The organism is Clostridium sp. MCC344, from assembly GCF_018785365.1.
Classification (GTDB): domain Bacteria; phylum Bacillota; class Clostridia; order Lachnospirales; family Lachnospiraceae; genus Pilosibacter.
In genome coordinates this window covers 57,672-114,270 of sequence record NZ_WQPQ01000023.1, presented here as the reverse complement: position 1 = coordinate 114,270, position 56,599 = coordinate 57,672, and the positions used below count along the sequence as shown (strand labels likewise).

60 protein-coding genes and 1 other annotated feature (2 of these 61 only partly in view) are annotated in these 56,599 nt (G+C 48.5%); of the genes, 13 read left to right on the top strand and 47 right to left on the bottom strand.

Annotated elements, in window-relative coordinates:
• The 3 genes in view from GPK90_RS07590 to sufU are tightly spaced (each overlapping or abutting the next) and all read left to right on the top strand, a layout consistent with a single transcriptional unit that may run on beyond the window.
• Window positions 1-26: the 3' end of a SufB/SufD family protein gene (locus GPK90_RS07590; protein WP_215702642.1), read on the top strand. Its footprint begins 1,072 nt before the window's first position; only the last 26 of its 1,098 coding nucleotides appear in the window; its start codon lies beyond the left edge, outside the window; the stop codon is at window positions 24-26.
• Window positions 13-1,227 carry an aminotransferase class V-fold PLP-dependent enzyme gene (locus GPK90_RS07585; protein ID WP_215702641.1) on the top strand — a complete coding sequence of 405 codons (1,215 nt, stop codon included), beginning with the start codon at window positions 13-15 and terminating at the stop codon, window positions 1,225-1,227. The genes GPK90_RS07590 and GPK90_RS07585 overlap by 14 nt, the downstream gene beginning before the upstream one ends.
• Window positions 1,220-1,678 carry a Fe-S cluster assembly sulfur transfer protein SufU gene (sufU, locus tag GPK90_RS07580; RefSeq protein ID WP_118514815.1) on the top strand — a complete coding sequence of 153 codons (459 nt, stop codon included), beginning with the start codon at window positions 1,220-1,222 and terminating at the stop codon, window positions 1,676-1,678. The genes GPK90_RS07585 and sufU overlap by 8 nt, the downstream gene beginning before the upstream one ends.
• Before the next feature lie 277 nt (window positions 1,679-1,955).
• Here the strand turns inward: sufU and GPK90_RS19550 are convergent, their stop codons facing one another.
• The 3 genes from GPK90_RS19550 to GPK90_RS07570 form a co-directional block, all read right to left on the bottom strand.
• On the bottom strand, window positions 1,956-2,048 hold the full coding sequence (locus GPK90_RS19550; RefSeq protein WP_015553195.1) for a putative holin-like toxin: 93 nt from the start codon (window positions 2,046-2,048) through the stop codon (window positions 1,956-1,958).
• 119 nt (window positions 2,049-2,167) lie between these two features.
• Window positions 2,168-2,623 carry a threonine/serine exporter family protein gene (locus GPK90_RS07575; protein ID WP_215702640.1) on the bottom strand — a complete coding sequence of 152 codons (456 nt, stop codon included), beginning with the start codon at window positions 2,621-2,623 and terminating at the stop codon, window positions 2,168-2,170.
• Window positions 2,620-3,420 carry a threonine/serine exporter family protein gene (locus GPK90_RS07570; RefSeq protein ID WP_243022273.1) on the bottom strand — a complete coding sequence of 267 codons (801 nt, stop codon included), beginning with the start codon at window positions 3,418-3,420 and terminating at the stop codon, window positions 2,620-2,622. The genes GPK90_RS07575 and GPK90_RS07570 overlap by 4 nt, the downstream gene beginning before the upstream one ends.
• A gap of 221 nt (window positions 3,421-3,641) precedes the next feature.
• Here GPK90_RS07570 and GPK90_RS07565 point away from each other — a divergent pair, with 221 nt between their 5' ends.
• From GPK90_RS07565 to GPK90_RS07545, 5 genes are all read left to right on the top strand, one after another.
• Window positions 3,642-4,661, top strand: a complete 1,020-nt coding sequence (locus GPK90_RS07565; RefSeq protein WP_215702639.1) for a M42 family metallopeptidase — start codon at window positions 3,642-3,644, stop codon at window positions 4,659-4,661.
• Window positions 4,662-4,977: 316 nt separating this feature from the next.
• Window positions 4,978-5,370 (top strand): aspartate 1-decarboxylase, encoded by a 393-nt coding sequence (gene panD / locus GPK90_RS07560; protein ID WP_215702638.1) that lies wholly within the window; start codon window positions 4,978-4,980, stop codon window positions 5,368-5,370.
• A 94-nt stretch (window positions 5,371-5,464) separates the two neighbouring features.
• Window positions 5,465-6,304, top strand: coding sequence for a pantoate--beta-alanine ligase (gene panC / locus GPK90_RS07555; RefSeq protein WP_215702637.1), 840 nt, complete (start codon window positions 5,465-5,467; stop codon window positions 6,302-6,304).
• 3 nt (window positions 6,305-6,307) lie between these two features.
• Window positions 6,308-7,282, top strand: a complete 975-nt coding sequence (locus GPK90_RS07550) for a bile acid:sodium symporter family protein (protein ID WP_215702636.1) — start codon at window positions 6,308-6,310, stop codon at window positions 7,280-7,282.
• Window positions 7,283-7,606: 324 nt separating this feature from the next.
• Window positions 7,607-7,987, top strand: a complete 381-nt coding sequence (locus GPK90_RS07545; RefSeq protein ID WP_207663833.1) for an ATP-binding protein — start codon at window positions 7,607-7,609, stop codon at window positions 7,985-7,987.
• Window positions 7,988-8,078: 91 nt separating this feature from the next.
• Here the strand turns inward: GPK90_RS07545 and GPK90_RS07540 are convergent, their stop codons facing one another.
• The 10 genes from GPK90_RS07540 to GPK90_RS07495 form a co-directional block, all read right to left on the bottom strand.
• Complete coding sequence (locus GPK90_RS07540) at window positions 8,079-8,285, bottom strand: hypothetical protein (RefSeq protein ID WP_243022274.1); 207 nt, start codon at window positions 8,283-8,285, stop codon at window positions 8,079-8,081.
• 50 nt (window positions 8,286-8,335) lie between these two features.
• Complete coding sequence (locus tag GPK90_RS07535; RefSeq protein ID WP_118530993.1) at window positions 8,336-8,755, bottom strand: hypothetical protein; 420 nt, start codon at window positions 8,753-8,755, stop codon at window positions 8,336-8,338.
• Between the two features lie 145 nt (window positions 8,756-8,900).
• Complete coding sequence (locus GPK90_RS07530) at window positions 8,901-9,509, bottom strand: hypothetical protein (protein ID WP_215702635.1); 609 nt, start codon at window positions 9,507-9,509, stop codon at window positions 8,901-8,903.
• Window positions 9,510-9,611: 102 nt separating this feature from the next.
• Window positions 9,612-9,953 (bottom strand): hypothetical protein, encoded by a 342-nt coding sequence (locus GPK90_RS07525; protein ID WP_118530997.1) that lies wholly within the window; start codon window positions 9,951-9,953, stop codon window positions 9,612-9,614.
• A gap of 76 nt (window positions 9,954-10,029) precedes the next feature.
• Entirely contained in the window at window positions 10,030-11,184 is a 1,155-nt protein-coding gene (locus GPK90_RS07520) for a GTPase family protein (RefSeq protein WP_215702634.1), read from the bottom strand.
• On the bottom strand, window positions 11,177-11,509 hold the full coding sequence (locus GPK90_RS07515) for a hypothetical protein (RefSeq protein WP_118531003.1): 333 nt from the start codon (window positions 11,507-11,509) through the stop codon (window positions 11,177-11,179). The genes GPK90_RS07520 and GPK90_RS07515 overlap by 8 nt, the downstream gene beginning before the upstream one ends.
• 58 nt (window positions 11,510-11,567) lie before the next feature.
• Window positions 11,568-12,659 carry a GTPase gene (locus GPK90_RS07510; RefSeq protein ID WP_118531005.1) on the bottom strand — a complete coding sequence of 364 codons (1,092 nt, stop codon included), beginning with the start codon at window positions 12,657-12,659 and terminating at the stop codon, window positions 11,568-11,570.
• Window position 12,660: 1 nt separating this feature from the next.
• The gene (locus tag GPK90_RS07505) at window positions 12,661-14,067 is read right to left on the bottom strand and encodes a hypothetical protein (protein ID WP_118531007.1); all 1,407 of its coding nucleotides are present in this window, start codon (window positions 14,065-14,067) and stop codon (window positions 12,661-12,663) included.
• A gap of 28 nt (window positions 14,068-14,095) precedes the next feature.
• Window positions 14,096-14,944: a hypothetical protein gene (locus GPK90_RS07500; RefSeq protein WP_118531009.1), complete on the bottom strand. Its 849-nt coding sequence runs from the start codon at window positions 14,942-14,944 to the stop codon at window positions 14,096-14,098.
• A 35-nt stretch (window positions 14,945-14,979) separates the two neighbouring features.
• Complete coding sequence (locus tag GPK90_RS07495) at window positions 14,980-15,924, bottom strand: helix-turn-helix transcriptional regulator (RefSeq protein ID WP_118531011.1); 945 nt, start codon at window positions 15,922-15,924, stop codon at window positions 14,980-14,982.
• Window positions 15,925-16,052: 128 nt separating this feature from the next.
• Here GPK90_RS07495 and GPK90_RS07490 point away from each other — a divergent pair, with 128 nt between their 5' ends.
• On the top strand, window positions 16,053-16,289 hold the full coding sequence (locus GPK90_RS07490) for a helix-turn-helix domain-containing protein (RefSeq protein WP_118297206.1): 237 nt from the start codon (window positions 16,053-16,055) through the stop codon (window positions 16,287-16,289).
• A 199-nt stretch (window positions 16,290-16,488) separates the two neighbouring features.
• Here the strand turns inward: GPK90_RS07490 and GPK90_RS07485 are convergent, their stop codons facing one another.
• The 9 genes from GPK90_RS07485 to GPK90_RS07445 form a co-directional block, all read right to left on the bottom strand.
• Window positions 16,489-17,526 (bottom strand): aldo/keto reductase, encoded by a 1,038-nt coding sequence (locus GPK90_RS07485; protein ID WP_118297377.1) that lies wholly within the window; start codon window positions 17,524-17,526, stop codon window positions 16,489-16,491.
• A gap of 356 nt (window positions 17,527-17,882) precedes the next feature.
• A complete protein-coding gene (locus GPK90_RS07480; protein WP_015553121.1) occupies window positions 17,883-18,077 on the bottom strand; it encodes a hypothetical protein in 195 nt (64 codons plus the stop codon).
• The gene (locus GPK90_RS07475; protein WP_118297207.1) at window positions 18,040-18,750 is read right to left on the bottom strand and encodes a GntR family transcriptional regulator; all 711 of its coding nucleotides are present in this window, start codon (window positions 18,748-18,750) and stop codon (window positions 18,040-18,042) included. The genes GPK90_RS07480 and GPK90_RS07475 overlap by 38 nt, the downstream gene beginning before the upstream one ends.
• A gap of 15 nt (window positions 18,751-18,765) precedes the next feature.
• Window positions 18,766-19,662, bottom strand: a complete 897-nt coding sequence (gene ispE / locus GPK90_RS07470) for a 4-(cytidine 5'-diphospho)-2-C-methyl-D-erythritol kinase (RefSeq protein WP_215702633.1) — start codon at window positions 19,660-19,662, stop codon at window positions 18,766-18,768.
• 280 nt (window positions 19,663-19,942) lie between these two features.
• Window positions 19,943-20,644 (bottom strand): GNAT family N-acetyltransferase, encoded by a 702-nt coding sequence (locus GPK90_RS07465; protein ID WP_118531013.1) that lies wholly within the window; start codon window positions 20,642-20,644, stop codon window positions 19,943-19,945.
• An 18-nt stretch (window positions 20,645-20,662) separates the two neighbouring features.
• Window positions 20,663-21,190 carry a peptidylprolyl isomerase gene (locus tag GPK90_RS07460; RefSeq protein ID WP_118297210.1) on the bottom strand — a complete coding sequence of 176 codons (528 nt, stop codon included), beginning with the start codon at window positions 21,188-21,190 and terminating at the stop codon, window positions 20,663-20,665.
• A 356-nt stretch (window positions 21,191-21,546) separates the two neighbouring features.
• On the bottom strand, window positions 21,547-22,323 hold the full coding sequence (locus GPK90_RS07455; RefSeq protein ID WP_215702632.1) for an SIMPL domain-containing protein: 777 nt from the start codon (window positions 22,321-22,323) through the stop codon (window positions 21,547-21,549).
• A 267-nt stretch (window positions 22,324-22,590) separates the two neighbouring features.
• Window positions 22,591-24,396 carry a M20/M25/M40 family metallo-hydrolase gene (locus GPK90_RS07450; protein WP_215702631.1) on the bottom strand — a complete coding sequence of 602 codons (1,806 nt, stop codon included), beginning with the start codon at window positions 24,394-24,396 and terminating at the stop codon, window positions 22,591-22,593.
• 397 nt (window positions 24,397-24,793) lie between these two features.
• Window positions 24,794-26,215, bottom strand: a complete 1,422-nt coding sequence (locus GPK90_RS07445) for an amino acid carrier protein (RefSeq protein ID WP_346011222.1) — start codon at window positions 26,213-26,215, stop codon at window positions 24,794-24,796.
• Window positions 26,216-26,359: 144 nt separating this feature from the next.
• Between GPK90_RS07445 and GPK90_RS07440 the strand changes: the two genes are divergently transcribed.
• Together GPK90_RS07440 and GPK90_RS07435 are read left to right on the top strand one after the other, a co-directional pair.
• Window positions 26,360-27,349, top strand: coding sequence for a zinc dependent phospholipase C family protein (locus GPK90_RS07440; protein ID WP_252197391.1), 990 nt, complete (start codon window positions 26,360-26,362; stop codon window positions 27,347-27,349).
• 278 nt (window positions 27,350-27,627) lie between these two features.
• Window positions 27,628-28,332 carry a gamma-glutamyl-gamma-aminobutyrate hydrolase family protein gene (locus GPK90_RS07435; protein ID WP_215702630.1) on the top strand — a complete coding sequence of 235 codons (705 nt, stop codon included), beginning with the start codon at window positions 27,628-27,630 and terminating at the stop codon, window positions 28,330-28,332.
• A gap of 277 nt (window positions 28,333-28,609) precedes the next feature.
• Here GPK90_RS07435 and GPK90_RS07430 read toward each other — a convergent pair whose 3' ends face one another.
• The 25 genes from GPK90_RS07430 to GPK90_RS07310 form a co-directional block, all read right to left on the bottom strand.
• Window positions 28,610-29,248 (bottom strand): hypothetical protein, encoded by a 639-nt coding sequence (locus tag GPK90_RS07430; protein ID WP_118297217.1) that lies wholly within the window; start codon window positions 29,246-29,248, stop codon window positions 28,610-28,612.
• Window positions 29,249-29,456: 208 nt separating this feature from the next.
• Window positions 29,457-30,434, bottom strand: a complete 978-nt coding sequence (locus tag GPK90_RS07425; protein ID WP_215702629.1) for a glycosyltransferase family 2 protein — start codon at window positions 30,432-30,434, stop codon at window positions 29,457-29,459.
• The gene (locus tag GPK90_RS07420; protein ID WP_142412503.1) at window positions 30,427-31,275 is read right to left on the bottom strand and encodes a LicD family protein; all 849 of its coding nucleotides are present in this window, start codon (window positions 31,273-31,275) and stop codon (window positions 30,427-30,429) included. Before GPK90_RS07420 ends, GPK90_RS07425 begins: the two co-directional genes overlap by 8 nt.
• A complete protein-coding gene (rfbH, locus tag GPK90_RS07415; protein WP_118297220.1) occupies window positions 31,272-32,612 on the bottom strand; it encodes a lipopolysaccharide biosynthesis protein RfbH in 1,341 nt (446 codons plus the stop codon). Before rfbH ends, GPK90_RS07420 begins: the two co-directional genes overlap by 4 nt.
• A gap of 25 nt (window positions 32,613-32,637) precedes the next feature.
• Entirely contained in the window at window positions 32,638-33,696 is a 1,059-nt protein-coding gene (gene rfbG, locus GPK90_RS07410; RefSeq protein ID WP_118322004.1) for a CDP-glucose 4,6-dehydratase, read from the bottom strand.
• Window positions 33,697-33,728: 32 nt separating this feature from the next.
• Window positions 33,729-34,502 carry a glucose-1-phosphate cytidylyltransferase gene (gene rfbF / locus GPK90_RS07405; RefSeq protein WP_118297222.1) on the bottom strand — a complete coding sequence of 258 codons (774 nt, stop codon included), beginning with the start codon at window positions 34,500-34,502 and terminating at the stop codon, window positions 33,729-33,731.
• A 4-nt stretch (window positions 34,503-34,506) separates the two neighbouring features.
• The gene (locus tag GPK90_RS07400) at window positions 34,507-36,009 is read right to left on the bottom strand and encodes a hypothetical protein (protein ID WP_215702628.1); all 1,503 of its coding nucleotides are present in this window, start codon (window positions 36,007-36,009) and stop codon (window positions 34,507-34,509) included.
• Window positions 35,999-37,705 (bottom strand): hypothetical protein, encoded by a 1,707-nt coding sequence (locus tag GPK90_RS07395; protein ID WP_215702627.1) that lies wholly within the window; start codon window positions 37,703-37,705, stop codon window positions 35,999-36,001. The genes GPK90_RS07400 and GPK90_RS07395 overlap by 11 nt, the downstream gene beginning before the upstream one ends.
• A gap of 126 nt (window positions 37,706-37,831) precedes the next feature.
• Window positions 37,832-39,793 (bottom strand): hypothetical protein, encoded by a 1,962-nt coding sequence (locus GPK90_RS07390; RefSeq protein ID WP_215702626.1) that lies wholly within the window; start codon window positions 39,791-39,793, stop codon window positions 37,832-37,834.
• An 11-nt stretch (window positions 39,794-39,804) separates the two neighbouring features.
• The gene (locus tag GPK90_RS07385; RefSeq protein WP_215702625.1) at window positions 39,805-42,078 is read right to left on the bottom strand and encodes a hypothetical protein; all 2,274 of its coding nucleotides are present in this window, start codon (window positions 42,076-42,078) and stop codon (window positions 39,805-39,807) included.
• A 129-nt stretch (window positions 42,079-42,207) separates the two neighbouring features.
• Window positions 42,208-42,834 (bottom strand): D-sedoheptulose-7-phosphate isomerase, encoded by a 627-nt coding sequence (locus tag GPK90_RS07380; RefSeq protein ID WP_215702624.1) that lies wholly within the window; start codon window positions 42,832-42,834, stop codon window positions 42,208-42,210.
• Window positions 42,835-43,189: 355 nt separating this feature from the next.
• Window positions 43,190-43,564, bottom strand: a complete 375-nt coding sequence (rplL, locus tag GPK90_RS07375) for a 50S ribosomal protein L7/L12 (RefSeq protein WP_015553100.1) — start codon at window positions 43,562-43,564, stop codon at window positions 43,190-43,192.
• 121 nt (window positions 43,565-43,685) lie between these two features.
• Window positions 43,686-44,198: a 50S ribosomal protein L10 gene (rplJ, locus tag GPK90_RS07370; RefSeq protein ID WP_021904618.1), complete on the bottom strand. Its 513-nt coding sequence runs from the start codon at window positions 44,196-44,198 to the stop codon at window positions 43,686-43,688.
• A 54-nt stretch (window positions 44,199-44,252) separates the two neighbouring features.
• Window positions 44,253-44,390 (bottom strand) — a sequence feature (ribosomal protein L10 leader region).
• Window positions 44,391-44,526: 136 nt separating this feature from the next.
• Window positions 44,527-45,222 (bottom strand): 50S ribosomal protein L1, encoded by a 696-nt coding sequence (rplA, locus tag GPK90_RS07365; protein WP_015553098.1) that lies wholly within the window; start codon window positions 45,220-45,222, stop codon window positions 44,527-44,529.
• Between the two features lie 93 nt (window positions 45,223-45,315).
• Complete coding sequence (gene rplK, locus GPK90_RS07360; protein ID WP_015553097.1) at window positions 45,316-45,741, bottom strand: 50S ribosomal protein L11; 426 nt, start codon at window positions 45,739-45,741, stop codon at window positions 45,316-45,318.
• 117 nt (window positions 45,742-45,858) lie between these two features.
• Window positions 45,859-46,374, bottom strand: coding sequence for a transcription termination/antitermination protein NusG (gene nusG / locus GPK90_RS07355; RefSeq protein WP_015553096.1), 516 nt, complete (start codon window positions 46,372-46,374; stop codon window positions 45,859-45,861).
• Between the two features lie 15 nt (window positions 46,375-46,389).
• On the bottom strand, window positions 46,390-46,596 hold the full coding sequence (gene secE, locus GPK90_RS07350; protein WP_015553095.1) for a preprotein translocase subunit SecE: 207 nt from the start codon (window positions 46,594-46,596) through the stop codon (window positions 46,390-46,392).
• 27 nt (window positions 46,597-46,623) lie between these two features.
• A complete protein-coding gene (gene rpmG, locus GPK90_RS07345) occupies window positions 46,624-46,773 on the bottom strand; it encodes a 50S ribosomal protein L33 (RefSeq protein ID WP_008726232.1) in 150 nt (49 codons plus the stop codon).
• A 487-nt stretch (window positions 46,774-47,260) separates the two neighbouring features.
• A complete protein-coding gene (locus GPK90_RS07340; RefSeq protein ID WP_215702623.1) occupies window positions 47,261-48,046 on the bottom strand; it encodes an amino acid ABC transporter ATP-binding protein in 786 nt (261 codons plus the stop codon).
• A complete protein-coding gene (locus GPK90_RS07335; RefSeq protein WP_021904616.1) occupies window positions 48,030-48,740 on the bottom strand; it encodes an amino acid ABC transporter permease in 711 nt (236 codons plus the stop codon). The genes GPK90_RS07340 and GPK90_RS07335 overlap by 17 nt, the downstream gene beginning before the upstream one ends.
• 112 nt (window positions 48,741-48,852) lie before the next feature.
• Window positions 48,853-49,776 carry a transporter substrate-binding domain-containing protein gene (locus GPK90_RS07330; protein ID WP_215702622.1) on the bottom strand — a complete coding sequence of 308 codons (924 nt, stop codon included), beginning with the start codon at window positions 49,774-49,776 and terminating at the stop codon, window positions 48,853-48,855.
• A gap of 161 nt (window positions 49,777-49,937) precedes the next feature.
• Window positions 49,938-50,648, bottom strand: a complete 711-nt coding sequence (locus GPK90_RS07325) for a ComF family protein (RefSeq protein WP_215702621.1) — start codon at window positions 50,646-50,648, stop codon at window positions 49,938-49,940.
• Window positions 50,645-52,891 carry an SF1B family DNA helicase RecD2 gene (gene recD2 / locus GPK90_RS07320; protein ID WP_215702620.1) on the bottom strand — a complete coding sequence of 749 codons (2,247 nt, stop codon included), beginning with the start codon at window positions 52,889-52,891 and terminating at the stop codon, window positions 50,645-50,647. Before recD2 ends, GPK90_RS07325 begins: the two co-directional genes overlap by 4 nt.
• 3 nt (window positions 52,892-52,894) lie before the next feature.
• Window positions 52,895-53,896: a rod shape-determining protein gene (gene mreB / locus GPK90_RS07315; RefSeq protein ID WP_015553090.1), complete on the bottom strand. Its 1,002-nt coding sequence runs from the start codon at window positions 53,894-53,896 to the stop codon at window positions 52,895-52,897.
• Window positions 53,897-54,152: 256 nt separating this feature from the next.
• Complete coding sequence (locus GPK90_RS07310; protein ID WP_215702619.1) at window positions 54,153-55,256, bottom strand: hypothetical protein; 1,104 nt, start codon at window positions 55,254-55,256, stop codon at window positions 54,153-54,155.
• 605 nt (window positions 55,257-55,861) lie between these two features.
• Between GPK90_RS07310 and GPK90_RS07305 the strand changes: the two genes are divergently transcribed.
• Window positions 55,862-56,287, top strand: coding sequence for a DUF5722 domain-containing protein (locus tag GPK90_RS07305; protein ID WP_215702618.1), 426 nt, complete (start codon window positions 55,862-55,864; stop codon window positions 56,285-56,287).
• Between the two features lie 285 nt (window positions 56,288-56,572).
• A protein-coding gene (locus GPK90_RS07300; protein ID WP_215702617.1) for a putative ABC transporter permease crosses the window boundary here: on the top strand, window positions 56,573-56,599 show its 5' portion. The gene runs 1,068 nt beyond the window's last position; 27 of the gene's 1,095 nt are visible here — the first part of the coding sequence; it begins with the start codon at window positions 56,573-56,575; its stop codon lies off the right edge, out of view.

Below are 56,599 nucleotides of genomic sequence, written 5' to 3'. Positions count from 1 at the left end.
GTGAGGCCACCAATGGACGTATCTAAGATCCGGGAAGATTTCCCGCTTCTCAAAAACCGTGACATCATTTACCTGGACAATGCGGCAACTTCCCAGAAGCCCGCAGCTGTCCTGGATGCTGAAAAGCAGTTTTATGAGAAATACAATGCAAACCCGTTCCGCGGTCTCTATGAGCTGAGCGAAGAAGCAACGGAATGTTATGAAGAAGCAAGAAAAACGGTCGCTGATTTTCTCCACGCATCCTGTCCGGAAGAGATCATTTTCACGAGAAATGCGACTGAGAGCTTGAATCTCGCCGCTTACACACTCTCCGAGTACCTGTTAAAACCGGGTGACGAGATCATCGTCAGCATCATGGAACATCACAGCAACATTCTTCCATGGCAGCAGGCCGCAAAGCGTTACGGTGCGACCGTGAAATACCTGGAATGCGACATGGACGGCACGATCCCGGCAGAGCGCCTCGAGAACATGATCACCCCGCACACAAAGATTGCGGCGATCACCCAGATTTCCAACGTGCTCGGATGCAAGAATGACTTAAAGACCTTCGCTGAGATCTGCCACCGCCACGGTGTGATCCTGGTCGGCGACGGCGCACAGAGCGTTCCGCACATCAAAGTCGATGTCCAGGACCTCGGAGTCGATTTTCTCTCCTTCTCCGGACATAAGATGCTGGCTCCGATGGGGATCGGCGCTCTCTACGGAAAGAAAGAGCTGTTAGAGCAGCTCCCGCCATTTCTCACCGGCGGCGAGATGATCGAATCCGTCACAAGAGAAGGTGCTGTCTGGGCAGAAGTTCCGCATAAATTTGAGGCGGGAACCGTCAATGCCGGCGGCGCTTATGCACTTGCCGAGGCGATCCGCTACATGAACACGATCGGTTTTGATGCGATCGAGGAACAGGAAAACAAGCTCACAAGGATCGCTTATGAGGGCATGACAAAGATCCCGGGGATCCGTGTTCTCGGAAGTTCCGATCCAGACAATCATCACGGGATCCTCTCCTTCGCCGTTGACGGGGTTCATCCGCATGATGTCGCTGAGATCTTAAATGCCGATAATATCTGCGTCCGCGCCGGTCATCACTGCGCGCAGCCGCTCTTACAGTACCTTGGGACCGCCTCTACGACCCGTGTGAGTCTCGCATTCTACAATACTGAGGATGAGATCCGGGCGTTCCTCACAAGTCTTGGCGGATTAAGGAGAAAAATGGGATATGAGTAATACATTTTATAATGAAATTTTAATCGAGCACAACCTTCATCCGACCCACAAGCATGATCTGCCGGATGCAAATCTCGTCCTTGAGGGCGTAAACCCGAGCTGCGGCGATGATATCTGGCTGAAATTAAAAGTTGAAAACGATGAGATCGTTGACGGGGCGTTCGTCGGGGATGGCTGCGCCATCTCCCAGGCTTCCGCAGATATGATGCTGGACCTGATCATCGGAAAGAAAAAAGACGAGGCACTCCGCCTCGCAAACCTCTTCCTCGAGATGATCAAAGGAAATGTCAAAGGCGATGACCTCGAGCCGCTCGAAGAAGCCTCCATCCTCCAGGATGTCTCCCACATGCCGGCGCGTGTCAAATGCGCGGTCCTTGGGTGGCATACGATGGAAGAAATGTTTAAGAAAGCTGCAGATGGAAAAATGATTCCAGCCAGCTATTCCAAGTAGGTATTTTCGGCACCGAAAATACCGTAATATAATGTCCGGGATGCGGATTTTGCCGATTTAGGATGCAAAGCATCGGCAAAATCCCGTTACTGTTTACGCAAAGCGTAAGCAGTAACGCCGGGGTTGTCGGTGACGACCGAAGGGAAATAGTGCTTGAATTCGATTTGGGAATATGATAGACTATAGATACAAAAAAGGGAAAGTCAGATACACACGGCCTACCCTTTACAAGTAATCTGTTATAGTATAACAGCCGTCACTATTGGGGTAGTGGCGGCTATTTTCTTTTTCCGAAGATCGTGTAACACAATCCTACGAGAGCTACAATGAAGATACCTATCTGGATCAAGTCCGAATATGTAACATACATTGGCATCGCCCTCCTTTCTTTCGTCCGGAGGGGGAAGCCCCTCCTTTTATGGAGGGCAGGCCGCCTTTTATGTATTCTGATTTCCCATAAATTCATTATATATTGCAAACATTTGTTCGTCAATATTTTTTCTTAGCTACTATGTGCACCAGCGCCTCGATCGGCCTCCTCAACGACGTCACGACCATGATCCCCACCGCAAGCGCGATCGCAAGTCCGATCGCCGCCTGCCCCTTTACGATAAACTGCGGCATGTCGCGCCGGAGAGCCGCGTCCATCGCATAGTACAGGGAACCTCCCGGGATCAGCGGGATGACCGTCGGCATCAGGACCGTCGTTGCCGGTGTCTTTAAGATCCTCGCCCAGATCTCCGAGTAGATCGTGATCAGGATCGCCACAACGAAAAATCCCAGATATTCATTATTCACAAAATGTAAAAATACAAGATACACTGCCCAGAAAACTGCCCCGCCGATCGCCGGGATCCAGACTCTGCGCCCGCGGATGTTGTAAATGATCGCAAATCCGAGCGACCCGAAAAACGATGCGATGACTGAAAGAACATCCTGACTCATAACATCCCTCCAAGAAGTATTTTAGAAAGAATAAACCCGGCTGCCACACAGACGGCTGTGATCATCGCCTCCGAAAAATGCAGAAGTCCGCTGATCATGTCCCCGCTGATGAAATCCCGGAATGAGTTCGTCATCAGGACTCCCGGGATCAGGAGCATGATATTCCCGATCATGATCATCTCGACATGCTGTCCGATCCCGAGATAGCAGACAAGAATACATGCCATACCTGAGATCAGAGAGCAGAGGATATTGGAGAAGATTGCCTTCAGCTTGATCGCGGAGAGCGCATATAAGGTCACGCGGATCAGCGCCCCGACAAACAGGGACGCAAATCCATCCCACAGATTTCCTCCAAAGAAAATGGCAAACGCCCCGGCTGTCATTGCATAGATCCCGCACTGCACCGCCGGGGAATATGTCGGTCCCTTTAAGATCTTTTCATATTCCTGATCGATCACCGCAAACGACGGCTGCGTCGCGCAGATCCGCCTCGAAAGGTCATTCAGCCGGTCCAGCTTCCACATATCCGTCCCGTAACTTAAAATTCTTCGCGTCTGCGTGATCCACTTCCGCTCCTTCGTCTCCAGCGTCACGATGATACACGACGCGATCGAGAAAATATGGCTCTGCCGGATCCCGTAGGCATTGCAGATCCTCCGGATCGTATCCTCCACACGGCTGATCTCCGCCCCGCTCACGAGGAGCTGCTCCCCGATATTGATCGCGCAGGTCAGGACTTCTTCCCCCGTCATCGGGTCCGCCGCCTGTGCGCCTGTTTTCTGGTCTGTCTGCACCTTTTTTCACCTTTTCCATTAAAATGTTTTCCTGGAAATCATGTTTCCATTTCCTGACTTTTATTATACGGGGCGGTGATTTCTTTTACAAGTATCTTGTCAAAAATATCGTTTTCGTCCGGTAGCTGGATCATTCTTCTTTTCGTCAGATCCTTTGTTGACCTTTCTTCTCCGGTTCGCTACAATAGTAATCAGAAATATCCTTCAGGAGGAATATAGACATGAACTCTCATATGAATTTTATCAAAGAGCAGTTATACACCTTAACTTCTATCCCGAGTCCGTCCAGCTTTACAGCAAAAGTGACTGATTACCTGTTGTCCGAATTATCTTCTCTGGGGTATTCCCCGGAGCGCAGCAATAAGGGGAACGTATTCGTTACCCTGGGTGGTTCCGGCTCTCCTCTGGTACTGGCAGCCCATGTTGATACACTGGGAGCTATGGTTCGCTCCATCAAGGAAAACGGACGTCTGCGGCCCACAACCATCGGAGGTCATCAGTGGTCCACGGCGGACGGCGAGAACTGCACCATTCACACCCGTGACGGCAGAGTTTACACCGGTGTAGTGCTGAACAAGGAGCCTTCTTCCCACGTTGCCGATCAGAAGACCGAGCTGATCGAAGAAAATATGGAGATCCTGCTGGATGAAAATGTCGCTTCCGATCAGGATACTCTGGCACTTGGGATCCAGACCGGTGACATCATCGCCATGGACCCGCGCACGGTTGTGACAGAAAGCGGATACATCAAAAGCCGTTTTCTTGATGACAAGCTTTCCGCCGCTATCCTGCTGGGTCTCGCCAGAGCAGTACGCGAAGATGCCTGGAAGCTGAACCGCAAGGTTTCTTTATTATTTACAGTATATGAAGAAGTAGGGCACGGCGGAAGTGTCGTACCGGATGATACAGAGGAGATGATTTCTGTCGATATGGGTTGTGTCGGCAGCGACCTTGGCTGCACCGAACGGATGGTTTCGATCTGTGCCAAAGATTCCGGTGGCCCTTATAACTATGATCTGATCACGGCTCTTTCCAACCTTGCAAAGGAGAAAAAGCTGGATTATGCCATTGATATTTACCCTCATTATGGCTCCGATGTGGAGACTACCCTGCGCGCCGGATATGATATCCGTCACGGTCTCATCGGCCCTGGAGTCTATGCTTCCCATAATTACGAACGCTCCCATATGGACGGAGTTCGCAATACCTTCGAGCTGTTGAAGGCTTATGTCACAAGATAGCTTCTTTGTAACTGTGAACAGATCTGTACACTTGCTGCGCTGACTGGTTACCGTTCATTTCCATCTTCGTATCGACATTCCTTTTCTAAAATGTCATAATACCCGCGGAGATAGTATTTGGAATACTACAAAACTATACTCTGACTGAATCACAACAATTTCATATTGAAAAGTTACCCCGCCGGAACCGGTGGAAATCAAGCTTATATTTATCAGGACATAAAATAAGACTCAGGGAATACGAAGAATAGCAAAAGCATTTGCAGGGACAAGTATGCCTTGACGAATGCTTTTTTTATAAGGAGACCAATAAGAAATGACTGTTGAGATGTTAAAAGGAAAAATTCATCGTGCTACCGTAGTACAGGCCGAACTGGATTATGTCGGAAGTATTACTGTCGATGAAGAGCTGCTGGAAGCAGCAGGAATTATGGAATATGAAAAAGTTCAGATCGTGGATGTGAACAGCGGAAGCCGGTTTGAAACTTATACGATCTGCGGCAAACGCGGAAGCGGAATGATCTGCCTGAATGGTGCTGCGGCAAGATGCGTAAGCAATGGTGACAAGATCATTATCATGTGTTATGCACAATATGAGGCTGAAGAAGCCAAAGAACATAAACCGCAGGTTGTGTTTGTGGATGATGCGAATAAGATCAGCCGTGTTACAAACTATGAAAAGCACGGATTACTGAAAGATATGGCATAACGATAAGCTTGACTGTAACTTATAAATGAAAATGAAATTTGTTGGATTCAGAACAAGAGGCTATCTCCTAATTTATTTTTAAAAGGAGAACATCATGCAGGTAACAAAAACAGTACAGGAAACAAGAGCTTTAATCAAGAACTGGAAAAAGGAAGGAAAAACCATCGGACTTGTGCCGACAATGGGCTTCCTGCACGAAGGACATGCAAGTCTGATCAAACGGTGCCGCGAAGAGAATGATATCGTTGTTGTATCCGATTTTGTAAACCCGACACAGTTTGGACCGACCGAAGATCTGGAAGCATATCCAAGAGCTTTCAAACGTGACAGTGAGCTCTGTGAGAGCCTTGGAGCCGATGTCATCTTTCATCCGGAACCAACAGATATGTACCATGACCCGCATGCATTTGTAAGCATTGATACTTTATCCGATACTCTGTGCGGTAAAACAAGACCCATTCATTTTAAAGGTGTTTGTACGGTCGTTTCCAAGTTATTCAACATTGTCACACCTGACAGAGCATATTTTGGTCAGAAGGATGCACAGCAGTTGGCGATCATCCGCAAAATGGTTCAGGATCTGAATTTTGATATCCAGATCGTAGGATGCCCGATCATCCGTGAGGAAGACGGTCTTGCCAAATCATCCAGAAATACATATTTAAGTGAAAAAGAAAGAACAGCCGCTCTTTGTCTTTCAAGAGCTGTAAAAGCCGGTCAGGATACAATCTGTAAGGGGATCAAGGCGGAAGAAGTATTAGCAAAAATGCGTGGGATCATTGAAGCGGAGCCTCTGGCAAAGATCGATTATGTATCTATGGTAGATGCACTGGATATGCAGCCGGTAGAAAGCGTAGAAAAAGATGTTCTGGTCGCTATGGCAGTCTATATCGGAAAGACCAGACTGATCGACAACTTCAGCTACGAGGTGTAGGAAATGGAACACTTAATGAAAAAAGCTGGGAAAGCCAGTTCTTTCCTTACAAAGCATATTGGAATCATCATTATCTGTTTCTCTGTGATCGCTTTTTTCTGGCATGATGGATTCGCATGGACAACCAAATATACCTCCACCTTTTTAGGGGTTGCCATGTTCGGCATGGGACTTACCATTAAGATCGAAGATTTTAAACGAGTTTTTTCAAGACCCAAAGAAATCGTTATCGGATTTGTTGCACAATACACGATCATGCCTGTTGTGGCATGGGGCTTATGCGGGCTGATGCAGCTTCCGACCGATCTTGCACTTGGCGTTATTCTGGTGGGATGTTGTCCCGGCGGAACAGCAAGCAACGTCATTACATATATTGCCGGCGGTGATGTAGCGCTTTCGGTTGGAATGACGATTACTTCCACACTTGCAGCTCCACTGATGACACCATTACTCGTGTATCTGCTTGCCGGTGCCTGGGTAGAAGTATCTTTCCTTGCGATGGTAATTTCTGTCGTGAAGGTTGTACTGATTCCGGTTCTTCTTGGTATTCTGATCAATTGCTGCTTCGGAAAGCAGATCCAGAAAATATCAGAAGTACTACCTCTGATTTCTGTTGTGTCGATCGTCATGATCATCAGCGGAATCGTCTCTGTCAATTCAGAGAAGATCATAAGCTGTGGTCTGCTCGTGCTTGGAGTTGTGGCACTTCACAATCTCTGCGGAATGGGGATCGGACTTGGCGCCGCAAAACTTTTACATATCGAATATAATAAAGCCACCGCGATTGCAATTGAAGTCGGAATGCAGAACAGCGGACTTGCCATTTCCCTTGCAGCCGCTAATTTTGCAGCCAATCCACTGGCTACGCTTCCCGGAGCGATCTTCAGCGTATGGCACAATATATCAGGCTCATTATTTGCCGGAATCCGCAAAGACGGAACCGATATGACAGAAGCCTATCAGAAAGTTACTGTATAAATAAATCTGTTATGATTTACCATATGAACGTGCCGGGAAGATTATCCGGCTAAGACAACTACCCCCGCAGAGCCTTTTTACGAGGATTTGCGGGGGGAGTTTATTGGCTTCGTTTATTCAAACTCTTTTTCAGAGTGAATTTTTCTTATCCTCTTTTTGCTGTCAAAATGGTCTGTATAATTTTTTAATGGTTCCATAAATACATCTCCACACGGCTGATCTAAAATCTTGTTTTTGTGTAAATTGAATTCTAGAAAATTCTTGTTTTCGTGTATAATGCTTGATATAAAAATCTCGTTTTCGTGTTTACGGAGGTGCTTCCATATGAAAAGAAAACTCTATGACTCTTTAATGCAGTGGAAAACAGAGGAAAACGGCAGAACAGCCCTCCTCATGGAAAATATCGTCGCCCAGATGCTCGCCGCCAGCGGTCATAAGCTCTATTTCTACTACAATGCATCCCGCGATGATGCCTCCAGCCGTATGAAGATCGACTTTCTGATCGCCAAAAGCAAGACCAGCAACCGCCACAATATCTCACCGATCGAGGTGAAGTCCAGTAAAAATTATACGATTTCTTCTCTTCAGAAATTTAAAGCCAAATATGATGAACAGCTCCTTGTTCCGTATGTGCTGCATACTGGGGATCTGAAGGAAGAAAATGGGATTTTTTATTTGCCGGTGTATATGACGATGCTGCTATAAGCTGAACAATTTCTCAAAGTTTACCCAAAAATTTCTATTATACGTCAACAGCCGCCATAGTCAGTTCCTTTGACCACAGCGGCTGTTGGCATTATAATTTTTTCTTTCTCTTCTCCATGAACCTTTTCACCTCATCTGCTCCATGTAAATATGTGATTTCAAAATCGAGGCTTTCTTTACGGTGAAGAGACTCCTGATAGGAATCTTCAATTGCATTCGCAAATTTTTCAGTCTGTTCTTTCCCTAATACGATAAAGGTTTTCGTGATACCCGAAGTTGGCATTTTTAACATCTCCATTTATCATATCGCACGTCTAATCATATGCTCCGCTTTTCGGATACTTGTTTCTAAGCCCTCTCTTTCCTTTTACTCTTCACAAAATCATAAATTTTTTCCGCATCATTATAATCCGGAATTGCTGATAAGACAGTACTATAAATTGGCTCAAGCGTTTTCGGAGAGCTCTCCAGCGCATCTGCAATCTGCTCCAATGACTGGTCTTTTTCTACCTTCTTCATTATCAGGGAAATCCGATATATCTCTCGTCCCTCTTCTTTCCACCGATTCTCTTCTGTACGAATTTTCATTCGCTTTCCAATCTCTATTCCCTCTGCCCGTGCATCTCTCCGGTCCAATCGTCTCTGATCTTCAATGCTATATTCCATTAATAGACACTTTTTTATATCTTTTATACGTTGATTGTCCTGCCAATCCACCAGTTTCTTTAAGCATTTTGCTATCAACTTATCAATTATTTCAAAATACATGTCTTTATCCCCTTTTTTATTTCATTATGGATTTTTTGCGCTTCAACCTCAAGCGTGTCCAGTATAAAAAAGGATAAAATTTTTATAAAATAAAACGAGAATGCCAGAGATCAGTCTGCTAATCACTGATTTCTGACACCCATTATTACTCTTCATCTACATAAATAAAATCTATCGGTGACAGTTTTCTGTAACGCACCGGCGGAATTTTCTTCTCTAACTCCTCAATCTTCTCCCGAATCTCTTTATCCTCATAATTTTCCCACAATCCATTATCCAGATCCCGGTACTTATACCGCTGCACTTGAAGTTCCTTCATCTCTTTCAGGATTTCCATCGTCTCAATTGGGAATTTCTTTTGGCACTGGGAGCACTGGCATTCGGTGTCTGAAATAGGACGTATGTAGTTGTTCATGACTCCGCGGAATTTCGCATACTTCAAATGCAACATAGGAATCTCTACATGAATCAGTGTTCCTCCTATAGCATTCATTCCCGGAAGCACTACTCCTATGCACCTTGGAACTTCCAACGGTCCATCCAGTGTCGGTGTGTTCCAGGGATAAGGACTAAGATCCTTGGAATATTTCCATTCGCAATCATACGCCTTAGGAACTAATGTATAATGAGGACATGTATGGATTCTCCTGCCCCGCTTGGAATCCGGTGATGCTTTTCCCTTTGCACTTTCCAATGCCAAGCGTTCTGCTTTTTCGCGTTGGAGTTTGCGGGATTTTTTGCTGTCTTTTTTCATAAGCAATTCCCCCTGGTATTTATTCCTTCCATAGCATTCTATGCAGATATTTCATGCTATTTAATAAAGCTTATATCTCTTTCTGTTAAAACCATATTTTTACTAAAACATGCCTCTAATTAACGCTTCCTTCCAGCCTTTTTCGATACAGATTAATGATTTTTTTCCACCTCTCCAATTAATAGAAACAAGATAAACTTCTTTTTTCTTTCCGCCGATTCCTGCTGCCCAACCTAAAAATGGAACGATCATATTCCCCCACATGCCTTTCCAGACAGAGTAAGTTTTCTTATCTGTCTCATCAAGAATATCATAAGCTTGCACATTAGATTTATTGATGCTTATTTTCGAATTTTCCCCCTCAGTAATGATCTCAAGAAATGATCCTTTTTTTATCTTTTTCCCTTTGTATTCACCTTCAAGAACTACATTGAATTCTGACATACTTATCTCCTCTCTATTCCCTAATGATCAAACTCTATCAAATAATCATTGCTCTCTTGTTTTTATCCATCGCTATTTATATAGCTAATTTTGATGCTTTTTTCATTTGAGCTTTAAATTCATGCTGCATTTCTCTCTGAACTTTTTTAGTAGATAAATCCGCAAGACTAATTTTTCCCTTTGCGATTTGGCCTAAGATAACAATATATGTTTCACCAAGAGCAGTTGTTAACGTTGCTGCTGTTGCTGCTGAAATTGCACCACCTGCAATCGTTCCAACTCCCGGAATCATTTTAAAAATATTACTCACTATTTTTTTTCCTGCACTCGTTGCTCCAGTTGTTCCAAGAATTGCATAGATAATAGTCATATACTTTTCTTTCTCAATTCTTAAGCCAAATGCTGCTGTGATTTTTGCTATCATATCCATCTGTGCGGTCATAATAAGCGGAGCATCAGAAGTAGGTATAGGCAAACCTCCTATCGCCATTACCGTTATGACTGTACTTTTGATAACTATCCTTGCTTTTTCTTGTTTAAGCGCTATGCTAGCATCCTGAATGGATATAAAAGTTGCTTTCACATAGTCAGGAAGAATATCATTCATTTCCCATGCGAGTTGCTCTATGCCATGTGCTTTTATTTCCATTCCACCATCAGTTGGAAAATTTTCCGATAGTACCGGGATGATTTTTTTAATTGGTAAATTTTCCTTTTCAATTTCTTCTTTTATTTGTTTCACATTTTCCTTTAAAATGGATTTTGTCAAAATAACAACAAGAGGAACATTACAGTATTTTGTTTTTATTGCAAGGTCTCTCAAAAATTGAATTTCCGTTGGTTCAATACGCCCGGATGATGCGTTAATACAATACCATACACAATGGATTGCCTGATTTACATCTCCTGTCTCAGTTCCATTATTAATCAAATCAACAACATCATCCAATAGATTTTGGGCCGTATTATCTCCCTTTAATTCCATCCCTGGTGTATCGTAAAGAACTAATGGAATATCTTTCTTTTCAATTTTTCTAATAGCTTGTGTAACAGGTTTTCCTATGCCCGTCTCTGCTAATTTCTGACCAAAAATAGTATTAATAAGTGTACTCTTTCCAACGCCTGTTTTACCAATTATCACAATATTTAAAGTCGTAAAGTTACTATATTCATCCTTTATTTTATTTCCTATATCCTGCAGTATCTCTAGATTCTCATATGAATCAGCCATTGTCATTGTGCTCCTTCCCTTTAGTTCTTTTAACTTTTACATATTCAGATGTCCAATCCTCATCAAAAATAGGTTTTTTTAGAGATGTTGTATATAGCTTTTCAGATAACACTGAAATTAATCTAGGTATTGCAAATATTATTCCTATGGTACATATCACTCTGTTGGTTATTCTCTCTGCTAATCTCTTTCTTTTTTGCGTTTGAATTAAATTTTTTAGTTCTTCTATTTTGGGCATAAGCTGTGTATTCATAGATATCTTCACAGTGTTTTCCACCTCTGCTTTTATAAGATTTTCAAAAAATTCTTTCTCCTTGTCTTCCATACTAATTCCTCCAGTAATAACTTTTTTCTAAACAAAGTCTCTTTCTCCTTTTTCAATATTATCTATCTCTTTTTTCCCTTAATTGTGTATTTAGTTCTTGTTTCAAAATTTTCTGTCCTTCTTTGGTTGTTAAATCACTTACCCGCATTTCACCTTTACTAATTTTTATCAAAATTTTAATATATGCATTTCCTAATGCTGTAGTTAAAAATGCTGCTGTCGTTGCAGAAATTGCACCACCAGTCACTGTTCCTATTCCTGGAATCATTTTAAAAATATTAGACACCACTGTTTTTCCAATAAATGTTGTCCCCATTGTACCTATTGCCATTGTTGCAATAGTTGTTAATGCTGCTTTTTGAATCGGAATATGAAAAATTGTAGTGATATGCATCAACATTGTTACCTGTGTAGGTATTAAAAGTGCAGCGTCTGAAAATGGAATTGGGACCGCACCTGTCGTAGCAGCTGCTGCAGCTGCGATTTTAACTGCTTTATATGCCGCCTTTTGTTTTAAATCTAGATTGGACATCTGAATCGCTGCAAACGTATCCTTTTGATCATCTGGCAAAACACTAAACATTATATCTATTAGTTTATCTACTCCAAAAGCTTTAATTATCCCTTGCCCATCAACATGATAATCTTTCGCCAAAACCGGTATAACCTGTACGATTGAAAGCTTTTCCTGTTCAATTTCTCGCTTTAGTTCTGTTACACAATTTTTTTGAAGTGCCTGTGTAAGAACCACAATTATCGGGATATTATATTTTTTAGTTTTTTCTATAAAATTTTTCAAGAATTCAAGTTCTGCCGGTTCTATCTTACTCAAAAGGGTATTTATACAATAGCAAACACAATGAATCATTTGACTCTGATCACCGCTAGTGTTACATGTCCTAACCAATTTAACCATTTCTTTAAGAAGATTATCTGCAGAATTATTTCCGCCTAATTCCAGACCTGGTGTATCATAAATCGAAATTGGCATTCCCATTTTTTCAATCTTATGAATCTTTTGTGTGACTGGTTTTCCAAGCCCTTCTTCTGTTATACTTTCTCCGAATATGCTATTAACTAAGGTACTTTTTCCAACCCCAGTCTTACCAATAATTAAAACATTCAGTTGTGCTAATTTATCATCCACCATGTTAATTTCTCCCTTTGAAAAAATTTTTCAAACCATTTTTTCCTTCTCGTTCTCCAAATGTTTCATCCATCTCTTCAGGTGAATGCATAATCTTATCATGTTCCACTCCATCTGTCTCCACCAGTTTAGTAGATGCATCTGCCTTTCTCTTCTGGCTCGCCATCCTACTGTCAATCGTCCTCATCTGTACCAAAAAATAGCGATACTCTGCCTCCACACTTTCACAGTAGGCCACATATATTTCATTAAGTCTGATCTGATTCTGCTGCAGGCGTATCTCCATCTGGCGCAGATATTCTTTTTCTTCACCTTTTGAAGCTGCCATAATGTCCTTATAGAATTTAGCAATCTTCTGATCCAGCACAGCTCCAACACGGACATTAATTTCTCTCAGTACAAGATAAGACAGTCGTAATGACGCCGCAAAGTTAAAATGCAGACAGAATGTCAATGCATTTCCACCGCTTCTAAGCGCTGCATCCCCAACGTCAATCAGACAAAGTGTTCCATTAGAAACCAACTGCATCATTCGGAAGCTGCCGTATGTATTAGATGGTATGCAGTCTTCCCATCGTTTTTTATCCACTAAATGGCGTTTGATAGCCCAACATGCACTGGTCGCTAATTGCTGGAACACTACCGGAATCGCAGTTGCAGCGCCAAACCTTGCATCATATCCCTGCTGGAATGTTCTAGCCATAACTTCTGCGAATGTCTGCCGATCCTTTCCTACCTGAAATCTTCCAAATTTACAAAACTGAGTCAGTTCCATAAACGGCATAGGTACGCCGCTTCCGCGTCCTCCGCTGCCTCGGCTTCCTGTACTTCCTGCTGCATCTGACATAATATGTCCCAGCCAGTTCGTAAAACCGGCAAAGAGCTTTGCGGCAAAATTTCCACCTCGTAACTCAAAATTCCCGTCCTGAGTATCAATGCGAATCAGACGTCCATTTGAAACATAACTTGCTTTATTCTGAAACTGATCTAAAATCGAGAAAAATAATCCCACAATATCCGGTGAATGTGCCAACGATTTGAGATGATGATTTTGAGGGGAAATCGGGAATTTTCTTCCCACTTCTTCCATATTTTTCTGATCATAATTGACTTTATATGTCCTCTCCAGAAAACCAATAGCGGAAGCTATACTGTTCTCATTCCCATCTTTGGGGTTCCACCCAGAGAACTTCGCAAATTTCTTTACCAAGGTATCCACCTGGTGATCTGTTAACTGGTTAAGCGCTGATTTTCTGCCCGGCATCTGCACAAAGAAAACATCAATGAATCCAGCCATCGCACCGCAAAATGCTGCTAAACCAAATTCATATTTATCACACCAGTCCATCTGTACATTTAATTCCGCTACACTCGTACAATAACGTGAATCTGAAATCTGTTTCTGCATCATATCACCTCTTCTACACCATATACTCTGCCTATCTGCTTATTGGAATTAACTCATTTATTCTCACTGCAAGTGACTGTGAATTATTTATCATCGTTTGCAATTTGAGAACTTCCCGATTAGAAAATCTGCTATAATCCTGGGCTTTCATTTTTTGCAGTTCAGTTAATTCTCTTTTTACCGTCTGATCGAGTTTTTCAGTTTCAATTTTGAGCACATCCACTCTCTTCTGAATGCCCTGCAGCCGCGTCATATCTATTCTCATCTTCGTAATCTCCACTTCTGCATTCTGTGCTTTCTTTTTATTATCTGAAACCATCTTAACTCCCGCCGCTACAGCACCGCTGATTCCTATCGCAATACCAACTGGACCTGCCAGCGCAAGAAGTGCTTGTCCACCTACGACACCAGCCCCACCAACTGTCAATGCCCCACCTCCCAGCCATGCAAGCGCAGCATTTGCAGCAGCAGCCCCACTAAGAGAGCTGATTGCGGCTCCGGTTGATGCTGTACCAAATGTAGTTGCTGCTGCCAATGCTACATTAGGTCCAAGCAGCGCAACTCCTGCTCCTGCGGCAGTACTCCTTCCTAACATCATTCCAGATTTATTCCGAGGTGATTTGTATTTATATTTTTTGAGCTGTTTTTCAAATTTCTGATAATCCTGATTTATTTTTTTGCTTTTTAAATCGTACTCATATGGACGATTCGATATAGCCTGTATGTACTCTTCACAACTATGGAGCGTTGCTACCGCCCCTTTTCTGACTTCGCACAACACTTCACAGTGGCTCAACGTCTCCTGAAAGACCTTCTGATACTCTTTTCTCTCCTGCTCCAATTTCTCTTCCATCTGATTCTTTGCATCCGAAAAGAACATTATAATTCTCCTCCCGTTTTCTGCTCGCAGCCATTTTATTCGCTGATCATTTCCACTGCACTCCCCTGCCCCTTCAACCACATATCCACCCCATCACCACCAAACACCTCCGCCTCAATCACCTTGCCACCCTCGCCATCTCTAATCACCTTCGCCGTCGGCAGCCGGTCCAGTATCGCCTCCACCGACATCCCCGTATACTTAAACCGGATTTTCTTCAACTTCCCGCCATACATAAACTGCACCCGTTTCCGGAATTCTCCTTCCTCGAAGCGGTCTTTATACGGCACATTAAAATGTTCGTCGGTGATTTTAAAGGACTTGATGCGGTCGATCCGGTAGATGGTTGGGTAGATATCATCTTTATTAGTGAATTCCTTTTCCCGGTCGATATTCCGCAGGAATGCCGCCAGATAAAAATAGTACTCCGAGAACAGGATCCCAACCGGCTCGATGGTCCTCTTGACAAATCTGGGCTCTTTCATTCGCTCGTACTTGATCTCCATGACATAGTGATTCTGTACGGCCTGCGCGATGTCCCAGAGGCCGGGGATGATGAATTTTCCGTGATGTGGTTCGATGTAGTGAAATTTTTCGTTAGATATGAGTGAGTCAACTGCTGCCCTGCTCTTTTGCGGGACACAGCTTGCTGTCAGTTTTTCGAGGATCGGAAACATTTCCTCTCTCCTCATGGAGCGGCTTTCCAGAAGGATCTTGCACACAGCCAGGATCTCCCCGTTATTTAACAGAGGTTTTTCCTCCCGCTGCAGACGGTATCCGCCGGCTTTCCGGTCGTGGATGACATTCTGGTTTAGGCCCTGTTCCTGAAAAAAGCACCTCAGAGCTTCCACGTCTCGCTGAACGCTGCGCTCAGTGATATGAAACTTGTCCGCCATTTCCTTTTTTGACAGGACTTCTCCGTTCACAAGTCTGGAATAGATCTGAAGCAGACGGTCTGACTTACCTGTTGTACTGTTCATACTCCCTCCCATGCATTCTATGGCTTTATAAGCATATAATACTATCTGTTAGTTATAATATTATATTTTTCAGCTCATGTCAATTTTTGTCGTGATTCGCTATCATAAATATATTCGGAGGAAAATTCATGAAATCGATTCACACTGAAAAATATCGCCAAATTGGCCTGAAGATCGCCTATTACCGCAAGCTCCGTGGTCTCACCCAGGAAGAGCTTGCTGAACAGGTCGGACTGACTCCCGCTTACATCGGGCACCTCGAAGCGCCGAATATTTCCAAGGCACTGTCTTTAGATACCCTCTTCGATATCGCCGATGCCCTGCATGTCGAGGCTCAGAAGTTTCTTGTATTCGAGGAATCATGATACTGTTATTATAGCATCTTATATGGACAAAAATTGTCATCGATGTCATTTATTGTCATTATTTCCAATTTTTTTGCAAAAAAAGGCTTTTCAGAGATTGTTCTCCAAAAAGCCTTTTTCTTTTTTGCACATTTCACTTTTCGAATGTGCAAAATTTGCATATGTAAGTTCCGAATATGCAGATCATTTCTTATTTGTCCTAGAAATTTCCCGGCAAAATCTCCTTTCCCGCAAGGATCTCCTCATAATCCTTCAGGTTTCTCTGCAGCAACTCCGGTGTATTCAGTCCATACGGGCATTTGCTCATGCAGTGGCCGCAGTGGAGACAGTCTTTGATCTTCATCATCTTCGCCTGGACTTCCGGTGTGAGCTGGAGGTGGGACGGGGATCTTCTGAGAAGAAGAGACATTCTCGCACAGGTGTTGATCTCGATGCCGGCCGGGCATGGCATGCAGTAGCCGCAGGCACGGCAGAAGCTGCCGAACAGCTGCTTTCTGTCATTCTCGATCAGGGCGCGGATCTCGTCATCCATCACCGGCGGATTGTCGATGTAGCTTAAGAATTCATCGAGTTCGCTCTCCTTCTGGACACCCCAGATCGGGAGCACACTGTCGTACTGTGCCTGGAATGCATAAGCCGCTTTCGAGTTGTTGATCAGACCGCCAGACAGCGCTTTCATCGCGATAAAGCCCATGTCCGCCTTCTTACATTTCTCCATGAGCGCCAGATCCGCGTCGCTGCAGAGATAGCAGAACGGGAACTGTAAGGTCGCGTAAAGGCCGGAATCGACCGCCTCGTTTGCGACCGCGAGACGATGGTTCGTGATACTGATGAAACGGATCTTTCCCTGTTCTCTCGCTTTTAATGCCGCATCGTAAAGGCCGGATTCATCGCCCGGCTTCGGACAGACTGCCGGGTTGTGGAACTGATATACATCGATGCAGTCCGTCTTTAACAGACGCAGGCTGGTCTCAAGATCTTTCCAGAATTCATCCGCTGTTTTTGCCGCGGTCTTTGTTGCGAGATAGATATGGTTTCTGACATCACTGAGCGCATAACCGATCTTCTCCTCACTGTCGGAGTAAGCTCTCGCCGTATCGAAATATGTAATTCCGCCGTCGTACGCCTTTCTTAAAAGCTTTGCCGCCTCTTCCTTCGTGATCCTCTGGATCGGAAGCGCACCGAATCCGTTCTTGTTGACCGTGATCCCGGTCTTTCCAAGTGTAACTGTCGTCATGAAGATATCCCCTTTCCCGATATTGTACGGCCCTGCGGCCTGATCATGTTTTTTCACAGCTGAACATGCTGTCTTCTTTATGAATTGCCCGCAGACAGCTGACATTTCTGGTTACAGTACACGGTCACTCCATGCCCGCGCACTGTAACAGGATTTTGCCGATGCTTCGCATTCCAAATCGGCAAAATCCGCGGCCATAACGGTATCATACGGAATTTTCAGTTCAGAAAATTCCTACCCGTGAAAAATAACCATTTCTGAACTGCGGGCAAATGATATTCCAGATTATAATACTTTCCGCCTCACAGCAGGCAAAATACCGTCAAAAAACATTATTTCATGCTTCACGCAGCTGCCTACTGCTTTCCTGCGTCCAGCATCTCCTTCAGAGCCTCATCCCCATCATCGATCCACGCGTCCTCTTCGTCCGCGTTGAGACCGAGGAATTTCGCCAGAGTCCGCTCATCGTCACTGTTGTTCCACTCATCGACATAGTCGTCGATCGCTTCAAATTCAATTTCTCCTGCCTGGTACTTTTCTTTGAATGTCATTTTCCTGCTCCTTCAGATTCTTGAGAATCGTGATCTCCTGATTATCGATGTGTTCCCGCACAGCCATCTTCGCCTCCTGGATATGGCGCAGTGTCAGTGCCTTTAAAATGTGTTCATGCTCCACCATGAGGATCTGGCGCTTGTCCGCATCCTTGATATACTCCAGGCGGTAGCGGTACATCTGCTCTCTCAGGTTATTTAAGATCTGCACCAGCTTCTGATTCTTCGTGCTGTTGTAGATGATCTCATGGAAGCTCTCATCTGTCTGGGCGATCTGCATCGCATCTCCATTCTCGATCGCAGCCTTGAAGTCAACTTCCGCTTTGTTTAACTCATCAAGCTCTTCCTCGGTGATCCTCTGGCATGCGAGATCGATCGCAAGCTCCTCTAAAGAACGGCGCACCTCCAGGACATCCCGAAGATTGCTCTCGGAGATCTTTGCAACCTCCGCTCCCTTTCTCGGGATCATGAGGACCAGACCTTCCAGCTCCAGTTTCCGGATCGCCTCACGGATCGGGGTACGGCTCACGCCAAGCCGCTCCGCAAGCTGGATCTCCATCAGGCGCTCGCCCGGTTCCAGTTCTCCTTTTAAGATTGCCTGACGCAGGGTCTTGAATACGACATCCCTGAGCGGCAGATATTCATCCATATTTACTTCAAAATGATTTGTCATCGTGTCTTTACTCCTCTATCTGGCTTTCTTCCGGTTGTAGAATTCAGTCAGGTACACCTGGCGGGTCAGACGCCCGTCATCCGCCTCTTTAAGCGCCTGGAAGGTCTTTTCCGCGAGTTCCCTGTCCTTATAGATACCGAACACGGTAGGACCGCTGCCGCTCATCAGGGAACCGCAGGCGCCGTTCTCCATCATCATACTCTTGATCCTTGCGATCTCCGGGTGATCCGGGATCGTCACAGTCTCGAGGACATTTCCAAGACGGCTGATCACGCCGTCAAGGTCGCCGTTTCTGATCGCCTCAGTCATTCCGTCGATATCCGGATGTTCCTCCGGTGCAAGCTCATTTACCCGCAGTTTTCCGTACACAGCTTTCGTCGAGACGGAGATCTGCGGCTTTGCGATCACGAGATGGCACTTCGGGGATGGCGGGAGCTCCGTTAAGATCTCGCCGATCCCCTCGGAAAGCGCCGTTCCGCGCATGATGCAGTACGGGACATCCGCACCGAGCTTTACGCCCCGCTCCATGAGTTCCTTCTTCGTAAATCCGAGATCAAACATCCGGTTCACGCCGACTAAAACAGCTGCCGCATCGGTACTTCCGCCGGCCATGCCCGCCGCCACCGGGATATATTTGCGGATCCTGATGGTCACGCCGTCTTTGATCCCTGCCTCATCTAAAAGAAGCTTTGCCGCGCGCCACGCAAGGTTTCCTTCCCCGTCCGGCACGAACGGAAGGTTCGTCTCCGTCTTGATCACGCCGTCCTCCGTCCGGTCCATGTCGATCCGGTCATACAGATTCACGGTCTGCATGATCATGCGGACTTCGTGATAACCGTCCTCTCTCTTCCGGACCACATCCAGCCCAAGGTTGATCTTTGCGTAGGCTTTCAGCTCTAAATGGTCTTTCATCTTGTCACCTTCTATTTTCCATGTGTGTGATCCGGATCATGCCGCCTCTCACGCTCGCAGATCTTCGCTTACGCTCCATTCATCGCAAAAAAGGCGCCATCCGGATCAAATTTCTGCCGAAACAGGCTTACACATTGTATTTATGTTGTTTGTATACAATGTTTAATATACACGATGATGACACCATTTGACAAGAGAAATCTGAGAGAAATAAATGACTTTTTTTCCTATTTTCTGCCCCGGCTCATCCGCAGCATGCCTCGATCGCAGGCGTGGTTCCTCACGCCGCCCTCACGAATCCAAGTCTCTCCGCCACCTTCTTCGACACGATATTATCCTTTTCGATCCGTGCGAGAAACTGAACTGTTCCGAATTCCTCTTTCGCATATTCAACAGCCGCCAGACATGCCTCTTTCGCATACCCCTGTCTCCGATATTCCGGAAAGATATGGTATCCGAGTTCCAGCGTGTCATCCAGGATATTTTCATCGTCAAAAGACAAAAGCCAGTCTTCCACATCCCCGGCCGCATCATCCTGCGGGATCCGGAATCCCACAACACCGGCGAGGTTTCCGCTCTTTTTTTCCTCGACCGCCCAGAATCCAAACTCAAACACTTCGTAGTGGCGCTTCGTGTATCCAGCGATCTTCTCCGCCGTATCCAGACCGTCATCGACATGATTTTTCACGATCTCCTCATAGTCGCGCTCCGCGATCTCACGGAGAATGAGCCGCTCCGTCTCACAGATCGTCCAGGGCAGTCCCAGATGGCGCCTTGCGATCCGCTCCAGAAACTCTTCATCTGCATCCTCGACATCTGTGATCAATGTGTCCGCACACCATTCATTTTCCTTCCCGTCTTCTCTCCATAATCCAACAATGGCTCTCCTTGCAGCTTTCGCCGCCTGGAGAGCCTCGTTTTCATCTGAGATCAGAACAGGAACTTTTTCACCGTCTACCATTGCGTAACGGATCTCCTGCATGGCCTCACTCCTTTTTTATCAGCACTTCTCCGGTTCCGGATACTCTACGCCGAAGGTCTCTGCTGTGATGGATTTGATTTTCTGTTCCTTCATCGGGCGGTCGCTGTAATCGGTGCGGACCTCAGCGATCTTGTTGACGATGTCCATACCGTCGATAACCTGACCGAATGCCGCATACTCACCGTTTAAGTACGGAGCATCCTTGTGCATGATGAAGAACTGGGAACCTGCGGAGTTCGGGTTCATCGCGCGGGCCATAGAGAGAACGCCCTCGGTATGTGCCAGATCATTCTGGAAACCGTTGTGGGAGAACTCTCCCTTGATGCAGTATCCCGGGCCGCCCATTCCGTTGCCGTCCGGGCATCCGCCCTGGATCATGAAGCCTTTGATCACGCGGTGGAAGATCAGTCCGTTATAGAATCCCTTATTTACAAGACTTAAAAAGTTATTTACCGTATTCGGAGCAACGTCCGGGTAAAGCTCAGCTTTGATGATATCGCCGTTTGTCATTTCGATGGTAATGACCGGATTTTTCTTTTCTGCCATTGTCTTTCTCCTTTTTCCTCAGACACGACCGCTGGCTCAGAAAACAGATTTTCTTCTTCCGCTGGCTGCGTCTTCATTCTTTTTTTGCTGCAGCCGTCCAGGAATCTTCCGGCTGCCGATTACCCTATATTATACAGGGCATGGCCCCGGATGTCCACAATTTTTCATGGCAACATTTTATCTCTATGCCATACAGCAGCGGTGAGACTCCGATCAGGAGCGCCTTAATTCAGGGATCTGGTTCCTCTTAGCCCGCGGCCTTTAGCAGTCACACGAAGGCTTAGCGGAAGCTTTCCTGAATTACCGAGTGCTCCTGATCGGATGCTCACCGCGTACCCTCACCAATACACTACTTCTTAATCAACCATGGAGAACACGATCTTGATATTCGCATCAACTTCCATCTCTCCCGGCATCACGTTCATGTCCTCAACCGCATTCTCTGCTCCTGCTGCCATCGACACACTTTCTTTCTGCAGGTTCACGCCGCCGTCTATGTATCTGCCGTACTGGTTGTCCGAATATTCCTCGATGCTGACCACATCTCCGAGTGTCCGTCCGCTGGCCTCTGCGAGCGCCTGTGCTTTTGTTCTCGCCAGCTCGACCGCTTTCTTTAACGCTTCCGCATACGCATCATCATATCCGCTGGAATAGTAGGATACGGAATAGATCTCATTTGCACCGGCGTTGACTCCGCCAGAAAGCAGCGTCCCAACCTGCTCCACCGTCACGTCGGAGACAGTCACTTCCGTCTGCATCTCATATCCGATGAGTTTTCTTGTATCGGAACTCCAGTCATACCGCGGATTCAGGCTGTACCCGGATGTCGTGATCGATTTTTCGTCGATCCCCTGTCCTTTCAGATATTCAGTCAGAGAGTTCAGAGCTTCCGTATTCTTCTGCTGGCACTCATCCGCCTTCTGTGCCTCACTCGTCACCGCGAACACGATCTTTGCCATGTCCGGGACGATCTTCACGGTCTCGCTGCTGTCCATCGTGATCTTTCCGTCCGAGCTGTCTCCCACGTTCTCAACTCTCACCGTATCCGGCACCGATACACTCGTGCTGCATCCCGCAAGAGAAACTGCCATCATGGCTGATAATCCGATCGCTGTCAACATTCTTTTTTTCATACTGATTCCTCCTCTTCTCCAAACGTCCGCCTGACGAATAAATTCCCGGCTTTTTATGTACATGGTCCTTACTCAGGGGTCCGGAGCTCTCCATTTCACCTTCCCTGCCCTGTATCATCTTATATGAAGGAGTATAGCAGAAAACTATGGAAGTATCTTATCTTTTCTCTTACAGTTTTTAGACAAATCCTTTATTTTTCCTGGTCTTTCTCCACCGGTCTTCTGTCACGAGTCTGCAGTCAGGAGGTTTCTGATCTGCAGATCCGTTCACACTGCTGTCTCAGTAAGCTCCAGCAAAATCTCCGGCAGCTCCACAAGAAGACTCTTTCGGTTCACGCGCTCTGTCCGTCTGTGGATGTCCTTTCCCCATGGGCCAAGGAGGACCGCCGGGATATTCAACTTCCCGATCTCCTTGAAATCGACCCGGTAACCGTCTCCCCACAGTGGAGTCTCCGACGCATAACCGGAAAAATCCATTTCCCCGCAGACACCACAATAGCTCAGATCGGAAATTCCCGTAAAATAGTGGACTTTCTTCACCGGGCAGCCGGCATTTTCCGATACCTTTTTGATCTTCCGGAACAGAAAACTCCCGACGCCCTCTTTTCCCGCCATCTGGTCGCTGTGGTAGGCAGGATAAAGTGGCGGCGCAAACCCAAGTACCATCAAAGGTGTCGTGATCCCCGACCAGTCCAGAACTTCGGTCATCAGCTCGATCGTCGCCTGCGGATAATTTGTTTCTCCGTTTTGGATCTTCTGCTCCATCTGGGTTTTCTGTTCCCGGAAAAATCTTTCAAATCCATCGGAATCCTTTTCCCGGCAGCGTTCCGCAAGTTCCGCAAAAGAGAGCACTTCAAAATCCTGCTTTTTTTCCTGTCCGCCTGCTGTCCTTTCAATATCTTCTGGAACATTTTCTGTTCTAAGGATTCGCCTTCCGCACAGCTTCTCTTCCAGTTTTTTCCGCTCTTCTTCCATCTTATCGATATACCCGGAAAATGCTTCATACCCGCACTCCCGAAGCTTTTCGATGATCTCCTCCGGCCCCGACCTAAAGCTCAGAACGTTCAGATATCCGGCGGCCCTGGCCGGGACTGACACATCATACTCCCGCTTCCTGTCACGGAAATTCAGCCATGTGGGCGGCATGCAGACCTCCCCGTCGAACGTCTCGGCAAACTCCGCTGAGAGCTCCGTCTTCTCAAACATCCGCCCCAGAACGCCGACCGCATTGATCCCATCAAAACATCTGCTCACATGGGCCGTCCTGCCCTGTACAAGGACCACCGGCATACATTTCCCGACCGATCCGAGAAATACCTCCTGACCTTCCTCATCCCGGCTCATCGGCTCAAGATCGATCAGAAGATCATAGGAAAGTCCTTCCCGCTCCCTGAGATCCATGAGAAATCCTGCCGCACCTCTCATACCGGCCGAATAAGATTCCTCATCCGGCACAGCCAGAAACAGGATATTTCCATTCAATCTGTCCGTCCCGTCAAGAACCTGCTCTCCGATCTCGTCAAGAACTGCAAGACCTGCCGCCAGTCCGCCCTTCATATCCGCCGCACCGCGCCCGAAGATCCACTCCCCTGACACAACATCCTTCCAGAAATCCTCCTCCGGATCATGCGCTGAACCCGCACGCAGCGTTGCAGCACTGCTGCCCTCTCTCCCGTGCATTTCGCCCGCATCTTCACAACTCCGGACCTCAGCCATCCTGCGGCTCATCCGCTCACTGTACTCCCTTTCAAACGCCGCCTTCAGCTCCTCCATCGAAAACGCCAGCGGTTTCAACGGACCATAGTCCTCCACACCGACCACATCATAATGACCGGTAAAAATGACCGTCCGCCCGGAACTCTTATTCCCCCGCACCAGTCCATACACCAGCGGACGCTTTTTCGCATCCCCCAGGATCATGATCTCTCCAAAATTCTCCGGATAAACCTGAAAATACGACTGCGCTTTTAAGATCTCCCCGATCCTTTCCGCCGCCATCTTCTCATCATCCGTATCAGAAATTCCTGGAACTGCCACAAGCGCCTTTAAATATTCATAAACCTTTTCTTCCATTCGGTCCGTTCTCCTTTATATGAACATATGATGTCTTGTTTTTCTTACGAAATATGCTTTCATTATACTAAAACTTTCCGGGATTTTTCAAGATTTGCCGACACACGAAAAAAAGCACCCCGCCGAGTGCTTTTCTTCTACAAAATGATTATTTGAAAAAGGGAGGAGAGCTGATAATCACTTATCAGCTCGAGTATTATGAAAAAAATCTTATAAGCAGCATCTGTATCAGATGTCTTTCTGTTTATGGTTATATGATATCCATAAAACATGAAGAAATCGTGTGAATTGTGTAAAAGAAATTTGAAAACTTTTTGAACAAGATATGAACACCTGAAATCCCTTATTTTCACCCAAAGCATCTCTTCCCGCTGTGCCCCACGGCCGACCACGGTATTTATTCCGCCGTCTCACGCTTTCCCGTATCCCGCTCCTTCTCTCCCGGCGCATCAATCTCCCCAACAAGCAAAACCAGCGCCGCCAGATTTGGCACCGCCATGAGCCCGTTAAAGATATCTGTCACCTGCCACACCGTCTCCATCGCCCCAAGGCACCCCAGAAACGCCGCCAGAAGATATCCCGCCGTATAAATTGCCGGAATCCTGCCCGATATCTTCCCTCCAAGATACTCCGCCGCCTGCCGCCCCATATAATACCAGGCGATGATCGTGGAAAATGCAAACAGGACCACACAGACTGCCACCAGATACCCGCCCGGACTTCCAAGCGCCGTAAAGAAGCAGAGACTCGTGAGCGACGCCCCGTTTTCCGCGCCAGACTCCGAAGCCGCCCCTCTGCCCGCCACACAGAGGATCACGAGCGCCGTCAGTGTGCAGCTCACGATCGTATCAAAAAACACCTCAAAGATCGCCCACTGCCCCTGGATCTCCTCCGCCGCCGTCTCCGCACTTCCGTTTAAGACCGCAAGACTTCCGAGTCCGGCTTCATTTGAGAACACGCCCCGCGCGATCCCGTAGCTGACACATTGCGAGATCCCGTACCCCGCGATCCCGCCCACTGCACTGCGGAACGAAAAAGCATCCGCCATGATCGCCAAAAAGACTCCCGGAATACGTCCTGCATACAAAACGATCACCGCCAGCGCTGCCGCCGTGTAGATCCCGGCGGACAATGGGACAAGCCGCTCCGCCGCGAGAAAGATCCGCTTTCCGCCGCCCGCCAGCACACTCCCGGCGAGAGTCACAACGATCACGCCCACCGCCGCCTCCGGGATCCCGTACACATAGGATACGGTCTCCGCGATCGCGTTGGCCTGCACCATGCTGCCCATCCCGAATGCCGCCGGAATGCAGAACGATCCGTACAGAACTGCCGCCCATAAACATCCCAGCCGTTTTTCCAGATACATCATCGGCCCCGCGATCCAGCCGCCGTCCCGACCTTTTTCCCGGTACCGGATCCCCAGGACTGTCTCCCCGTAGGCTGTCGCCATTCCAAGGAACGCGGAGACCCACATCCAGAACACAGCGCCAGGCCCGCCCGCGATCACAGCCGCCGCGACTCCTGTGATATTCCCGGTCCCGATCGTGGCCGCCAGCGCCGTACACGCCGACCGGAATGATCCCCTGTGCTCACTCCTGTCATGCAAAAGATTCCCGATCGTCGCATTCCACCAGTCCGGGATCTTCCTAATCTGAAAGAACCGGATCCGCACACTGTATACAAAGCCCACCATCAAAAACAGGACCGGCGTCCACGGTCCCCAGACGATCCCATGAATTTTCCCGATCATGTTCATCTCAAAGCTCCGTCCCCGACGATATGACGTTTCCCTGCTCCCATTCCCATCACATGCCATTCTCAGTTTCTCTCTACGTTTTATTCCCATTTTCACACAGGTATGATATAATAACTGTAGTGTCTGCCGTTGGCAGCATTTATACACAGGCAACGAGCCAAAGTCCGCGCTGGCGTGAGACCTTGGCATTTTCTTTCAAAGGAGATGATCCCTGTGCCGGGATTTACGACCCACTATCTGTTCGGTGTGAAAGCCTACAATGACCTCCCGAACAATTATTTAAAACATGTGATATCCAAATACCGCTGGCTGTACCAGCTTGGACTCCAGGGACCGGATATCTTTTTCTATAATGTCCCGATCCTCCGTCACAGAGACTACCGCAATGTCGGCTCCCATATGCACGAGTATCAGGTGAACGACTTTTTTAAGAACAGTCTTCTTGAACTCTCTGAGATCCGCTCAAGACAGCAGAAAGAGGAGGCAGCGGCGTTTCTCGCCGGGTTCATGTGCCACTATATCGCCGATTCGATCTGTCACCCGTTCGTCTACGGAAGGATCCAGTTCCGGACCGATAAGAAAAAGTCCGAATGTCATGGACTCCATGCCGCGCTCGAGAATGATATCGACGCGATCCTGTTGTGGAAGTTCAAACACAAAAAGCCGTCTGAATTCAATCAGGCCGCTTCTCTCTGTCTGAACACACAGGAAAGCCAGTTTGTCTCAAGATACCTGAGCAGGTGCATCAACCGCACCTACTACCAGATCACAGAAAAGAACAATTTTCAGGTGACGGAGGGAATGGTCGCCCGGTCCATCTTTGCGATCCGCTTCGGAAGCCGGATCCTGTCCGATCCCGCGGGTCACAAGACGCATCTGATCGGATCCGTGGAATCCATCTTTTTAAAGCATCCGATCGCATCCAAAAAGCTGGTGACCGATAAGCTCTCCGCAAAAGTCCATGAGATCCTGAACCTGGATCATGAAGTCTGGACGAATCCATGGGATCACTCCATCGCCTCCACGGCGTCTTTCCCAGATCTGTACCAGCAGACCTTAAAGAAATGCAATGCGGTCTACTACTACCTGAATGCATTCCTGATCGCGAATGTCCCCGCCGGACCGCCGGATATATCTGCGCTCCTCGCGGAGCTCGGAAACTATTCGTACCACAGCGGACTCGACGTCGGATAATCCGAAATACCCACGGCGGCTCTGAGCGGACGTGATGATATGAATTTTTATGATACATGCGGATGATCTCTGTCCAAACCGGCAGAATTATCATATACTCATGATACCGGGACCAGACTTCTTTGACCCGGATATCATATTTCTCGCGACTGTCAGAACTTTTTACAACTGCGGGAGAGCAAATTTCCGACCTGTCTGTATATGAAACAGCCGGATATTCCCGGAAATCTTCATTGCAGGGGGGCAGGCAGGCAATACGAAAAAAGGAGAGTTAGATTATGAAACCATTGATCTTACTGACCGGTGGAACCGGTGCAGCAGCCAACGGAACACCGACATGGGCATTAAACCAGAACTATGCGGAGAATATCCGCCGCGCAGGCGGTATCCCGATCCTCGCTGTCAACAATGACTGCGCTGAGGAGTATGCGGATCTTGCTGACGGTCTTCTCTTAAGCGGCGGCAAGGACGTTGAGCCAAAGCTCTATGGCCAGGAGAAAATGTTTGACTTCGTTATCACAGATCCGCAGCGCGATGACCTCGAATACAAGATCATCCAAGCGTTCGTGGACCGCAAAAAACCAATCTGGGGCATCTGCCGTGGAATCCAGATCTTAAACGTATACTTCGGCGGCACACTCACCCAGGATATCCCGACTCAGCTCGGCGGCGACCACTCCAAGGGAGTCTGCCATCCGGTGCGCATCAAGAGTGATTCCATTCTCGGAAACCTCTACGGAGAGTCCATGGAAGTAAACAGCTACCACCACCAGGCACTCGACAAACTCGGCGACGGCTTCCAGGCGATCGCATGGGGCGAATCCAACGGTCACACCTTCACAGAAGCGATCCAGCATGAATCTCTTCCGATCTGGTCCGTACAGTGGCATCCGGAGCGCATGACCGGTCCGGTCACGAACCCGAAGGAGTGCGTGGACTCTCTTCCGATGTTCGAGTATTTTGTAAAGCAGTGTGCAAAATAAATGTACAAACACACCAAAAGCGCCGTATCTGTTCCCCTGATGAGAACTGCGGCGCTTTGTCATTTTTTCATGTCTTAAACAAGCGAAAACACGCTTCGCGAATTTCCCCTTGTTATCGCGACAGTCGCCAAAGTCTCGCGCAAGCGCGGACCTTGGCTCGTTGTTCGTGTAAATAAAAAATGGCAGAATGTTTTCCCCGACTTTGTGAGAAAACATTCCGCCGTCTTCTGATCCTAAATTGATTACCTTTTCGTAATTATTTCAATTATTTGGTCAATTATTTTGCAGCCTTTGTCTCGTCAAGCTTCTTCGGTGAATCATCGGCAACGTCCTCCGGACCTGCTGCTGCGGACTCACTACTCTTGAGGTCGATCTTCTCGCCGGCTTTGTAGCTCTTATCTACGAGTGTCTTTCCTCCCTCAGTAACGACTTTCACGTCAAGGGAGAACTGGTTCCAGAGTGTTCCGAAGGAATCAGCGCTGGAGTTCTCGAGATCCATGCTCTGTGCTGCGATGATGTCGTTGAACTGTTTTACCATAGTTACGGCGTAATCCATCGCGTCATCGTTTGTTGTATCGTTCTTAACTGTCCATGTGAGACCGATATTTAAAGCGGACTCATCATAAGTGAACTCCATCTTTACAGACTGCGGGAATGCAGTTGTATCGTTGAACAGTCCGTCGCACTCGCTCTGTGCCTGCTCCCAGTCGTACATTGTTGTCTCGACTGTCTCGTCCTCTACAAGGAAATTCTGGTCTCTCGGCAGTGTCTCATCGTCGTCATCTGCCTCTGTCTTTGCCGGATCGATCTCTTCACTTCCGGACACCGGTGCATCTGTTGAAATGCTGCTCTTTGTACATCCGCCAAGGGCAAGAACTACTAAAGACAGCACAGCCATTCTCTTTAATAATTTCATAATAAAATTCCTCCTCTGAATTCAACGGGGTCTCTCATCCTGCTGTACAGAATCCCCCGGGAAATCGGCATACTCACGTATTATATACGATTCCTTTTTATTTTTGAAGTCCTTTTCTCAAATTTACACAAATTATTCATGATTTTGTAATGTTTTTCCAGTGTTTCCGGGGCTTTTTCGCCTGTCAGGCCGAGAAAATCTCCTTTTTTCACTGAAGGTCCTGTCCAACCGTATCCTGTTTTCGTTTTTTTCCGAAATTAGCAGTATCTCTCACGATATAGACCGGTCGGTCCTTGATCTCAGCAAACAGGATCGCGATATACTCACCGATGATCCCGACGATCACAAACAGCACGGAAAACATGAACGAGATCAGGACAACGATCGTCGCATAACCGTTCGGCGCCCCGTACAGTTCCCAGGTATAGACCGTATAGATCACCATGATCAGGCCGAAAAGCGCCGTAATCACACCAGAATAGATCCCGAGTTTTAACGGCAGGTCCGAAAAACAGAGGATCGTGTTGATGGAAAATTTAAACAGACTTTTGATGCTGTACTTGCTCTCCCCCGCAAACCGCGGTCTCGCCTCGTACTCGATCGTCGTCTTCTCGAATCCGATGCTCTGCACATAGCCGCGCAGGAAGCGGACCTTCTCCCGGTAGTTGTTCCGGAGGACCTCCGCCGCATTTTTGCTCACTGCGAAAAAGTCTGAGGCATTGGCCTCAAACTTCACGTCTGAGAGGTGGTTGATCAGCTTGTAGAACGCTGCGGATGTAAAGTTCTTTACAAAACCCGCCGTCTTATTTTTCGTGCGCACCATGCTGATCACTTCGTATCCCTCATCAAACTTTTCCACGATCTCCGGCAGGCATTCCGGCGGATGCTGCAGGTCCGCGTCCATGCAGACGATACCGTCACCGCCCGCATAGTCCAGTCCCGCGATCATCGCTGCCTCATGCCCGAAGTTCCTGGAAAAGTTGACGATCTTCACTTTTTCGTCCGACTCCGCGAACTCCCGGAGGATCGAAAGGGACTGATCCCTGCTGCCGTCGTTCACGAACAGGAACTCGTAGTCCCAGTCCGCCGGCAGCGTTTTTAAGATCTTCCCCGTCTCCGCGTAAAATTCACGAAGCGCCAGCTCCTCGTTGTATACCGATACAACGACCGAAAGCAGTTTAGTCATAAATCTTGATCTCCATATCGGAATGTTCCGGAATCTGTTTTTCCTTCGGCGGAAGTTTCATGTAATCGCCGTAGAGCTGTGTCAGAAGTTCGTCCCAGCCGGACGGCACATAGAACTTCGTGTCCTCAAACGGCATCTCGACAACCTCGTCGTCCCACTCGCGCTTCATTTCCACATAGAACCAGTTTGGCGCATAGCCCGTGTAGAAATACAGCGGGCGCTCTTTTCTGCTGTCAAAGCGGCACAGAGCATTCCAGAGCTTCCAGATCACCGGGAATGGGATCAGCTTTCCGATATTGGCAAGGACCGCCACAAAGAGCTTCATAACGCCCTTATAGTCGCTGTAATCGATCTCATAGCGGTGTCCCAGGGCGAATCCGTAGAGAACGCAGTGGGAGAGCTTTGTGAGCTTCTTTGCGATCTTTCCTGCCGGGAGTCCATCCACGATGAACAAATCCACATTCAGGCGACTGATCTTGTCGTCATAAAACTCCATCTTTCCGGAGTCCTCGAATTTCTGGCTCTTGTTGTACGTCACTCGGGAGATAAAGTCGTAGAATGCCTTTCCTCCATGGTATTCATTCGGCTCCACGAAGGACATGTCCTCCGGCAGTTCCCGCCTTACGACCTTCGCGAACATCTCATAGTTCTTTCTCGTGAACATGACATCCACATCGTCATCCCACGGGATAAATCCGCCGTGGCGGACTGCGCCAAGGAGTGTACCGGAGTCCAGGGCATATTTGATCTTATACTTTCTGCAGATCCGGTCGATCTCCTTTAAAAGTTTTAAATTGACCTCATGGACTTTCGTCAGGTCAAAGGATTTTTCTTCACTCACTGTAACAGCCCCTCTTTGATCACTTTCGCCATATAGTCGATCTTTTCGTCTGTCATTCCCGGATAAACGCCTACCCAGAAGGTATCGCTCATGATCCGGTCGGTATTTTCGAGTGTGCCGACAACTCGGTAGCCCTTTTTCTCCGCTCTCATTTCATCGAAGCACGGATGTTTGATCAGGTTTCCGGCGAACAGCATTCTCGTTTGGATGCCTTTGCTCTCGATGTACTGGACGAGTTTATTCCGGTCTGTTCCCTTCTTGCATGTGATCAGGAAACCAAACCAGCTCGGTCTGGAGTTCTCCGCCGGAACCGGGAGGATCAGGCGGTCTTCCGTCTCCGCAAGAGCGGCTCTCAGACGGTCAAAGTTGTGTCTTCTGCGCTCCACGAAGGTCGGGAATTTCTCGATCTGCGCGCAGCCGATCGCTGCCTGAAGGTCTGTCGCTTTCAGGTTATAGCCGAAATGGGAGTATACATATTTGTGGTCATAGCCGAGTGGAAGTTCTCCGTACTGTCTGTCGAAACGATGTCCGCACATATTGTCATGTCCGGACGGGCAGACGCAGTCGCGGCCCCAGTCGCGGAAAGAGCGGATGATCTTATTTAACAGCGGGTTGTCCGTATAGACAGCTCCGCCCTCGCCCATCGTCATGTGGTGCGGCGGGTAGAAGCTGGAAGTTCCGATATCGCCGACCGTTCCGGTGAATTTCTCCTCGCCGTTGATCGTATATCTGGATCCCAGTGCATCACAGTTGTCCTCGATGAGCCATAAGTTGTGCTTCTCGCAGAACGCTTTGACTGCCGCAAGGTCGAACGGATTTCCGAGTGTATGGGCAATCATGACTGCCTTTGTCTTCTCGGAAAGTGCTTCCTCGAGCTTTGTAACATCGATGTTGTACTGCGGGATCGTCACGTCAACGAAGACCGGAACAGCGCCGTACTGGATCGCCGGGGTAACGGTCGTCGGGAAACCTGCCGCAACAGTGATGATCTCGTCTCCGCGCTTTACGCGGCGGTCGCCGAGCAGCGGGGAGGTCAGGGTCATGAATGCTACCAGGTTTGCGGAAGAGCCGGAGTTTACAAGAGCACAGTAGCGCACATGGAGGTACTCCGCAAGCTTCTTCTCGAACTCATCCGTGTAGCGTCCGGATGTGAGCCAGAACTCCAGGGAACTGTCCACAAGGTTTACCATCTCTTTGCTGTCGTACACGCGGGACGCATACGGGATGCGGTCTCCCTCATGGAATTCCTTTTTCTGGTTATGGAATTTATCGGCATATTCAGCTACGAGGTCAAGGATCTCTTTTCTTGCCTCTGCTTCTGTCTTATTCTCAAACATAATTTTTCCTTTCCTGTCTATTCCTCTACTGAAACATCTCCGCGATCTGTCTGTCCATCACAGCGACAACATCGCCGTTCTTCTCATACTCCTGGCACCACTCCACCGTGAGTCCGATCGCTTCCTTCACGCCGTAACGCGGGTGCCAGCCGAATGTAGTCTTTAACTTCGAACAGTCGAGCTTTAAGAAGTTCGCCTCATGGGGACCTCCGTCGCTCTTATTCTCCCAGGAAAGTCCGTTTCCCCAGGCATTGCAGAACATGTCCACAAGCTCACCGGTCGTCACACAATCCTTGTCATCCGGTCCCACGTTGTAGTAACCGGCATATTTCCCGTCCTCATACTGTGCCTTTGCGACCATCAGATATGCCGCTAACGGCTCTAAAACATGCTGATACGGGCGGGTGGAATGCGGATTGCGGACGATGATCGGCTTCTTCGCCATCGCTGCGCGGACACAGTCCGGAACGATCCGGTCATTCGCAAAGTCTCCTCCGCCGATCACGTTTCCGGCACGGCAGGTCGATATCGCACAGTGTCCGTCCGCAAAGAAGGACTTTTTATAGCTGTGTGTCACAAGCTCGGAGCACGATTTGCTGTTGGAATACGGATCATAGCCGTCCAGGCGGTCCACCTCGCGGTAGCCGTACTCCCACTCCCTGTTCTCATACACCTTATCCGTCGTCACGTTCAGGAATGACTTTACACACGGGTTCAGGCGGACGCACTCTAAAATATTGACAGTGCCCATGACATTCGTCTCATAGGTGTAGACCGGATCCTTGTAGGAATCCCTTACGATCGGCTGTGCAGCCAGATGCAGGACGATCTCCGGCTTTGTCTCCTCAAATACCTGTTTTAAATGGACGAGGTCCCGGATGTCCCCGATGACGGAATTCATCTTTCCATCAAGACCGGCCATGTCAAATAACGCCGGATCTGTCGGCGGATTTAAAGAATATCCTGTGACGTTTGCTCCGGCATTTACCAGGATCCTGGAAAGCCATGTTCCCTTAAAACCGGTGTGTCCCGTCACCAGGACATTTTTTCCTTTATAAAAGTCAAAAACTTCTTTTAAGTTCATCTCATCTTCTCCAATTACGGATCTTTATTTCCTTATTCCCAGATCTTCCAGGGCGCGTTTCCGGACTGCCACATCGCCTCTAACTGCTGTTTCTCACGCTGGGTATCCATGCACTTCCAGAATCCCTCATGGCGGTATGCCATAAGCTCGCCGTCCTTTGCAAGATTTCTTAACGGTTCCTGCTCGAATACGGTGGAATCGCCCTCGATGTAGTCGAATACGCCCGGGTTCATGACCATGTATCCGCCGTTGATCAGACTTCCGTCGTCATCATTCTTCTCGCGGAAGGAATTGATCTTTCCGTTCTCCTCGAGGTCAAGGACGCCGAAACGCTGTCCGATATTGACGGCTGTGATCGTTGCGATCTTTCCGTGGCTTCTGTGGAACTCTTCGAGCGCTTTCAGGTCGATATTCGCAAGGCCGTCACCGTAGGTCAGCATGAACGGCTCATTTCCGACATAGTCTCTGATGCGCTTTACACGTCCGCCGGTCATGGTATTTAATCCTGTATCGATCAGGGTCACCTTCCAGGGCTCGGAGTAATTGTTGTGGACCTTCATGCTGTTGTTTGCGAGATCGAAGGTCACGTCGGATGTGTGAAGGAAATAGTCTGCAAAGAATTCCTTTACCACATACTGCTTATATCCCAGGCAAATGATAAACTCATTGTATCCGAACTGGGAGTAATATTTCATGATATGCCAGAGGATCGGCTTCTCACCGATCTCGATCATTGGCTTTGGTTTTAAATGGCTCTCCTCGCTGATCCTTGTTCCGAATCCTCCTGCCAGGATAACTACTTTCATAGGTCTACCTCCATATATTCCAACCGTTTTCTTTCAGGATCGTAAGCGCTGACCGGCATCCCGGTTTGTGATATTCCAGCGCATCCTCCAGTGTGTTGTCTGACTCATTTTCAAAATTTAATAAGATCTGTTTTACTTCATCCCGGTTATGTTCTTTCCGGTATTTTCCGAAGCGGAACTCCTCAGTCGTCGTCATCACGTTTCCAATGAGGAACATGGCTGCGAGAGCGATAGATACAGTCTTTACAGGCATGGCCAGTGTGGCTTTTTTCCTGCAAAATCCGCACTTTGCCGCCAGGGCAAACGTCAGGAAGATCCCGATGATACCGATCTGGTACTGCAATGCGTATCTGGAGCTCATTCCATATTTATCGTTCGGCATAAAGATATATCTGCTCACGAGCACCATCAGATGGTTCATGCCGCCGCCCGCCAAAAGCATCAGCGGCAGGATCGTCTTTTCCTCGATCCGGTAATAAAAATTCATCCACAGTGCGAAGAAGTACGAAACCAGTACGATCACACCGACCGCACACCATACTTTCCCCGGAATTCCCGCAAAGTTCCTGTCAATCAATTCTACTCCAAAAACCATGGAAGAAAAAGACTTAAGCAGAAATTTAATAAAAAATTTCGGATCCTGTCGGAAAGCCGTAAAGAGCGGCACATTCACCGCACCCGAATACTCATACACCGCCTGGGAATTGCTCCAGAGATAGATGAGGAACGGGATGACTGCTGCCGCGATCAGGGCGATCATGCGGGCCGTTCCGATCCCGGAACGTTTCGGAGATATTACAGCGATGATTCCGTTATCTTTTTTCCGGCTTTCTTCATTTCCTGTTTCCGCTCTGTTCTTCTGATCTGACTGTTTGCCGGTCTGTCTTAAACACACGACATCCCGCACATAGATAAAAAGATATGCGAGTACGATCGTCACCGTATAGATCGCGCAGTACGGACCTGCTGCCCCGATCGTGATCACGAAAGGCAGCACAAAGAGCAATACTAGCTCCGACCGCTTTGCATTCCTGAAGCCTTTTTCATATACCCGGTCAAGCAGCGCATAATTCCAGAAGAACAATCCAAATGCCAGGAAATGCGCCCATCCGGTTCCGTTGTACAGCATCTCCCATTTATTCAGACTGAACATGACGATCATCATAGCCGCATACCAGACCGGACAGAGTTCTTTTTTCCTGCTGTACCAGCCGATCACCAGTGCGGAAAGCCCAAATCCGAGAACGCCCATCACGCGGTCCACGGTAACGCTGTAGCCGAAGATCATCACATTCAGACCGCGTTCTAAAAAGTTTACCGGAATTCTCGTGAGAAGATCCGCAACAAAGAACTTATCCGGATTCCAGACGTCCGGCAGATAGGAATTGATCAGCCGGATATAGTCGGAATACACCATGTCGATGGCGGAGCGTTTTAAATATGCCAGATAAAAGAGGATCCCAAGGATCGGAAGTCCGATGTAGATATAACTTTTCTTATTCTTCATGATCTCCTCCGCCTGCTGCGGTCTTCGCTGCCGGTCTTCTTCTCGCTCTGCGGCGTCTTGCCGCCTGTTTCGCCGTGTTCTCACTCTGTGTCTTCTGTGTTTCCGTCTGCGGTTGTTTATCTGCTTTTGATACTGCTGATCTTGTACTTTCGTTCCTGATCTGATCAGCTGCTGTACGTCCGCTCACCGGCTGGCTGAGTGTCACGATCCTCATGGATGTCGCCGGTGCGGCCTGACGGGGTCTGCGTTCTGTCCTGTTCCCTTCCTGACGAGCCGGGCGGGATTCTGCCGGTCTGACAGGCTTTGTCTGCGGTGCTGCAGTCTCACGGGACTCACGATTCATTCCAGACGTCCCGGCTGCCTCTCTTGCCGCCTGTGCCCGCTTTCTTCTCTGGCGTCTCTTTGCGGAAGAGCTTAACTTCTCCTGCTGTACATCCTCTGTTTTTTTCTCCAACGGCATCAACGGAAGCGGTTTTCCTGCAGTCTTTTCCGCTGGGATCACCGGCTGTACCGGCTGCACTGTCACGATGGATCGCGGCTTTCTCTCTTCTGACTTTCCAGCTGTCTGTACTTTGATACTCACAGCAGCCTCAGCTTTCTCATTCTGCTGACGTTTATTTGTTTCCGGTTTCACTTCTTTGCCTGGCTGAGGCTTGTTCGCTTCGGTCTTCACAATCCTGCTCTGCTGAAGTTTGTTCGCTTCGACTTGCGATTCTTTCTTCTGTGGATTTTTTACCTTCCGCTCTTCCGGAACCTTTTTCGACATCGGCTGATCTGCCGCTTTTCTATTTTCCTTCGCATCCCGGTCTGCATTTCCACCTGTTCTGATATTCTGTCCATTCTTAGCGGCGGACTGCTTTGTGTTGGACTGCTTTCCGTTTTCGCGTCTCTGAGCCTGTTCCTGACGGTTGCTTTTCGTCTGAACGTGCTCATGTTTTCCTTCGCCGCTCTTCGCCTGATCTCGTTCCGGCCTTCCCTGTCCACCGTTCTTTGACTGGCTTCGTCCAGTCTGATTCTGGCTATGTCCTTTTGACTGTCCGCGTCCCTGTGACTGATTCTGACCGCGTGCTTTCGTCTGCGCTCCGTATGTTTTTCTCACATTTGTCCCATAATGTCCTGTCTGGCTCTTTTTGATCTCCGGCCCCCGTTTTTTATGACGGTTCGCATGGCGGTCCGCAACGATCCGCAGAAGATCTTCCATGTAGTTATACTGATTCCAGGCATCTTCCTTGGAAACATAATTTTCATGTACCGCTTTGTTTCCGATCACGCGGATCTCATTTAATTCCCACTTTCCGACACGGTCCAGATACCCGTTCTCATCGAGCCACCATCCAAATTGCTGGAATGTCATGACTCTCTGGCGCTTTCTTCCGTTCATCCGGTAAGTCTCGCGCTGTCCTCTTCCATCTGAACTGCTCCGGGCATTCGCCATCGCCTGGGCGGAATTATCAAGCTCGATCCCGTTAAACTCTGCCACAAGCTTTAAGAACAATTCCAGATTCTGGCGGCCTTTTACCATTGCCGCATTATACTCCCCGCGCCGCAGCCATTGCTTTTCCTTCTTTAATTCCCGCTTTACGGGAGCAAGATGGGCGATCATGTTCCTCTTTCTCCGGAAAAATCCGATCACGAGGATCAGGACCACTGCAATGGCAAATCCCACGGTCATGGGAGCCAACTGCTGTCCATTCATTTTCTGATTCTCCTTTTTTCTCCGTAACAGCCATGCATCATCATGTCCGGCAGCCGCTGCACTTTTTTCGTGAAACCTTCAGATAAGCGGTTCCCTCGGATATCGCGCAGCTGCTGCCGCGGCTGCTTACTGGTCGACTACCTTCACGACCATTGCCAGATTTTCTTCCCCGCGGTGTTCCCGCGCACCTTTCACATAAAAGTTGCACGAAAACTCTAGCGTAAATCTCTGATACGGTGCGGCTGGGATTTCGTAGTACATCGTATTGTCCGTAAATACAAGGTCATCCATCTGCCGTCCGTTCACCTTGATCTTACAGGTCTCGCCGCCTGTAAGTTTGCCGGGGTAATAGCATTTCAAGGTCAGCTTGCTGCTCTCCCCGTTTGTCAGAACGATCTTTGCGTTCTCATCGATCCACCCGTCCGCATAGCTTCCGAACGGCGTGTCGAATCGCTGCCGCTTCACGATCTCCGTCACATCGTTGTACGCATTGTGCTCCGGGTCCTCACACAGGATCACCATATTGTCCGTGATCTCCTTGAGGTCCATATCGCTGTCGATAAACTGAAGTTTCGGAACCTTTGTTTTTCCTTTTGCGTATACTTTCAGGAATGTTTCTGCATTAAAATCACTGATCTCGAAATCTTTTCCGATGATATAGATCTCTTTGTCGAAGATATCGTCCCCGTATGTTCCGTATGTCTTTTCCGCCAGAGAATTGTACTGGCTCTGCGGTGCCCATAAATACAGGTTATCCCAGTTGTCCCGGTAATATGTCTCAACCGGGAAGATCAGACAGCCGTATAAAAGTACCAGGATCCCCGCCTTTCCCATCACACGGGACAGATAAGCAAAGAACAGGAGCGCCGCCGCATAGGCCACATAGACCCAACGCATCTCGACACGGATCGTCACGCTGGAGCTGCCGATGCAGAGCGCGATAAATCCAAGAAACAGGATCGTGTTCTTTAAATGACAGACAATCTCTTCCCGATCTCTCACCATACCGAGAACGGCCGCCAGCACACCGGCTCCGAGAACGGCTTCCGCTGCCAGGATCAGGTTCCGGATCCCGTCCGGGCTGTCCACAAACGGCTCAATGCAGAGATAATCCGGTCCGGAGTTTCTTCCGAACACAAATCCCACCTGGCTGATCGCCTGGTTGATCGCATCCGTGAGCTGGAAGGTATCTGCCACATCCGTTCCGCCGGTTCCTGCCGGTGACAGCGTTCCGATCGTGCGGAGACGGATCATCTGGATCACTCCAAATACCACGATCGGGAGCAAGATGAGCAGGATCCCTGGCAGGCGGAAACTGCTTTCTGTGTCTGCTGCTTCCGCGCGGGCTGCTGCATCTTTCTTACCCTGTGCTCCGCGGCTCTGTCCTCTTCCACGGCTGCGTCCCGGCTCTGCCGCGCGCTCCGGTTCGCTTTTTTTCTCCGGTTCCGCGGCCACAGTTTTCGTTCCCAGACCTTTTCCAAAGCCAAGGATCACCGTTAAGAGAAGAAGCGGCAGGAGCACCATATACCGCTCGTGAATGAAGCTGACCACAAAGTACAGAACGTTGGCTGCGAGAAACGCCCCCGCCTTTTTCTCATTCACGTACTGGTACAGAAACCACAGCATCCCGAGCGCCGCCCAGAGTGCCAGGCTTTCCATCAGACCGTAGAACTGTCCGATCTGATAATATGCCATTCTCGAAGACAGGTAGAGAATGCCGGCTGCAAAGCTTAAGATCTTTCTCCCATCACTGAATGACACTGCCATCCGATAAATGCTGTACGCGATCCCCGCGTTCAGGATGATGTTGAACGGAACCATCCATTCCACATGTCCCCCGATAAAGAAAAGTTCCAGCCAGGATGCCAGGTAAAACAGGAAGCGGAACCGGCTGCTGCCCATCGGGAATACATACTCTGTAAACGACTGGTCCCCATAACAGGACCAGAGGTACAGATCATCCATATAAAGTCCCTTCAGTTCTACTCCACGATTGATCCAAAATCCAAATCCCAGAAGGAGCGCAAAGATCAGAAGCTCCGGGCTCCACCGCTTCCACGCCTCTGAGGTTTTCTCCTGTAAATTCATGTCTTATCCCCTTACTGCTGTTCTCCGGGCCAGTATTTTTCGGTAAACTCCGCCAGAAGCGCCTCGCTCTCCTCCGCGGAGAGTTCTCTCGGTTCTGGCGAGAATACTGCAAGCCCGTTTCCATTTTCATACAGGAGGTCTGAGAGATACCCCTGTTTTAAAAGCCCTGTCACATTTCGGAATCCGTCCGTTCCGGGCTTTAAGTATCCGCTTCCGAGATAGATATGATCCACTCCCGCGAATGTAAAGAACTCTGCCAGTGCCTCCGGGCTGGATGACAGATTGAAGTTTCCGCCGCTTCCCTCGATGTCCGTATAGCTCTGGGTGCTGCACGGGAAACGCAGCATCTCCGGCTGTTCCCCGAATACGACGACGCGGTTTCTCGGATTTTCCGCCAGCACGTCCCAGATCTTCTCATTTCCGTATGAGACGAGCAGTTCATGGGATTCTTCCATATGATCATAATATCCTTTATGGAAGATTTTCACCGGTGTCAGTCCCAGCGTTCCCCCCCAGTTGCTCACGGCTGTGATCGTCACATTAAAAAGAAGGAACGGGACCAGCATCCTGCAGATCGTTCCGCGGAGGAAACCGCTCTTTAATTTTCCTGCTGTGATCACCGCCAGGATCGCTGAAAGTGCATAGAGAAGCAGGAAATAGTTTCCATCCACCTGCCATAAAAGATAAAGCGCCGCGAGACTCACGATCCCATTCGTCACAAAGACCAGCGCCAGGCAGATCAGGGAGCTTTTTTCTTTCCGTCCCGATCTCTTCACATCCGCCAGCACCGGCAGACAGACCATCAGAAGAAAGATCAGGAGCAGCGGCGATCCCCAGGCGATCCGCACATGCGCCATATCTTCGCCCACCGGGGCCATGAGAACGCCGTAAATCCTCTTTAAAATGTGCTTGAGCCCCGCCAGGGAGATCAGTGCCCCGCCGTTTGACGGCAGACTCTCAAACCGGTACGGATACCGCACGGTAAAGCCGAGGGCCGCCCAGATCGAGTTGAACACGGATGTCAGCGGAAGTCCCGTGTGCAGCCATGTCCGGTACCAAATGAGAAGCCACATCGGGATCATAAAGCCAAGGGATGGAAGGAAACTTCCACGGAACTTAAATCTCAGCTGTTTTGTGAGCAGGATATAAAGTCCGGCGGTTCCTGCCGCCGCTGTGGAAAATACAAGCGCCGTCGGCTTTAACACGAGTGTCATCAGGTAGGCATCCACCGCCAGCACCAGGTAGGCGCTCTTCTTTCTCCTGATATAGAGAAGCAGAAACAAAAGCATGACAAGCTGCATAAATACCGTCATGGAGTCTGTCTTTGCAGTGATGGACATGTTCATGATCCCGGGTATGCAAGAGAGCAGCGTCATACAGCCCACCGCATGCTTTCTTCCGACAAAAAGTTCCACGATCTGCCCCGCGGTGATCAGGGTCCCAAGCGTCATCCAGATCTGGAAACTCAGGAAAAAGCCGTAGGACGGCAGTCCGGAGATCGGTAAAAGCAGTGTCTCCAGGCCCTTCGAGTACGTGTATACCACGTTGACCATTCCGAGATTTTCATAGATCCCGCCGCCGTTATCCAGGACATACTCACTCCGCAGGCCATAATGGAGCGAGTCGTAATCGGCGCAGATGTTCATTCTTCCGGCCTGCAGGAGGACCATCGCAAGAATGATCGCGATGCAGGCGGACATTTCCAGAGAGATCTTCGTCTCCTTCGGGATCTGTCTCCACGGCTTTCCGTCATCTCCTGCCGTCCTTAATTCCATAAACCGGAAACCGATCAGAAATCCGGCAATGATCACCGTAAGTAAACGGAAGCTCCGGATCCCGCACCCGAAAAGCAGGGATCCTATACAGAATAAAAAGATCATACATCCGCTTCCCAGAAGGAAATCCGCAAGTCCGGTGATCACATGATACTCTCTCCAGACATGATTTCTGTCCATCCCTCTGCGAAGGCGCGCGCCGAGCATCAAAAGGACCAGAACATAGGCGCCGGACAGGAACATCGCCGTGAACGCCTGATGGATCCAGAGGAATCCGGCTGTGATCAGGAGAGCTGCTCCTGCTCTGAGCCGGTTTCGATCGATTTTCCATATCGCGAACAGATATAGGAAAAACAGCACAATGATCTCTGCCAGAAGTTCGATCGTCTCCGGTCTTCTAAGCCGGATCCCATCCACTCCTGTCACATAAACCTGTCCGATCGCAACTAAGAGCGCGGGCACCGCCGCCAGCGCCAGAATAATTAACGAGGCCCATTCCCGTCTCTTCATAATTTCCCCCCGGTTGCGGTTCTTCTCCGGCATGATTCCTGCTGTCTGCCCATTCGCACATCCGGATATCGTCCGCAGGCATTCATAGGATTTTTCAACATTACGCAGATACGTATTATCATATCGGTACTATTCCGCATAAAATCTGTCTTCCAGCATCAGGCAGAGCGCATGGTAGATCGGAAGGTGGAGTTCCTGGATCTTGTAAGTCTCCTGCTCCGGTACGATGATCGCGACATCTGCGATCTTTGCAAGTTTTCCGCCGGTCTTTCCTGTGAGTCCGATCACTTTCATTCCCTTCGCCTTTGCGGTCACTGCGGCATACATCACATTTTCCGCGTTTCCGGAGGTACTGATCCCGAGGAACACATCCCCTGCTTTTCCATAGCCGTTTACCTGCTGGGCATAGGAAAGCATCCCGTCCACATCATTTGCGAATGCGGAGGAAAGCGCTGCATGGTTTGTGAGCGCGATGGCCGGAAGTCCGCCCTGGAGTTTCTTCGCGAGTTCCGCTCCGCGTTCCGGGTCTGCCTGTTTTAAAGCCTCTGCGAGTTCCGCAGATACCGGGCGGCGTTTTACGAAGCCTTTCATCAGCTCACCGACGATATGGTCAGAATCTGCGGCACTTCCGCCGTTTCCTGCGAGCAGAAGTTTTCCGCCGTTCTCATAGCATGTCTCTAAGATCTTGTATGCCTCTTCGATCTGGTCCTTTACGGCATCCAGGACCGGATATCTCTTTACTAATTCCTGAATCATTCTTTCTCCTTTTCACCCGCCTGATCCTGTATAATGGGCAGGTATTGCCATTTTCATGCTATCCATTTTAACACATAAGCGCCGGTCTTTCCACCGTCAAATTGCTTACAATACAGAATCTTACAGAGTTTTTACATTCTTGCGACAACCTTCATCTTCGCACGGGTGCGCAGCTTAGATACGCGGTGCCTTTTTGTTTAGCAGTAAGGTGACTTCCTACTAAACAAAAAAATCCGCAGGAAGTCACCTTCCTGCGGATCTCTTGCTCATGCGGTTAATCCGTCCAATATCTCTGAGTCACAATGTGCAAGCACATTCTGCCTCATAGCTGCTGTCCGGAACTTTTATCGTCAAATTACTTAAGAGTAATCTTAGCGCCTTCAGCCTCAAGTTTTGTCTTGATGTCGTTAGCTTCGTCTTTGGATGCACCCTGCTTAAGAACCTTCGGAGCGCCGTCTACAACGTCCTTAGCTTCCTTGAGGCCAAGACCTGTTACTTCACGAACAACTTTGATAACTTTAACCTTGTTCGGGCCTACTTCTGTAAGCTCAACGTCGAACTCAGTCTTCTCTTCCTCTGCTGCTGCGCCAGCGCCTGCTGCTGCAACTACTACGCCTGCTGCTGCGGATACACCGAACTCTTCCTCACAAGCCTTTACTAATTCGTTTAACTCTAATACGGATAATTCCTTGATAGCTTCGATAAACTCAGCGGTTGTTAACTTTGCCATTATAATTTACCTCCATAATAATTTATATTTCACGTTTTTTTCACAACTTTTATACAGCATCTATGCTGCCTTTGACGGGATCACGCGATACGTGTTTCCGCCTGCAGGACCGGGATGAGGATTAAGCCTCTGCCGGAGCTTCTGCACCCTCGCCGTTCTTCTCTGCGATCTGGTTGAGAACGCGTGCGAAGTTTGTGATCGGAGACTGCATGCTTCCAAGAAGTCTTCCAAGAAGAACATCTCTGGACGGGATGCTTGCGATTACACCGATACCTGCTGCATCGTAGTAGGTTCCCTCTACAACGCCGCCTTTTAATTCAAGCTTGTCAGCTTTCTTTGCGAACTCAGCTAATACTCTGGCCGGAGCTGTTGCATCTTCTTTAGAAACAGCAAGTGCTGTCGGGCCTTCAAGATGCGGCTCAAGTGCTTCGAACTCAGTTCCCTTTGCAGCGAAGCGGATCATTGTGTTCTTATATACTTTATAAGAAACACCAGCTTCTCTTAACTGTTTACGAAGAGCAGTATCCTGCTCAACAGTTAATCCACGGTAGTCAACGACTACAGCAGACTTTGCTCCGTTGAGGACTTCAGCGATCTCAGCAACTACCGGCTGCTTTAATTCAACTTTTGCCATGAATGGTTTACCTCCTGTTTTATTTAGTATTGGATTCGCCGTCACAGCATTTTTTCGCTTATCAGAAAAACCTCTCTGTCCGCAGACCGAGAGGTTTACAAAATTCTGTGTGAGTTTTGTACGTCCCTCGGCAGGTGTTTTTACCTTACGCCTTACGGCACCTGCTGTCTTCGGCATTCAATACCCGAATAGTTTATCATAATATATTTGGATTGTCAATCACTTTTTTAGTTTTTTGCATTAAAATACTGCCAGACGGTCAATCCGGCTGTACGCCGCTGGGGCGCAGAACCAGATCAATGTCTGACAGTTAAAATGACACAATCGACTAGTTTGTTAACTTAGCTACGTTTAACTTAACGCCCGGGCCCATTGTGGAAGTAAGAGTAACGCTCTTTAAGTAAGCGCCCTTTACTGTGCTCGGTTTAGCTTTGTTGATTGCATCCATAAGCGTCTGGAAGTTGTCCGCTAACTGTTCTTCTGTGAAAGAAGCCTTACCTACTGGCACGTGGATGATGTTTGTCTTATCGAGTCTGTACTCAATCTTACCAGCTTTGATCTCTTTGATAGCTTTTGTAACGTCCATTGTTACGGTACCAGCCTTCGGGTTCGGCATTAAGCCCTTCGGTCCAAGTACACGACCAAGACGTCCAACAACGCCCATCATATCCGGTGTAGCAACAACTACATCGAAATCTAACCAGCCTTCGTTCTGGATCTTCGGGATTAAATCCTCTGCTCCAACGAAGTCAGCGCCTGCAGCCTGAGCCTCATCAGCCTTCGGTCCTTTAGCGAATACAAGGATACGAACAGTCTTACCTGTTCCGTGCGGCAGAACTACTGCACCACGGATCTGCTGATCAGCATGACGGCCATCACAGCCTGTTCTTAAGTGAGCCTCGATTGTTTCATCAAATTTAGCAACAGCAGACTTTTTAACTAATGCGATTGCATCTGCTGTATCATAAAGAGTAGCGCGGTCGATAGCTTTTGCCGCTTCTACGTATCTTTTTCCTCTTTTCATTATAAAAAACCTCCTGTGGTAGTGTCGGGAGTCCTCCCTCCCACGTGATTGTTGCTGTATATGGAGGTCCGTCCTCCATTCAGTTGCTTACGATCAGTCTGTTACGGTGATACCCATGGAACGAGCAGTACCAGCGATCATGCTTGTAGCAGCCTCGATGCTTGCAGCGTTTAAGTCTGGCATCTTGAGCTCAGCGATCTTCTGTACTTCTGCTCTTGTAAGAGTAGCTACCTTTGTTTTGTTCGGTGTTGCAGAACCGGATTTGATCTTTGCAGCCTTCTTTAATAATACAGCAGCCGGCGGAGTCTTTGTGATGAAGCTGAAGCTTCTGTCAGCGTAAACTGTGATAACAACCGGGATGATCATATCGCCCTGATCAGCAGTTTTAGCGTTGAACTCCTTTGTGAACTGTACGATGTTTACACCGTGCTGTCCAAGAGCCGGTCCAACTGGCGGAGCCGGTGTTGCCTTGCCGGCAGGAATCTGTAATTTAATATAACCTGTAACTTTCTTTGCCATAATTAGGCACCTCCTAAATAATGTGGTAATGTCGGGGATTTCCCTCCCACGCGGGCACAAAGTCCGTTTTCCTAAAAAAGGTACGGACGACCGGTCCGGATCTTAGTCCGTTTACGGTCACATTTTCTTGATTTCAGAAAAGCTCAGTTCCACCGGTGTTTCACGGCCGAACATTTCGACGTTGATTGTAATGGACTGCTTGGACTCATTGACGGTTCTAATAACACCGACGGTATCCTTCCATGCGCCGGCCGTAACAACGACGGTATCTCCGACGGCGAAATCTACAACGACATCCGGTGCCTTAAAGCCAAGGCTCATCATCTCTTCTTCTGAAAGCGGCACCGGCTTGGATCCCGGTCCTACGAATCCGGTCACACCTCTGGTGTTCCGTACAACGTACCATGTGTCATCATTCATGATCATATGAATCAGCACATAGCCCGGGAACATCTTACGCTCGACCTGCTTCTGAGCACCGTTTTTAAGCTCGATGACTTCTTCCAGCGGGACGGAGACCTCTAAGATCTGATCCTGAAGACCTCTGTTTTCGATTGTTTTCTCAATGTCAACCTTTACCTTATTCTCATATCCGGAATAAGTGTGTACAACATACCATTGTGCTTCTGACATATCTTCACCTCATCCTTAACCAAGTACAATATTGAGACCAAATTTGATGATCAGGTCAAGGGCTGCGATAACAATCCCCAGAATTACTGTTGATACGACTACAACAACGGTCTCTTTTGTAAGCGTATCTTTATCCGGCCAGATGATCTTATTGAATTCAGCTTTTAAGCCTTTGATAAAGTCCGTTTTAGGGGCTTTCTCATTACTTGCCGTTTCTCCCATAAATTCACGTCCTTCTTGCAAACCGGATTACTTAGTTTCTTTGTGCATCGTATGTCTCTTGCAGAATCTGCAGTACTTCTTTGTCTCCATGCGGTCCGGATGAGTCTTCTTATCCTTCGTCATGTTGTAGTTGCGCTGCTTGCATTCTGTGCATGCCAGTGTAATCTTAGTGCGCACGACTTCCACCTCCGTTTAATTTCTTTGTAAGGCGGCCTTTTCTCTATTCATTGCTATCGTTTTTTGAGCATAAAAAAAAGACCTATATCTTCCATTCGCCCGAATATCATACCATAAGAATTTCGGCTCGTCAAGTATTTCCTTTAAGAACACGGTCTTTCCACGGATTTTTTTATAAAAAAGATATATCCTGCCACACTCAGGCGTCTCCCACTGGTGCAGACAAAAATATACTCTGGCACATTCTCCCGCCAGGCGCAGCAGCCTGCGGCAATCCGCATCTTCGCGCGGTTGTGTAAAAAAGAATGTGCCTTGGCACATTCTCGCGCCTCGCGCGGTCGCTTGCGACAAGCTACATCTTCGCGCGAGTGCGCATCATTGGCACGTTAGTGCCTTTTTTGTGTAATAGGGAATTCCTCAGAATTTCCTATTACACAAAAAAGACTTCCTGTTTCCACACATTGGAAAGCAGGAAGCCTTCTGAAATCTACAATACCTTTGATAAAAATTCCTTTGTTCTCTCATTCTTCGGATGCGCGAAGAACTCTTCCGGTGGAGCTTCTTCGAGAATTTTTCCCTGATCCATAAACAGCACGCGGTTTGCGACCTCTCTCGCAAAGCCCATCTCGTGGGTTACAACGACCATGGTCATTCCCTCGTTCGCAAGCTCCTTCATGAGATCCAGTACCTCGCCTACCATCTCCGGGTCAAGGGCACTCGTCGGCTCATCGAAGAGGATCACATCCGGCTTCATCGCCAGAGCACGGACGATGGCCACACGCTGCTTCTGTCCGCCGGAAAGCGTGGACGGGTAAACGTCTGCTTTATCCTCAAGACCGATGCGGCGTAACAGCTCCAGAGCTTCCGCTCTCGCCTGTGCTTTGATCTCTGCCTTTGTCTTCGGCACATCAGGTGCCAGCGTTCCTTTTCTCTTTGCCTTCTTTAGCTCTTTACAGCGCACATAGACCGGTGCCATCATGATATTCTCGATCACCGTCATATTGTTGAACAGGTTGAAGTGCTGGAATACCATGCCCATATGGCGGCGGTGGATATTGATGTCCACGCGCATATCGGCGATATCTACGCCGTTAAAAATGATGCTGCCGGAGGTCGGATCCTCCATGCAGTTTAAGCATCTTAAAAATGTACTTTTTCCGGAGCCGGACGGGCCAATGACTACAACGATGTCACCTTTATTGATGGTCACATTGATTCCCTTCAGGACTTCCAGATCACCAAATGTTTTTTTCAGATCAATGACGTCTATCACTCTTCTTCAGGCTCCTTTCCATCAGTTTAACAAGAATTGAGATCACCAGCACGAGAACGATGTAGATCGCCGCCATGACAAGATACGGGACCATGAACTCGTAGCTGTTGCTTCCGATATAGTTGAAGGCAACATAAAGATCCGCCGCGCCGACAAAGCTGACAACGGAGGTTTCCTTGATCAGGGCAATAAACTCATTGCCCAGAGTCGGAAGAATATTCTTCACTGCCTGCGGGATCACGATCCGGATCATCGCCGGACCAAAGCCAAGACCGACTGCACGTCCCGCCTCAAGCTGTCCCGGATCAACGGACTGGATACCGCTTCGCATGATCTCGGAAATATACGCGCCGCTGTTCAATCCAAAGACCACCATGGCAACACGGACACCCGGCAGCTTGATCCCCATAAGCGGCAGCATAACGTAGTAGAAGATCAGAAGCTGCACGACCATCGGGGTTCCGCGGAAGAGACCTACGTAGAAGCTGCAAACCGCGTTCAGCGCCCGCGGAAGTGTCTTATATTTCGGCAGGACGCGGACCGTCGCGATGATGGTACCGATCAAAACACCGATAATCATGCCGACTACCGCGATCAGAAGCGTATTCTGCAGACCCTGCACAACTTTGACGTAACCGTTTTTCTCAATAAATATCTGTACAAACTTGTTCCATTTGTTCCCGAAGTTTCCCATAATACCTCCAGATAGCAAAAACACAGCGTTTCCTGCCATGTTCCAATACAGTCAAAAAGCGGGAGCGAACCGTATCCTGCCCCCGCTTTTCTGACCGGTGTTTCCAATATTTTTACTGCATTGCGTTGATCGCCTTTGTGATGCTTTCTGCCGGAGCCGCATCAATGATCACGTACTTCACGTTGCCGTTGATCATATCCTGAACTGCAAGAGATGCACTCTTATACGGTACCCACTCTGCCGGAAGTCCTTCAAAGCCCCAGTCATCACTGCCCTCAACAAAGTACTGTGCTGTGGTTCCCTGCTGTCCGCCAATCTTGTCGCTCGCGCTTAAGCCCTTAAGAACCTCTTCTACGGAAGCTGCATCCTTACAGTCATCAAAAGCCGTATCATCTGCCAGTGTAACCAGTCTCTGGGATGCTTTATAATACGGATCGGAGAAAGTTACATATTCTTCTCTCTCCTCGTTGATCGTTAAGCCGGCCATTGCGATGTCGCATTTGTGCTGACCAACAGATAAGCATACTGCATCAAAGTCCATGTTTTCAATTACAAGCTCCTTGCCAAGCTCCTGTGCGAACAAAGCTGCGATTTCCATATCGATTCCCTTGTAGCTGTCACCGTCAACATACTCAAACGGCTCAAAGGATGCGTTTGTCGCAACAACAAGCTGATCCTTGGAAGCATCATACTCTGCAGATTCTACTGCAGCCGGCTCGCCGTCACTGAAATATTTATCGCAGATCTCATTGAAGGTTCCGTCCTCCTGGATCTTTGCGATGAATGCATTTACCTGCTCAAGCAGCTCCGGCTGGTCTTTATCCACACCGAATGCATACTGCTCATCTGTAAGATCATATTCGATCACCTTAACAACTCCTGCTGCCTCATCTTTCTTTTCTTCTGCAGCCGCACCTGCTGTCGTCTCTGTCTTGTTCTCTGCTGCTGCCGTTGTCTCTGTAGTCTTGCTGCCGCAGCCTGTAAGAAGTGATGCCGCCATTGCAGCGGTCAAACATAATGCAATCGCCTTTTTCATAATATGTTCCTCCTCTAACCCAATACGGATTTGCAACTTTTTCGATGAGACCCACTATACCACAGGCCTATACAAAAAGCAAGCGTTTATACATGTATTTTTGCATATTTATGCAGTCCCTCTCATTCTATAACCTGTATGCATATCACTTTTTTCCTGTCCTATCTTCCTCCGGTCATGCAGATCACAACGAAATAGACCCGGCTGATTCCCGATGCCCGCAGGGCTCTCGCGCACGCCTCGATGGTACTGCCTGTTGTATAGATATCATCCACAAGGATCACGCTCCTGATCCCCTCCGGGATCTCCCCCGCCGCGAATGCACCGGAAAGGTTCTTAAGCCGCTCTGCCGCCGAGAGATCCTTCTGCGGCAGTGTCTTCTTATTTCTCACCAGCATTTCCGGCATCACCGGAATCCCCAGCTTCTTTCCGATGACCCGTGCCAGGATCTCTGCCTGATTGAATCCCCGGGTCTTTTTCCTCGTGGCATGGACCGGCACCGGGACCAGGGCATCCGCCTGCATCCGGCGGATTGTTCGTCCGTACCGTGCCGCCAGAGCTGTCCCGTAAAAATCCAGGTACTCTCTCTTATTATTGTACTTGATCTGCGCCATGGAATGCCTCGCCGTCTCATCGTAATTTAACAGGGCGATCCCGTACTCAAAGGCACGCGGATGGCGCATGCAGTCCGGACAGAACTCCAGACTCCCGTCTTCAATCTCTTTTCCACATTTTTTACATACCGGCGATTTTACAAACGAAAGTTTTCGAAGGCAGTCCGGGCAGATCATCCGCCCGAAGCCGCCTGTGATATCCCCGCATACAGGACAGCGGCGGGGATATAGAATATCAAGAATTTTATTGAATTTCATGTTATCTCCAGAATCCGGTCTTTCAGCCCCGAATACCGTTTCTGTTCCACCTCATTATCCACCATCGCCTGAAACACCTCCGGGATTCCCACGAGGCAGACGCAAGCTTTCGCCCTCGTAACCGCCGTGTAGATCAGGTTTCTCGTCATCAGCATCCGTGGTCCCGAATGGACCGGGATCACCACTGCCGGATATTCGCTTCCCTGGGATTTGTGGATCGTGATCGCGTAGGCAAGCTCCAGCTCCTCCAACTGCTTAAAGCTGTACTCCACCATCCGGCGCTCATCAAACTCTACCTCCATCGTCTCCGCGAAGCTGTTGATGGAGCGGATGATCCCCGTATCCCCGTTGAAAACGCCTTCGCCCTTATCCACCGGGATTCCGTAACGGTTGCGGACCTCCCACTCGATCTGATAATTGTTCTTAATCTGCATGACCTTATCGCCCACACGGAAGATCGTCCCGCCGGACTCTTTCTCCTGCTTATTCGGCGCAGGCGGGTTAAACTTCTCCTGAAGCTGCTTATTTAACGCCTCGACTCCGAGAGCGCCTTTCCGCATCGGCGTCATGATCTGGATATCCGACATCTCGGCATGGACATAGTTCGGAAGCTTGTCCTGCACGAGGACCATCATATCCTTCACAATATCCGCCGGATAATCGCGCCGGATAAACAAAAAGTCACGGCTCTTCTTATTTAAAGGAACTGTTTCCCCGTCGTTGATCTTATGGGCATTGACGATAATGTCGCTCTGGGCCGCCTGACGGAAGATCTTTGTGAGCTTCACCACAGGGAACGCCTCCGACGCGATCATGTCCCGGAGAACATTTCCCGGCCCCACGCTGGGAAGCTGGTTTACATCGCCCACAAGGATCAGCCTCGTTCCTACATTCACCGCCTTTAAGAGTGAGTGAATCAGGCTGATATCCACCATGGACATTTCATCGATGATGATCACATCCGCGTCCAGAGGATTTTCCTCGTTCCGTTCAAAATGCATGCCCTCCAGCCGGTTCTCGCCGGAATTGCCGTTGTTTTTCTGATCAACCGTCGGAGCGCCCGTAAGCTCCAGAAGTCTGTGGATCGTCTTCGCCTCGTATCCTGTCGCCTCCGTCATGCGCTTCGCTGCGCGGCCCGTCGGGGCAGCCAGAAGAATATCCATATCTTCCTGCTCGAAATAATGGATGATCGTATTGATGGTGGTCGTCTTACCCGTTCCCGGACCTCCGGTGATGATAAGGAGACCATTGCTCACAGCCTCCAGAACTGCCTGCTCCTGAAGCTCGTCCAGCTCGATCTTCTCCGCCTCCGTGATCTTTTTCAGGCGCTTTTTCACGTCGTCCTCATCGATCTTCGAGTGGAGATTCAGATCATGCAGCATTCTCGCCGTATTGAGTTCCATATAGTAGAACTGCGCCGGGTAAACGATCCGTTTCCCATCCTTTTCCTTCACCACCAGCTTCTTCTCCATCTGGAGATCCACCAGATGCTTTTCCATGTGCTCCGGTTCTACATTCAAGAGTGCCGACGCATTGGCAAACAGCTCCTCCTCCGGCAGATATGTATGGCCGTTTCCCGTCGCCTGGAGCAGGGCGTAAAAGAGGCCGCTGCGGATCCGGTAATCGGAGTCGGTAAAGATACCTACTTTTGCCGCGATCTCATCCGCGATCTTAAATCCCACCCCCTGGATATCATCCGCCAGCTGGTACGGATTCTCCTGGATCACAGAGTACATTCCCGGACCGTAATGCTGGTAGATCTTCACCGCAAGGTTCATGGAGATCCCATACTGCTGAAGGAACACCATGGCCTGACGCATATCTCTTTTTTCCTCCACCTGGCTGCTGATCTCCATCGCCATGCGCTCGCTGACACCCTTGACCTCGGCGAGACGTTCCGGCTCCTCTTCCATGATCCGGAAGGTGTCCGCCTTGAACTTCTTTACGATCCTTTTAGCTAAAGCAGCTCCGATGCCTTTGATAGCACCGGAGCCGAGATACCGTTCAATCGCCAGTGTGTCCTCGGGAGCTTTTATCTCATAGCTCTCCACCGCAAGCTGTTCACCGTAGATGGAGTGTTCCACCATCCGGCCCGTCGCCTCGATCCGCTCTCCCTCACTGATGTAGGGAAATGTGCCGACGAGGATATATTCTTCTCCCCCGTCCGCCACGCTTAAGACCGAGTAACCGTTATCCTCGTTGCGGTATTTGATTCTTTCCACATAGCCTGTTACAGTTGCCATTTTTTATTTTTCTGCGCCTTTTCCGCCGTGTGCGAACTCGATAAACTTACCGGTTCCGATCGCAACCGCTGTAAGCGGCTCCTCCGCGATCATTGTCGTGATTCCGGTCTTCTCCTCGATCAGGGCGTCAAGTCCGGAAATCAGGGATCCGCCGCCGGTAAGAACGATTCCACGGTCGAAGATATCGGCCGCGAGCTCCGGTGGTGTACGCTCCAATACATTGTGTACAGCGTCTACGATCTGCATAGCCGGCTCTCTTAACGCCTCAAGTGTCTCGTCGGATGTGACAACGATGGTCTTCGGAAGGCCGGTCACAAGGTTTCTTCCGCGGACTTCCATCGTCACAAGCTCCGGACGGCGGTAAGCTGCGCCGATATTGATCTTGATCTCCTCAGCGGTTCTCTCACCGATCAGAAGATTGTGTTTCTTTCTCATATAGCGGACAAGGGCTTCATCGAAGTCATCTCCGGCCGTCTTGATCGAGGTGCTGACTACAGTACCGCCGAGAGAGATGACTGCGATATCCGCAGTACCGCCTCCGATATCTACGATCATATTTCCGCATGCCTTGGAGATATCGATTCCGGCACCGATTGCTGCTGCAACCGGCTCCTCAATGATGCAGACCTCACGGGCACCTGCCTGATAAGTCGCATCCTCAACGGCCTTTCTCTCAACCTCTGTCGCTCCGCTCGGAATGCAGACCGCGATACGCGGCTTTCTTAAAGTTCTCTTTCCTACCGCCTTGTTGATGAAATATTTTAACATTTTCTCGGTTACGGTATAATCGGAAATTACACCTTTACGGAGCGGTCTTACCGCAACGATATTACCCGGAGTACGTCCGATCATCAGACGCGCCTCCTCACCGAAAGTAATTACTTTATTTGTTTCCCTGTCCAGTGCTACTACGGACGGTTCCTTTAAAACAACGCCTTTTCCTTTAATATAAACAAGGATGCTGGCGGTACCCAAGTCAATTCCAATGTCGTTTGACATCATCATTGTCGTCTTCCTCCTGTCTTTCTAACTGAAAATCTCCTGAATCTATTTCCGCGTCCGATACAGGACGCGCCTCGCTTCTCTCTATCAGAAAACCCTGTCCCCGCAAAATATATCCTGCATTGTACTGCATATTTCTGCAGCTTTCATGATCTCGCAGTATTTCCGGTCACGAAAGTGACCGCACATACAGGGCGCGAAATATCAGTCTTTATTATATACGAAAGGCATTTGTTTTTAAAGGGGTTTTTGAAATTTTTTACTGTACCCACACGCCGTTCTTATCAACATAATACTTTCCGTCGATCATCCGGCTCGTAAGCATCGCGCCGTCAGTTCCGCAATAGTACCATGTCCCGTTCGTCTGTACCCACTGGTTCTTCACCATCGCGCCGCCGGCTCCGCAGTAATACCACTGGTTATTATTCAGGATCCACTGGTTCTCCACCATATATCCGGACTGGTTAAAATAGTACCAGACATTGTTGATCTGCTTCCAGTTTGCGACCGGATATGTCTTATCCGGATTGCACCACCACCAGCCATTGCTGTCGCGGAGCCATGCGCCATTCGCTGAACCGGTCGTACTTCCGCTTGTCTGGCTCCCCGAACCGGAAGTACCGTTTCCATAGTACGCAGACGCCGCGTTCCGGTTCGCATAGATCGCAGCGGCTCCGCCCCGGTCTACATCCTTCGGCTCAGACTCTTTCCAGCTGCTCTCATCACTTCCGCGGATTGCCTTGACTTTAAATGTATAACTGCCTTCTTTTGTGAATGATCCGCAGAAATTATAATAGTTATTTGTCGTCGTGTATGCGGAACCTACGCTGTCCCCGTCGCGGTATAAACGGACCTGATATTTCTTTGCATATTCTGTTCCTTCCCAATATGCAACTCCGCCATAGCTGTCGTCCCAGGAGAGATCATAGACATCCAGATCATAATCTTCATCATCATACTCCGAATCAATATCCGAGATCTGCTGAAGTGTCACATATACATACAATTTTGATGTACTTCTTGTCACCGATGTCACCTTCTGTTCATCATTTCCAAGATATACATCTGATTTGCTCAGTCCGGACGAAAACGCGTAGTCACTCTCGGCACCGATCGTAATCTTAACCTTCGGCTTCGTATCATCATTCCAGTCTCCGTTCGGCTCGTTGGTAATGGAGATCTCATCCACATAGCAGCCGTCATCTGACACATCCGCCTCCACTTCCAGGTTGTCCGAATCCGTCAGGACTGCATTGATATCGATCGTGACCTCCTCGATCTTTTCCGATGCCATTGCCGGGAATGCCAGCAGGGCAGTCATAAGAAGTGCTGCCGGTATTGCAACTATTTTTTCTTTCTTCATTGTGAACCTCCCGTTTTCCTGTCATGGATATTCAGATTTATCAGGTCAGTAGCTTAAAAATCCTCCTGCTGAAAACTGCATCGGATCTTCAACCTTCGTCCCTTATATTATTCCATATTATACCAGAAATTTATGAATGATTTATGTTCAAATTTCCTGTTAAACTTCGGCAAAATTGCGGCACATCTCTGGTAAATCCGCGTCACGGAATTTATCGACTGTTTTCGACATAATTCTTTCTAAATCGTTAAGTAAATTTACTTTCTTTTAATTTTTTACTCACATTTTAGACACATTTTGCCTCTATAATACAATTACGTTATCCGAAAGGATAACCTGCCTTTGTTTCAAGTATTACACTTGAACACACAAAGCTTTTTCATACTCATACCTGTCGGAGGCGACTTCGGCAGGTCCCCCTAAAAAAATTGATACTTTCCATACTCCCCTTAGGAATCACAGAAACGGCTGTGGTTCCTATTCTTTTGTTGCCGAAGCTTCCCATTCCATTGAATTTCATTCCATCTCACGGTATAGTAAATGTAATAGCATGACCCGGATGCAGGACGCTGTTCACCGGTGCTGTCTCTGCACTCTGTTTTTCTATGGCTGTCCCGGCCTATGCCGACCACTATCAGACTCCAAAGTCCATCAAGGGCGTTCTGATCAACGAGCATGCCCAGATCCCGGATGTCCTCGAAGTCGGCGCTTCCCAGGTCGTTTTAAACAACGCCCTCAAAGACACCGATTACGGCATCGCATGGCACGCGTATCCGGAGACCTTTGAGGATCCGGTATTTTCCGATGACCAGTATGTCCAGGAGAAAGCCGATACCTATATTATCAACCTGAAAAACCTTCACATTCTGACCGATTACATGCAGAAGGCGGATATGCTCTCCCCGGCTGGAAAAGTCCGCCATCTGATCCTTTCTGAGCAGGGACTTCTTTCCGCCCATTATGCATTCGGTCTGATCGATGTGAACGGCAATAAGAAGCCGAGTTTTGAGGTGTATAAGAATCTTCAGTAATTCTGAAAAGAATGTGCCTCGGCACATTCAGGCGCCTCATGTGATCTCTTGCAGCATCTTCACTCACGCAAAGCGCCATCACAGCTGCAGAACTTTTCACTCCGGGACGCAAAGCTCCACCTTGCCATTTCCGGTCTCCTGTCGTATGATATGGATAATCTCGGCAGGACATATGCCGTATCTCAATCTTCTGCGATGCCGTTTCAGTTGCTGCCTGACGCTGTTTTTCTGAATAAGCAGCTCTGTTTCCGGCAAAAACAGATATTTACAACCGAAAGGAGACTTATGTACACTTACACCTGGTATCAATGG

Excerpts from the sequence above, each read along its gene's own strand:
- GPK90_RS07515 (WP_118531003.1), bottom strand. The coding sequence starts at position 11,509 with ATGGAAGACAAGGAGAAAGAATTTTTTGAAAATCTTATAAAAGCAGAG.
- GPK90_RS07430 (WP_118297217.1), bottom strand. The coding sequence starts at position 29,248 with ATGAAATTATTAAAGAGAATGGCTGTGCTGTCTTTAGTAGTTCTTGCC.
- mreB (WP_015553090.1), bottom strand. The coding sequence starts at position 53,896 with ATGATGATGTCAAACGACATTGGAATTGACTTGGGTACCGCCAGCATC.
- GPK90_RS07460 (WP_118297210.1), bottom strand. The coding sequence starts at position 21,190 with ATGGCAGAAAAGAAAAATCCGGTCATTACCATCGAAATGACAAACGGC.
- sufU (WP_118514815.1), top strand. The coding sequence starts at position 1,220 with ATGAGTAATACATTTTATAATGAAATTTTAATCGAGCACAACCTTCAT.
- rfbH (WP_118297220.1), bottom strand. The coding sequence starts at position 32,612 with ATGTTTGAGAATAAGACAGAAGCAGAGGCAAGAAAAGAGATCCTTGAC.
- GPK90_RS07545 (WP_207663833.1), top strand. The coding sequence starts at position 7,607 with ATGAAAAGAAAACTCTATGACTCTTTAATGCAGTGGAAAACAGAGGAA.
- GPK90_RS07400 (WP_215702628.1), bottom strand. The coding sequence starts at position 36,009 with ATGAAGAATAAGAAAAGTTATATCTACATCGGACTTCCGATCCTTGGG.
- GPK90_RS07385 (WP_215702625.1), bottom strand. The coding sequence starts at position 42,078 with ATGAAGAGACGGGAATGGGCCTCGTTAATTATTCTGGCGCTGGCGGCG.
- rplJ (WP_021904618.1), bottom strand. The coding sequence starts at position 44,198 with ATGGCAAAAGTTGAATTAAAGCAGCCGGTAGTTGCTGAGATCGCTGAA.
- GPK90_RS07540 (WP_243022274.1), bottom strand. The coding sequence starts at position 8,285 with ATGGAGATGTTAAAAATGCCAACTTCGGGTATCACGAAAACCTTTATC.
- rplK (WP_015553097.1), bottom strand. The coding sequence starts at position 45,741 with ATGGCAAAGAAAGTTACAGGTTATATTAAATTACAGATTCCTGCCGGC.
- ispE (WP_215702633.1), bottom strand. The coding sequence starts at position 19,662 with ATGAAAGACCATTTAGAGCTGAAAGCCTACGCAAAGATCAACCTTGGG.
- GPK90_RS07305 (WP_215702618.1), top strand. The coding sequence starts at position 55,862 with ATGGCTGTCCCGGCCTATGCCGACCACTATCAGACTCCAAAGTCCATC.
- rfbF (WP_118297222.1), bottom strand. The coding sequence starts at position 34,502 with ATGAAAGTAGTTATCCTGGCAGGAGGATTCGGAACAAGGATCAGCGAG.
- GPK90_RS07585 (WP_215702641.1), top strand. The coding sequence starts at position 13 with ATGGACGTATCTAAGATCCGGGAAGATTTCCCGCTTCTCAAAAACCGT.
- GPK90_RS07565 (WP_215702639.1), top strand. The coding sequence starts at position 3,642 with ATGAACTCTCATATGAATTTTATCAAAGAGCAGTTATACACCTTAACT.
- GPK90_RS07535 (WP_118530993.1), bottom strand. The coding sequence starts at position 8,755 with ATGTATTTTGAAATAATTGATAAGTTGATAGCAAAATGCTTAAAGAAA.
- GPK90_RS19550 (WP_015553195.1), bottom strand. The coding sequence starts at position 2,048 with ATGTATGTTACATATTCGGACTTGATCCAGATAGGTATCTTCATTGTA.
- GPK90_RS07485 (WP_118297377.1), bottom strand. The coding sequence starts at position 17,526 with ATGACGACAGTTACACTTGGAAAGACCGGGATCACGGTCAACAAGAAC.
- rplA (WP_015553098.1), bottom strand. The coding sequence starts at position 45,222 with ATGAAAAGAGGAAAAAGATACGTAGAAGCGGCAAAAGCTATCGACCGC.
- GPK90_RS07455 (WP_215702632.1), bottom strand. The coding sequence starts at position 22,323 with ATGAAAAAAAGAATGTTGACAGCGATCGGATTATCAGCCATGATGGCA.
- GPK90_RS07575 (WP_215702640.1), bottom strand. The coding sequence starts at position 2,623 with ATGAGTCAGGATGTTCTTTCAGTCATCGCATCGTTTTTCGGGTCGCTC.
- GPK90_RS07530 (WP_215702635.1), bottom strand. The coding sequence starts at position 9,509 with ATGAAAAAAGACAGCAAAAAATCCCGCAAACTCCAACGCGAAAAAGCA.
- GPK90_RS07490 (WP_118297206.1), top strand. The coding sequence starts at position 16,053 with ATGAAATCGATTCACACTGAAAAATATCGCCAAATTGGCCTGAAGATC.
- GPK90_RS07325 (WP_215702621.1), bottom strand. The coding sequence starts at position 50,648 with ATGAAATTCAATAAAATTCTTGATATTCTATATCCCCGCCGCTGTCCT.
- GPK90_RS07495 (WP_118531011.1), bottom strand. The coding sequence starts at position 15,924 with ATGAACAGTACAACAGGTAAGTCAGACCGTCTGCTTCAGATCTATTCC.
- GPK90_RS07335 (WP_021904616.1), bottom strand. The coding sequence starts at position 48,740 with ATGGGAAACTTCGGGAACAAATGGAACAAGTTTGTACAGATATTTATT.
- recD2 (WP_215702620.1), bottom strand. The coding sequence starts at position 52,891 with ATGGCAACTGTAACAGGCTATGTGGAAAGAATCAAATACCGCAACGAG.
- GPK90_RS07440 (WP_252197391.1), top strand. The coding sequence starts at position 26,360 with ATGATCCCTGTGCCGGGATTTACGACCCACTATCTGTTCGGTGTGAAA.
- GPK90_RS07505 (WP_118531007.1), bottom strand. The coding sequence starts at position 14,067 with ATGATGCAGAAACAGATTTCAGATTCACGTTATTGTACGAGTGTAGCG.
- GPK90_RS07445 (WP_346011222.1), bottom strand. The coding sequence starts at position 26,215 with ATGGCATGTGATGGGAATGGGAGCAGGGAAACGTCATATCGTCGGGGA.
- GPK90_RS07500 (WP_118531009.1), bottom strand. The coding sequence starts at position 14,944 with ATGTTCTTTTCGGATGCAAAGAATCAGATGGAAGAGAAATTGGAGCAG.
- nusG (WP_015553096.1), bottom strand. The coding sequence starts at position 46,374 with ATGTCAGAAGCACAATGGTATGTTGTACACACTTATTCCGGATATGAG.
- GPK90_RS07465 (WP_118531013.1), bottom strand. The coding sequence starts at position 20,644 with ATGCAGGAGATCCGTTACGCAATGGTAGACGGTGAAAAAGTTCCTGTT.
- GPK90_RS07395 (WP_215702627.1), bottom strand. The coding sequence starts at position 37,705 with ATGAATGGACAGCAGTTGGCTCCCATGACCGTGGGATTTGCCATTGCA.
- GPK90_RS07525 (WP_118530997.1), bottom strand. The coding sequence starts at position 9,953 with ATGTCAGAATTCAATGTAGTTCTTGAAGGTGAATACAAAGGGAAAAAG.
- GPK90_RS07450 (WP_215702631.1), bottom strand. The coding sequence starts at position 24,396 with ATGGAAGAAAAGGTTTATGAATATTTAAAGGCGCTTGTGGCAGTTCCA.
- GPK90_RS07380 (WP_215702624.1), bottom strand. The coding sequence starts at position 42,834 with ATGATTCAGGAATTAGTAAAGAGATATCCGGTCCTGGATGCCGTAAAG.
- panD (WP_215702638.1), top strand. The coding sequence starts at position 4,978 with ATGACTGTTGAGATGTTAAAAGGAAAAATTCATCGTGCTACCGTAGTA.
- GPK90_RS07435 (WP_215702630.1), top strand. The coding sequence starts at position 27,628 with ATGAAACCATTGATCTTACTGACCGGTGGAACCGGTGCAGCAGCCAAC.
- GPK90_RS07550 (WP_215702636.1), top strand. The coding sequence starts at position 6,308 with ATGGAACACTTAATGAAAAAAGCTGGGAAAGCCAGTTCTTTCCTTACA.
- GPK90_RS07310 (WP_215702619.1), bottom strand. The coding sequence starts at position 55,256 with ATGAAGAAAGAAAAAATAGTTGCAATACCGGCAGCACTTCTTATGACT.
- GPK90_RS07425 (WP_215702629.1), bottom strand. The coding sequence starts at position 30,434 with ATGACTAAACTGCTTTCGGTCGTTGTATCGGTATACAACGAGGAGCTG.
- panC (WP_215702637.1), top strand. The coding sequence starts at position 5,465 with ATGCAGGTAACAAAAACAGTACAGGAAACAAGAGCTTTAATCAAGAAC.
- GPK90_RS07520 (WP_215702634.1), bottom strand. The coding sequence starts at position 11,184 with ATGGCTGATTCATATGAGAATCTAGAGATACTGCAGGATATAGGAAAT.
- GPK90_RS07330 (WP_215702622.1), bottom strand. The coding sequence starts at position 49,776 with ATGAAAAAGGCGATTGCATTATGTTTGACCGCTGCAATGGCGGCATCA.
- GPK90_RS07390 (WP_215702626.1), bottom strand. The coding sequence starts at position 39,793 with ATGAATTTACAGGAGAAAACCTCAGAGGCGTGGAAGCGGTGGAGCCCG.
- rplL (WP_015553100.1), bottom strand. The coding sequence starts at position 43,564 with ATGGCAAAGTTAACAACCGCTGAGTTTATCGAAGCTATCAAGGAATTA.
- GPK90_RS07475 (WP_118297207.1), bottom strand. The coding sequence starts at position 18,750 with ATGACAAATCATTTTGAAGTAAATATGGATGAATATCTGCCGCTCAGG.
- secE (WP_015553095.1), bottom strand. The coding sequence starts at position 46,596 with ATGGGAGAAACGGCAAGTAATGAGAAAGCCCCTAAAACGGACTTTATC.
- GPK90_RS07480 (WP_015553121.1), bottom strand. The coding sequence starts at position 18,077 with ATGACATTCAAAGAAAAGTACCAGGCAGGAGAAATTGAATTTGAAGCG.
- rfbG (WP_118322004.1), bottom strand. The coding sequence starts at position 33,696 with ATGAACTTAAAAGAAGTTTTTGACTTTTATAAAGGAAAAAATGTCCTG.
- GPK90_RS07510 (WP_118531005.1), bottom strand. The coding sequence starts at position 12,659 with ATGGTGGATGATAAATTAGCACAACTGAATGTTTTAATTATTGGTAAG.